This window comes from Streptomyces sp. NPDC048659, from assembly GCF_040650575.1.
Classification (GTDB): domain Bacteria; phylum Actinomycetota; class Actinomycetes; order Streptomycetales; family Streptomycetaceae; genus Streptomyces.
The window spans coordinates 1-54,952 of sequence record NZ_JBEZHM010000050.1 but is presented as its reverse complement, the minus strand read 5'-3'; the positions used below and the strand labels follow the sequence as shown (position 1 = coordinate 54,952).

The window sequence follows — 54,952 nt, the reverse complement described above, 5'->3', positions numbered from 1 at the left end:
CTGACCGTACGTACGTACGCACCGTCCCCGGAGAAGGGTCAGCCCGTCGGGCGGCCCTTCTCCGTCAGGTTCCGGAACGCGTCCAGGTTGCGCGTCGACTCCCCGCGCGACACCCGCCACTCGTACTCGCGCCGGATCGCCGACGCGAAGCCCAGCTCCAGCAGCGTGTTGAAGTCGCCGTCCGCCGCCTCCAGGACCGAGCCCAGCAGCCGGTCCAGCTCCTCCGGCGTCACGGCCGCCAGCGGGAGCTTGCCCGCCAGGTAGACGTCGCCGAGGGCGTCGATCGCGTACCCCACCCCGTACAGCTTGAGGTTCCGCTCCAGGAGCCAGCGGTGGACACCCGCCTCGTTCTCGTCCGGGTGCCGGATCACGAAGGCGTTGAGCGAGAGGGAGTGGCGGCCGACCCGCAGCGACAGGGTCGTGAACAGCTTGCGGGTGCCGGGGAGCTTGACCACGTAGGAGCCCGCCTCGGGCGACTCCCACTCCAGCTCCGCGTCCTTGAACGTGCCCTCGATGATCGCGGCGGTCGCGGCGGACCGCCCGCCCCCCGCCGCCTGAGCCTCAGCCATGGTGCGAGCGTACGCGACGCCGCTGCTCCTTCAGGCGGTGGTCGTGCATCGCCGCCGTGTACACGTCGGCGGTCCCGGAGGCGGCCGTGTCCCAGCCGAACGAACCGGCGTGCCGGGCCGCCGCCGCGCCCATCGACGCGGTCAGCGCCGGGTCGTCGGCGAACCGGCCGAGCGCCCGCGCGTAGTCCGCCGGGTCGTGGCCCTGCACCAGGAAGCCGGTGACCTCGTCCCGTACGGCCACGGGCAGGCCGCCCACCGCCGCCGCGACGACCGGGGTGCCGGCCGCCTGCGCCTCGATGGCGACCAGGCCGAAGGACTCGCTGTACGAGGGCATGACCAGCACGCTCGCGGCCCGGAACCAGTCCGCGAGCCGCTCCTGCCCGACCGGCGGGTGGAAGCGGACGATGTCGCCGATGCCCAGCTTCGCGGCCAGCTTCTGGAGCCCCTCGGGCTTGGCGAGCCCGCTGCCGCTCGGGCCGCCGACGACCGGGACGACCATGCGCGAGCGCAGCGAGGGGTCGCGGTCGAGCAGCACGGCCGCCGCGCGCAGCAGGATGTCCGGGGCCTTCAGCGGCTGGATGCGGCCCGCGAAGACGGGGATGAAGGCGTCGGCGGGCAGCCCGAGCCGGGCGCGGGCGGCGGCGCGCCCGTCGGCGGGGCGGAAGTGGTCCAGGTTCACACCCGGGTGCACGACGGCGATCTTGGCGGGGTCGGCCTCGTAGAAGCGGGCGAGCTCGTCCGCCTCCTCGGCGGTGTTGGCGATCAGCCGGTCGGCCGCCTCGACGATCTGGGTCTCGCCGATCACGCGGGCGGCGGGCTCGGGGGTGTCGCCCTCGGCGAGAGCGGCGTTCTTGACCTTGGCCATGGTGTGCATGGCGTGCACGAGCGGGACGCCCCAGCGCTCGGCGGCGAGCCAGCCGACGTGGCCGGAGAGCCAGTAGTGGGAGTGGACCAGGTCGTAGTGGCCGGGCCGGTGCCCCGCCCACGCCTGCATCACGCCGTGCGTGAAGGCGCACAGCTGGGCCGGCAGCTCCTCCTTGGCGAGCCCCTCGTACGGGCCCGCGTCCACGTGCCGGACGAGCACCCCGGGGGCGAGCTCGACGACCGGGGCGAGGCCGCCGGTGGTGGCCCGGGTGAAGATCTCGACCTCGATGTTGATGGCGGCGAGGCGCTTGGCGAGCTCGACGATGTAGACGTTCATGCCGCCCGCGTCGCCCGTGCCGGGCTGGTGCAGGGGGGAGGTGTGGACGCTGAGCATGGCCACGCGGCGCGGGCTGCGGTGCCGGCCGGGAAGCCGGAGCCGGGGCGGCGCCGCCAGGGTGCCGGCGAACCGGGACACGTACTGGCTCACGGCGGTCCTTCCGCTGTCGGGCATGGCGTGCATGGCATGGCGTGCCTGACATGACACGCATGGCCTGCATGGCATGGCAGAGGGAGGGCGTGGTCACCACCCTCCAGCGGGCAGAACACCGGAATGGCGGATTTCATTTCCCGGCCCCCGGCTGCTTTGCCAATTCATTACGGGGTTGGGGGGCGGGCTCGGGAGGCGCGCGCTCGGCGGGGCCGGGCTCGGCGGGCGGCTCGGGGCCGAGGGGCGCCGGACCCACCCCGTACGCTCGTGGCATGGCCCCCCGCACCACCCGCCCCGTCGGCACGATCACCCGCGGGACCACCAACCCGAACCGCCTGCGCCGCCAGGACCGCTGGATCGCGGCCGTGCACGGGCCGGCGCTGCGGCGTTCGGCCGGCGCGCCCGTCGCCGTGGACCTCGGGTACGGGGCCGCGCCCTGGACCGCCGTCGAGCTGCTGGCCCGGCTGCGCACCGCCGACCCCCGCGCCCGGGTCGTCGGGGTGGAGATCGAGCCCGCCCGGGTCGCCGCCGCCAAGCCGTACGAGCGCGAGGGGCTCGCCTTCCGGCACGGCGGCTTCGAGGTGCCGGTGGCGGGCGAGGTGGCCCTGATCCGGGCCGCGAACGTGCTGCGCCAGTACGACGAGGACCAGGTCGCCGCCGTCTGGGCGCGCCTGTGCGGGCGGCTCGCGCCCGAGGGGCTGCTGGTGGAGGGGACCTGCGACGAGATCGGGCGGCGGCACGTGTGGGTGGCGCTCGGCCGGGGCGGGCCGCGGACCGTGACGTTCGCCACCCGGCTGGGTTCGCTGGACCGCCCGTCCGACCTGGCGGAGCGGCTGCCGAAGGCGCTGATCCACCGGAACGTGCCGGGCGAGCCGGTGCACGCCTTCCTGCGGGACTTCGACCGGGCGTGGGCGGCGGCTGCCCCGTACGCCTCGCTCGGCGCCCGGCAGCGCTGGATCCGCTCGGTCCGCGAACTGGCCGGTGACTGGCCGCTGACGGACGGTCCGCGGCGGTGGCGGCAGGGCGAGGTGACGGTCCGTTGGGAGGCGCTGGCTCCGCGGGACGGCGGCCTGGCCGGCTACGGAACGCCTAACTCCGCCTGAAGACCGCCCGTATTGCGCCCGTATTCTGCCCGTATTCCGCCTGCGTTCCGCGCGGTGCGGGGAACGTGGACGGCGAAACGATCGTCAACCGTGGGGGGAGTCGGGGAAGCGCACCGCCAGGTCCCGCGTTCCCCTGTCGCTTTCGGCGCCCTCGTGGCACCATCACCAAGGTCACGACTAAGTTACTGACGGTAAATCAGATTTCGGCCATCGACCAGGCCATCGATGTGGGCCGCCAGAGGGGGAGCCTGTGAACCGACACCGCCACGCCATCACCACGATCACCGTGGTCTGCGCCCTGACGGTGCTGGCCTCACCCGCCCTCACCCTCCAGGCCGCCGCGGCCCCGCTGCCGCCGGCGCCGCCGAGCCAGCCGAAGAAGACCCTCGAAGAGGTCCGCAAGGAGATCGACGGGCTCTACCGGCAGGCCGCCGTCGCCACCGACGCGTACAACCTCGCCGAGGAGAAGGCCGACGAGCAGTCCGGCGAGATCGTGAAGCTGGCCCGGATGATCGTCGTCGGCAACGAGAAGATCGAGGACCTCAAGGCCAGGGCCGGCGCCGCCGCCCGCGCCCAGTACCGCAACGGCGGGCTGCCGGAGGGCGCGCAGTTCGTGCTGACGGACGACCCCCAGCTGTTCCTGGACAACGCGGGCCGCCTGAAGGAGGGCCAGAAGGCCACCCGGGACCTGCTCGGCGAGATGACCCGCACCCAGGAGGACCTCACCGCCTACGCCAAGGACGCCAGCGTCAACTGGACCAAGCTGGAGGCCAACCGCCTCAAGCAGGCCAAGGCGAAGAAGGAGATCAACGACAAGATCGCCGCCGCCAAGAAGCTGGAGTCCGAGCTCGCCGCCGAGGAGCGGGCCCGGCTGCTGGCCCTGGAGGAGCAGGAGCAGTACCGGGCGCAGACCGCCTGGGTCGGCTCCGGCATCCTCAAGGGCCTGAGCAGCGCGACGACCCCCGAGGGCAAGCGGGCGGTGCAGTTCGCGACCTCGCAGATCGGCAAGCCGTACGTGTGGGGGGCCGAGGGCCCGGACTCGTACGACTGCTCGGGGCTCACCCAGCGCGCCTGGGGCAGCGCGGGCCGCCCGATCCCGCGCACCTCGCAGGAGCAGTGGCGGCTGCTGCCGCACGTCGACATCAAGGACATGCGGCCCGGCGACCTGATCGTCTACTTCAAGGACGCGAGCCACATCGGGATGTACGTCGGCAACGGCGCGATCGTGCACGCGCCCCGCCCCGGGCGGAACGTGACGGTCGCGGGCGCCGGCTCGATGGAGATCCTGGGCGTGGTGCGGCCGTAGCGGTGGCGGTGGCCGTAGCCGCCGCCCGTCCCGGCGGGCTGGCGGGGCTCCCTCGCGGTCTCACGGCCGCGCGGGCGCAGTGACGTTTCTCATCGCGCCGGGGAGGGGCGGGAGCCGCCGGGCGCGGCGCCGTCCGCCCCCGCCGGGCCGCCCGCGTGCGACTACCTCCCCATCCGCGGCATATGCCACGGCGCGGGCCGCCGCGCCCGCCCCCGGAACTCCGGTCCGGCGGGCGATCGCCCGTTCCGCCGCGCCGGGCGGTACCGCTATGGTCGGTCCCCGGCCCTCGGGGGGAGGGAAGGAAACCCAGACCGATGCCCGTACCCGTACCGCGGCAGAGAATCGATTCTCTCCCGGCACCAGGCACCGCCGCCGAGCTCACGCTCCTGGTCGTCGAGGACGACCCGGCGGGCGCCCTCGCCGTACCCGAGCTGCTCGACGCCGTCGGCACCCGGGTCCGCGTCCGTACCGCCCGCAACCTCACCGAGGCCGAGCGGCTGCTCACCGACGACGTGCACTGCGTGCTCGTCGACCTCGCGCTGCCCGCGCCCCGCGGCGCCGACGACGACCCGCTGGCGCCGCTGCGGCACCTCCTGCGGCTCGCCCCGCGCCACGCCGTCCTCGCGCTGGCCGCCTCGGCGGACGCGGAGCTGGCGGCCGAGGCGGTACGGGTCGGGGCCCAGGACCACCTGTTCCGCGAGGAGCTCGACGGGCGGCTGCTGAGCCGCGCGATCCGCTACGCCGTGGAGCGCAAGCGCGCCGACGCGGTCCAGGTGAAGCTGGCCGAGTCGCGGCTGCGGGCCCAGGAGAACGCGCGCCTGGAGCGCGGGCTGCTGCCCACGCCGCTTCTTGAGGGCTCCGAGCTGCGGTTCGCCGCGCGCTACCGGCCCGGCAGGTCCCGGGCGCTGCTCGGCGGCGACTTCTACGACACCGTGCGCACACCGGACGGCACGGTCCACGCCATGATCGGCGACGTCTGCGGGCACGGCCCCGACGAGGCGGCGCTCGGCGTGGAGCTGCGGATCGCCTGGCGGGCGCTGACCTTCGCGGGGCTGTGCGGGGACGAGCTGCTGTCCACGATGCAGCGGGTCCTGGAGCACGAGCGGGAGAGCGAGGAGATCTTCGCGACCCTGTGCACGGTGGACATCGCGCCCGACGGGCGGCGGGCCGGGCTGTGCCTGGCCGGGCACCCGGCGCCGCTGATCGCGCGGCACGGCAGCATGGCCCGGCTGCTGCCGTACGAGGCCGGGGGCCCGGCGCTCGGGCTGCTGCCGCACGCGCGCTGGCCGCGCCGCCAGGTGGAGCTGGGCGCGGCCTGGAGCCTGCTGATGTACACGGACGGGCTGATCGAGGGCCGCTCGGCGGGGCCCGGTTCGCCGCGGCTCGGGCAGGACGGGATGGTCGAGATGATCAACCGGCAGCTCGCGGCGGGGCTGCGCGGCGAGGAGCTGCTGGACGCGGCGGTCACGGAGGTGCGGGCGCTGAACGGCGGCGAGCTGACGGACGACGTGGCCGTCCTGGCCCTGGAACGGGTCAGGCCCCGGGGCTGACGCCACCGGGACCTGAGCGGGAGTGGGGCTAGCGCCCGCCGTTGTACGGGCCGTACGGCCCGTCGCTGCTGGAGCCGCCGCCGCGCCTGCCGCCTCCGCCGCCGGAGACCGCGCGGAGCGCGGGGCGGACGTCGACCATGAAGACGATGGCGGCGATGAGGCCGGCGATCTGGAGGAAGAGGATCGGCAGCAACAGGTTGATGACCAGGTTGGCGCCGAGCAGGATCAGCCAGAACTTCTTGGTCTGCTTCTCCGCCGCGCGGAAGGCGTCCTCGCGCGCCATCGCGGCGAACACGAGGGGGGCGACGGCGAAGCCGAGGAAGACCAGCCTGACGACCAGCCCCAGAGCCGAGTCGAATCCTTCGCGCAACATGCTGTGCACCGCCTAGGTGAGTGGAGAGAGCGCCTCGCGGTCAAGGTACCCGTTACAACGCCCGGGACACGGCGATTAGTGCCCGGCCCCGCTGCTACTCGGCACCTTCGGCGGCGGCGGCCTTCTTGGCGGGCGCCTTGCGGGCGGCGGGCTTGCGGGCGGGCTTGGCCTCGGCGGCGGCCACCGGCTCCGACACCGGCTCCGGCTCGGACACCGGCTCGACGACGACGGAGATCTCGGTGACCTCCTCGGCGGTCTCGCCGCGCCACGCCTTGACGGTCTCCTCGCCGTGGGCGGCGAGCTCCTCGTACTTCTCGCGCGCCTTGACGGCGTACTCGGCGGCGACGCCGACACCGCGCAGGGCCAGGTCCTGGGCCTGCTCGCCCAGCTTCTTCAGGTCGGTGTCGAGACCGCCCACGAGCTCGGCGAACTTCGCCTGCGCCTTCTCCTGGACCGCCTTCGGGTCCGTCTTCTTGACGGCCTCGATCCGGGACGGGGCCTCGGCGGCGATCTGCTCGATCAGGCCGGGGACCTTCCTGGCCTGCTGGACGGCGAGGTCGGCGGTGCCGGCGGCGAAGTAGAGGGGGGTGCGGAGTTCGTCGATGATGGCCATGGTCGTGGTCCTCCCGGAGGTTTACGTCTCGGTGGGCTGCGGCGGCTGGTGCGCCTGCTGCTCGGCGGCCTGCGCGGCCTCGGCGGCGTTCTCCTTGCGGAAGGAGTCGTAGATCTGGAGCAGCACCTGCTTCTGCCGCTCGTTGATCGACGGGTCGGCCAGGATGACGGCGCGCGTCTCCAGCTCGTCCCGCTCCTTCTCGTCGAGGATCCCGGCCCGCACGTACAGCGTCTCGGCGGAGATCCGCAGCGCCTTGGCGACCTGCTGCAACACCTCGGCGCTGGGCTTGCGCAGCCCTCGCTCGATCTGACTCAGATACGGATTGGACACGCCCGCGGCCTCGGCGAGCTGCCGCAGCGACAGCTGCGCGGTGCGCCGCTGTTCACGGAGGTACTCACCAAGATTGCCGACGTTGAGCGATGCCATACCCCAGACCCTGCCAGCCCCCGCTAACTATTGCAAGCAGCCGCTTGCAATAGTTCCGTCACAGCGGGCCCGCCGGTCACTGCGACTGCCTCGCGCGGCGGGCGTTGTGGGGGCCCTGGTCCGGGGTTTCCAGGTGGCCGGTGGCCAGCAGGTCCAGGGCGTGGAGGAGGGCCTCGCGGGCCGGGGCGGGGAGGGAGGTCAGGGCGTTCTCGTGGACCGAGTCGACGATCCGCTGGCTCTCCTTCGCGACCCGCGCGCCCTTCTCGGTGACCGCGATGATGCGGGCGCGGCGGTCCGTGCTGGACGGGCGGCGTTCGGCCAGGCCCGCCTTCTCCAGGGCGTCGACGGTCACCACCATCGTCGTCTTGTCCATGTCGCCGATCTCGGCGAGCTGCGCCTGGGTGCGCTCCTGCTCCAGCGCGTGGACCAGGACGCAGTGCATCCGGGCGGTGAGGCCGATCTCGCCGAGCCGGGCGGCCATCCGCGTCCGCAGGACGTGGCTGGTGTGGTCGAGGAGGTAGGAGAGGTCGGGCTCGGTGCGGGTGGGCGCCATGGAGGTCATACGGACCAGGGTACCCAGGAAGACCGACCGAGATAGATAGTCTGCAACGGAACTATCTGTTAGCGTTCTATCTCGGCGCCGGTCGGCGTCACCGAGTCCGCTCCCCGCGCCATCACCGCCCCGAAAGGGAGGCACCGTCATGCCCGCCTCACGCTGGACCGCCCTCGCCGTCCTCGCCACCAGCATGCTGATGACGATCCTCGACGGCAGCATCGTCACCGTCGCCATGCCCGCCATCCAGAACGACCTCGGCTTCTCCCCCGCCGGCCTCAGCTGGATCGTCAACGCCTACCTGATCGCCTTCGGCGCCCTGCTGCTGCTCGCCGGCCGCCTCGGCGACCTCATCGGCCGCAAGCGCGTCTTCCTCGCCGGGACCGGGCTCTTCACCGCCGCCTCCGTCCTCGCCGGACTCGCCGCCTCCCCCGCCGTCCTCATCGCCGCCCGCTTCCTCCAGGGTGTCGGCAGCGCCATGGCCTCCGCCGTCGGCCTCGGCATCCTCGTCACCCTCTTCACCGAACCCCGCGAACGCGCCCGCGCCATCGCCGTGTTCAGCTTCACCGGCGCGGCCGGCGCCTCCCTGGGACAGGTCCTCGGCGGCGTCCTCACCGACGCGCTCGCCTGGAACTGGATCTTCTTCATCAACCTCCCCATCGGCCTCGCCGCCCTCCTCGTCGCCCTCCCCGCGCTGCCCGCCGACCGCCCCGCGCCCAGCCGCGGCCGGGCCGACCTGCTCGGCGCCCTGCTCGTCACCTCCGGCCTCATGACCGGCATCTACGCGGTCGTCGGCATCGAGGAGCACGGCGCCGGCTCCGCCCGCACCCTCGGCCTCGGCGCCCTCGCCCTCGCCCTGCTCGCCGGCTTCCTCCGCCGCCAGGCCACCGCCGCCGACCCGCTGCTGCCGCTGCGCGTCCTGCGCTCCCGCCGCGTCGCCGCCGCCAACCTGGTCCAGATGCTGATGGTCGCCGCCCTGTTCTCCTTCCAGGTGCTGGTCGCCCTCCACATGCAGCGGGTCCTCGGCTACGGCGCCGCCGAGACCGGGCTCGGGATGCTGCCCGCCGCCGCCGTCGTCGGGCTCGTCTCGCTCGGCCTCTCGGCCCGCCTGATCACCCGCTTCGGCGAGCGCAACGTCCTGCTCACCGGCCTCGCCCTGCTCGTCGCGATGCTCGTCCTGCTCGCCCGGCTGCCCGTCCACGCCTCGTACGCCGTCGACCTGCTGCCCCCGATGCTGCTCGCCGCCGGGTTCGGACTCGCCCTGCCCGCGCTGACCGCGCTCGGCATGTCCGGCGCCGACGAGGCCGACGCGGGCCTCGCCTCCGGCCTCTTCAACACCACCCAGCAGATCGGCATGGCCCTCGGCATCGCGGTCCTGTCCACCCTGGCCGCCGCCCGCACCGAGACCCTCACCGCCGCCGGCCGCCCCGCCGCCGAGGCCCTCACCGGCGGCTACCACCTGGCCTTCGCGGTCGGCGCCGCCCTGCTGGTCGTCGCCTTCGGCCTCGCCCTCGCCCTGCTCCGGGCCCCGAAGCCCGCGCCGAGCGAGCTCACCGTCGCGGCCTGAGCGGACGGGTCCGAAGACGACCCGGAAGACGGCCCGGAAGCTCACGGCCCGGAATCGGACGGCTCAGAAGCTCGCGACCAGAAGCGCACGCCTCAGAAGACGTCCAGCGTCCACGCGCGCCGGGCGGACCGCAGCAGCAGGTCCGCCCGCGCCGCCGCGCCCGGCGCCGCCTCCTCGATCCGGCCCAGCGCCACCAGCCGCGACGCGGACTCGTCGCCCAGCGCCAGCCGCGCCAGCTCCGCCACGTCCAGCACCAGGTCCGGCGCCTCCCCGGTCGGCGCGCAGGAGCCGCCCTTCGGCGAGGCGTCCAGCCGGAAGCGCCCGCCCGCAAGGCCCGCCGCGTCCCGCACGTCCAGGACGAGCGCGCCCTCCGCCGCGTACGTACGCGGTTCGAGCACCTTCGGCACGTCGAGGACCCGCAGCCACAGCATGTCCGAGTGGGTCACCACCCGCGCCGCCCGCGGATCGGGCAGCAGCAGCGGCAGCGGGTCGTCCGGGGCCCGCCCGCCCGAGCGCACCTCGGTCACCCAGTCGATCGCGCACACGAACCGCCACAGCGCCCGCTCCGCCTCCGCACCGGCCGCCACCAGCTCCCGCACGTTCACCCGGCCGTCCGGCTGGTTCGCGTCGGTCCACTTGTCCTCGGCCGTGTACGACACGTACCCCTCGACCTCGCCCGACGCCCCGCGGTACAGCGCGTGGTACGGCTCGGTCCACGGCTTGGCGCGGAAGCCGCCGCCGGTGACGAGCTGCCAGTTGCGGGGCGTGCGCGCGGTGACCCCGGCCCGCCGCCCGGCCAGCCGCCGGTGCAGCGCGGGGCCCAGCTCGCGGATCCCGGCGCCGTCGGTCAGCTCGACCTCCCCGCCGTCCGCGCCCGGTCCCGGCCCGCGCGGATCGAGGCCGGCCCTGGCCACGTCGACGGACCACTCGGTCGCCCAGCTCGCCGGGCCGAAGCCGAACCGCCCGTAGATCGGGTACTCGGCGGCGATCAGCGTCGCGCAGGCCGCGCCCCGCTCCTTCGCCGCCGCCAGGTCCTCCCGCATCATCCGGCTGAGCAGCCCGCGCCTGCGGTGGGTCGGGGAGACCGTGACGGCGCTGACCGCGTTCGCCGCGAGGACGGCCCCGCCGACGGTGCTCAGCTCCTGGTCGAAGGAGCGGAAGGTGGCGACCAGCCGGCCCCGGTCGAAGGCGCCGAAGGTCCGGGCGAGGCCGTGGTGCGGGAGCTTGTCCGCGACCTCCTCGTCCGGCACGACGGGCGGGTGGAGGAAGGCCACCCGGATGGCCCGCAGCCACGCGCGGAACTCGGACTCGTCGATCGGACGCACCTCAAGGCTCATCCGGCCAACCTAGGCGCCGCCCGGAGCCCTCCGCACCCGGGTTTTCCGGGCCGCGCGAGGGCCTGTCGTCGCGAGGCAGACGGGAGTGTGACGACAGGACCTAGGGCCCGGCGCCCGCCCCGTCAGGCCAGCAGGTCGTCGACCCGCGCCTCGCCCTCGCGGTAGCGGCGGGCGATCTCCGCGCTGCAGTCGTCGGCGGTGTGCTGGAGCTCCTGCCGGCTCCGGGAGACCTGCTGCTCGTACCCGGCCAGCCGCCCCATCGCCGTGTGCAGCTCGGCGTCCGTACGGGCCGACAGGTCGGACAGCTCGACCTCGGACAGCATCTCGGCGGCCAGCCGCCGGTACTCCTCGCTGCGCGGCGTCGACAGCGTCACGTGCCGCGCCGACCGGGCCGCCGCCCCGTGCCGCGACGGCGCGTCGGCCAGGATCTCGGACAGCCGGTCCAGGACCGGCGCCTCCGGGTCGCTACGCCGTGCCAGCTCGGCACGCAAGATGTCGATCCGGCCCTGCAGCATCCGCCGTACGTAGCTGAGGTCCGCCTCGTCGCCCTGCGCGTCGCGGCGCAGCGCCCGCAGCTCGGGCAGGCGCAGCGCGCCGAGATCCGGCCGCGACCGCTCCGGCCGGTCGGGCTCGGCGCTCCGCTGCACGGGCGGGCGCCCGACGGCGCCGCCGGTTCGGAACAGCGGAACGGGACCGGACGGCGTGTGCCCGGTGCCAGGTGCACTCATGAGATTCGTCCCCTCGACCGGTGCGGAACCGCACCGCCTGACAGGCATGGTGCCACTCCGGCCCCGGCCGACGCAGGCGGTCTGCACCCGTTCGGCCCTCGTTCCTTCGGCCGCCGGGACGATCGGTAGGTTGGTACGCATGCGAGCAGTGGTGCAGAGGGTGGACGGCGCGCGTGTCGTCGTCGCAGGGGAGACCGTCGGAGAGATCGTCGGCGAGGGGCTGTGCGTCCTGGTCGGGGTGACCCACGACGACACCCCCGAGAAGGCGGCGCAATTGGCCAGAAAGCTCTGGTCCGTCCGGGTGCTGGAGGACGAGAAGTCCTGCTCCGACGTGAACGCGCCGCTGCTCGTCATCTCCCAGTTCACGCTCTACGGAGACGCCCGCAAGGGCCGCCGCCCCACCTGGAACGCGGCGGCGCCCGGCCCGGTCGCCGAGCCCCTCGTCGACGAGGTCGTCGAGCAGCTGCGGCGGCTCGGGGCGCGCGTGGAGACGGGCCGCTTCGGTGCCGACATGCGCGTGTCGCTCACCAACCACGGCCCGTTCACGGTCCTGATCGAGGTCTGACCCCGCCCGCTCGGGTTCAGCGGCCCCGCGCCTACGGCTCGACGACCGTCTCCTGCGCGGCGGCGGTCGTCCCGACCACGAGCGCGGCGTCGACCGGCACGTTCCGCTTCACCAGGGCCAGCGCGATCGGGCCCAGCTCGTGGTGGCGCGCCGAGCTCGTGACGAAGCCGAGCTGCCGCCCCTCCGCCCCGTCCGCGGCGAGCCGCACCGGCGTGCCGTGCCCGGGCAGCAGCACCTCGCTGCCGTCCAGGTGCAGGAAGACCAGGCGCCGCGGCGGCTTGCCCAGGTTCTGCACCCGGGCGACGGTCTCCTGGCCTCGGTAGCAGCCCTTCTGGAGGTGCACGGCGCCGGGGATGAGCCCCAGCTCGTGCGGGATCGTGCGGTGGTCGGTCTCGAAGCCGAGCCGGGGCCGGTGCGCCTCGACCCGCAGCGCCTCGTACGCGAGGATGCCGGCCGCCGGGCCGTGCGTACCCGCGAAGGACTCCAGGTCGGCGCGCGGCAGGAAGAGGTCCCGGCCGTACGCCGTCTCGCGCACGACCACACCTTCGGGCGCCTCCGCGACCGAACCGGCCGGCAGGTGCACGACGGCGAAGTCCTCGGTGCGGTCGGCGACCTCGACCCGGTAGAAGAACTTCATCGACTCCAGATAGCCGACCAGCTCGGCGCGGGTGCCGGGCTCGACGTGCGCCCAGACCGTCTCGCCGTCGTCGACGAGGTACAGGGCGTGCTCGATGTGCCCGTTCGCGGAGAGGATCAGCGCCTCGGTGGCCTGCCCCGGCGGCAGGTCGCTGACGTGCTGGGTGAGCAGCAGGTGCAGCCAGCTCAGCCGGTCGTCGCCGGTGACGGTGATGACGCCGTGGTGGGAGAGGTCGACGAATCCGGTGCCGTCGGCGAGGGTCCGCTGCTCGCGGAACAGATCGCCGTAGTGCGCGGCGACGCCTTCGTCACGGCCCTCGGCGGGGACGGCGCCGGGCAGGGACAGCAGGGGGCTCTTCATGTCCCCAAGACTACGACTCGGCGCCGGCTGCCTTCCGGGCGCAGTCCCGGCAGCGGCCGAAGATCGCGAAGTGCTTCATGTCGGTCTCGAAGCCGAAGTCCCGGCGGAGCTTCGCGGTGAAGTCGGCGGCGACCTCGACGTCGGCCTCGATGACCTCGGTGCAGTCCCGGCAGACCAGGTGGAGATGGTGGTGCCGGTCGGCGAGGTGGTAGGTCGGCGCGCCGTGCCCGAGGTGGGCGTGGCTGACCAGGCCGAGCTCCTCCAGGAGCTCCAGGGTCCGGTAGACGGTGGAGATGTTGACGCCGGCGGCGGTCTTGCGGACCTCCACGAGGATGTCGTCGGGCGTCGCGTGCTCCAGCACGTCCACGGCCTCCAGGACAAGCTGGCGCTGGGGCGTCAGCCGGTAGCCGCGCTGCCGCAGGTCGCTCTTCCAGTCGGTGCTCACCACGCCCCCCAGTGTAGGAGGGCGCGGCTCACCGTGGCACGGCCTGCGCGGACCCGCTCGGCCTACTTGAAGAAGGCGATGCCGTCGTCGGGCATGTCGGGGAGGTTGCGCGCCATCTCGGCGACCTCCTCCGGGGTGACGACCTTCTTCAGGTGCGCCGACATGTAGGGCCGCAGCGGGACCTCGGGGGTGGCCTTCTCGCCGACCCACATCAGGTCGCTGTTGACGTAGCCGTAGAGGCGCTTGCCACCGCTGTACGGGCCGGACGCCTCGGTACGGGCGACGGCGTCGGTGGCGATGTCGATCTGCGGCTTCTGGTGGGCGAGCTCGCCGTACCAGACCTCGACGACGCCCTGGTCACGGACCATGACGACCTCGACCTTGCGGTCCTTGTCGATGCGCCAGTAGCCGCTCTCGCTCTCCAGCGGGCGGACCTTGTTGCCGTCTGTGTCCAGGACCCAGGAGTGCGAGTGGTACTCGAGGAAGTCCCGGCCGTCGTGGCTGAAGGTCACGGACTGGCCGAAGTTGCACTTCTCGGCGCCGGGGAAGTCGGAGACGCCCGCGCCTTCCCACGTGCCGAGGAGGAACGCGAGGGGGACGAGGTCCGGATTGAGGTCGGACGGAATCGAGATCATGAGCAGCTCAGGCGATCTGTGATGGAGTGGTTAGCGCTGGCCCTGGTACAGCTTCTTCACGGTCAGTCCGGCAAAGGCCAGGACCGCGACGCAGACGAGTCCCAGCAGGACTTCGAAGAAAAGGATCACGTTGATGCTCCTCGCATGAGCGGTGAAGGCGGAACGGGCCGGACCCCAGCTTAGTCGGCGGGGGTCCGGCGTTCTCGGTGAGGTGGGTCTCGGGGTGCCGGGCGGGGCCGATCAGCCGAGCAGCTGGTTCTGCAGGGTGACGGTCTGCTGGAAGGGCACGTGGGCGGCCTCGCCCTTGCGGGACTGGCGGACGACCGCGAGTGTGTCGCCGGCCTGGATGTACGCCCAGCGGATCTGCTCGGGGCCGTACGGCTTCGGCTCCTGGTAGATGTACGGCCGGGTGTCCGGTACGTCGATGTCGTCGCCGTACGTCTCCATCTTCGCGCCCGCCGCGCCCTCCGGAAGGATGTCCGGGACCACGCCGCCGCCCTCCGACGCGATGAGCGCGTCCTTGAACTCCTCGGCGTACCCGACCGACCCGAACCGCAGCAGGTGGACGCTGCTGCGCGTGCCGTCCGGCATCGTCCACGCGCGGACCGCGATGTGGCGCAGGGTGGAGTCGTCGAGGGCCCGCGCGAGCGGGGGCCTGTCCTCCTTCCCGTAGGCGGACAGGAACGCGTCCCGGGTCGTCCAGCCGCCGTTCGCCTTCGGGTCCACCGCGGCGCCCGCCGGGGCGGGCAGCAGCAGGGCGCGCAGGTCGGCGTGGTGGATCTCGCCCTCGTTGCCGTCGGTGAACGGGCGCGGCGAGCCCTGGGGCAGCGCGGGCAGGCTCAGCCGCGGGTACTCCCAGCGCCCGTCGCTCTCGGTGGCGAGGCCCGGGACCTCGGTGCGCTCCATCGCGGTGATGCCGGCGGCGGTGCCGGCGCCGACCCCGCCGAAGACCAGCACGGCGGCCGTCCAGCGGGCGACCGCGGCGAGCACCCGCCGCGACCGGCCGGACCCGCCGGGGGGCGCCGGGAGCCCGGCCGCCGCCGCGTCCGCGGCCTCGGGCGCCACGACCTCGGGCGCCACGACCTCGGGCGTCTCGGTGTCGGTCTCGGTCTCGGTCTCCGGGACCGTCCGCTGCTCGCTCATACGTACTCCCCCGGGGACTTGATGTGATCCAGCTGCCGCTTCACGAGATCGGCCACGGCGCTCTCCTCGAAGGGCGCGGCGCCGTACGCCCGCACGGAGACCATCAGGTCGGAGTCGTACGCGGAGCAGGTCATCCCGCTGAGATCCGTCTCGGCCTTCTTCCTGTCGTCCCGCTCGTCGTAGTCGCTCACCCCGTAGCAGACGGCGTTCTTGTGACCGGGGACCTTCGGGCCCTTGGGACGCTCCAGGAGCGCGGCCAGGCCCGTCTTGAGCTCGTGCAGCTCGCGGACCTTCCGCCGGTCCTTCAGCCGCACGATCGTGATCTGGGCGACGAGGTCGTCGGAGTCCGAGCTGTACGAGCGCACGCCGATGCCCTGGACGCCGAGCCGGTCGATCCGCTTCTCGAAGTCGCGGCGCTTCTTGCCCGCGAGCCCGCGTGCCTCCGCCTTGAGGAGGGCGCCGGCCTCCCGCGCGCCCAGCTCGCCGTCCTTCCCGTACGACTCGACGTCGGGGCCGAGCCGGTAGCCGGGGGGAACGGGCAGCAGGAACTTGCTCATGGGAGTGTCCGCACGGCCCTTGCCGAGCGTCCCCACGGGATCCTTGCCCGGCTTCCCCGCCGGGTCCTGCCAGGCGACGGTCGGCGCGGTGCGGTCGGCGTGCGCGACGGTCACGGCCGTGTAGGCGACACCGCCGCCCGCGGCGCCGAGCACGAGGACGGCGGGCAGGACGGTGGTGAGCAGCCTGCGCCCCCACCCTCCGGCACGGGCCGGAGAGGAGGTCTCGTCGGGAACGGGGTGCTCGCTCACAGGCGCTCCAGTTGCTTCTCGGCCAGCGTGCGGATGTCGTTCTTGTCGATCTTCTTCGTGTCGTAGATGCTGATCTCGACCATCACGTCCCCGCGCTGGAACACGGCCCGGGCGCGGTAGCTGTCGAGGTATCCGGCCTTCTTCTTCACCGGGTAGAGGTAGTAGCGGCCGTTGCCGCTGCCCTTGAGCGGCTCTCCCTCGTTGCCGGCGTGCTTCTTCTCCCCCATGTAGCTGCGCTGCGACTGGGCGTGGTCGACCGCGCCGACCATGTCCGAGGGGCCGAACTGGACGAGGCGCACGGTCGTCGAGCGGTTCTCGCCGGAGTCCCAGCTGCGTCCGGCGATGCGGCGGACCCGGTTCTCCTGCAGGAATTCGAGCATCCAGCTCTGGTTCGTGAAGCCGGCCGCGTAGGTGCCGACGTCGAACCAGCCGTCGGCGGGCTCGGACTCCGCCTCGCGGGCGCCGGACGGACGCGGCACCAGCAGCTTGCGCAGGTCGCCGTCCGTCTTGCGGGCGCGGTCCTCGGCATCCGTCAGCGGGGCCGGTTCCTGGCCCTTCGGGAGCGGCTTGGCCGGGTAGGCCAGGCCGGGCTGGTTGAGGGCCGGCAGCGCGGTGGGCTCGCGCTGGGCCTGGACGCCGTAGCCGACGGCCGTGCCGCCGACGATGCCGAGCACGGCCGCGACGGCGATCAGCGCGACCGTACGGCCGGCGCGGCGGCGCGGCCGGGGTGCTGCGGGAACCGGCGGGGCCGCCGGTTCCGGTGTCGGTGCCCCGACGGGCACCGGTCCGTCCTGAGCGGATTCCACCGCTTCTGTCGCTTCCAAAACAGTCCCCCCACGAGACTAGAAGCGCGGTTTCCGTTACCCGCGCACCCAACTGACACGTGAGATCCACCGGGGGTTGCGGAAGCCCGCATTACAGTTCGGTATATGGCGAAGAAGCTCGTGATCAAGGTGACCGCCGGGGCCGACGCCCCCGAACGCTGCTCCCAGGCATTCACGGTGGCGGCCGTCGCCGTCGCCAGCGGGGTGGAGGTCTCGCTCTGGCTGACCGGCGAGTCCTCGTGGTTCGCCCTCCCGGGCCGCGCGGCGGAGTTCGAGCTCCCGCACGCCGCGCCGCTGCCGGACCTGATCGACTCGATCCTGGCGGCCGGCCGGATCACCCTGTGCACCCAGTGCGCGACCCGCCGGGAGATCACCGAGGAGGACGTCCTGGAGGGCGTCCGCATCGCGGGCGCGCAGGTCTTCGTCCAGGAGGTCATGGGCGAGGAGACGCAGGCGCTCGTCTACTAGGACCCGCCCCGAGGGGACCTGTCCGACGGGAATCGCCGTACCGGCCCTAGGGCCTGTCTGACAATTCACGTCGGATCAGGCCGGGTCGTCCGGTGCGTGCGATCGGCGTGCGGCGGGGGCGCCCTCGTAGCGGAGCTACTTGGGCGTTTCGGCCGTGCGGCGAGCGCGCGTGCCGGGCGGGCCGGACCCGACGGGAATCGTCAGACAGGCCCTAGTCCCCGTCCTCCCGGTCCCTTCCGTCCTCCCGGTCCCGGGGCCCTCTCTTCCCGTCCAGCTCGTCCCACCACTCGTCGGACTTCTCGTCCCCGGAGGGGTCGTCCCACCAGCGGTCGTCCGGGCCCCGCCGGTTCGCCGTCATCGCGGCGATCGGCGGGATGACCATCGCGACCACGCACATGCCGATCGCGACGGGGACCGAGAAGAGGCGCACGACCGCCCAGGCGCCCACGAAGAGGACCAGGCAGGCACCCATCATCCAGAAGTAGACGCGCCTACGCCGTGCGTACACGTCTCCAGCGTACGGCCGGGGGACGCGGCCGGGAAGGTGCGCGCGGGCAAGCCGGAGGGCCGTGCCCCGAGCCTGGTGATGGCGTCCAACCCCCCAGGAGGCACGGCCCTCCGGCCGTTCGTGAACCGCGGGTCAGACCGCGATGGCGACCTCGGCCAGGCCGCCCTTCTGGGCCACGACCTGGCGGTCGGCGGTGCCGCCGGGGACCAGGGCGCGGACGGTCCAGGTGCCCTCGGCCGCGTAGAAGCGGAACTGGCCGGTGGCGGAGGTCGGGACCTCGGCCGTGAACTCACCGGTCGAGTCCAGGAGGCGGACGTAACCGGTGACGGGCTGGCCGTCCTTGGTCACGAAGCCCTGGATCGTGGTCTCGCCGGGCTTGATGGTCGAGGCGTCGGGGCCGCCGGGCTGCGCTCCGCACATGGTGGGAATCCTTACGGTCGAGGGGTCCTGGGGAGGAGGGGTTACTTGTTGGCGCCGAGCTCGATCGGCACGCCGACGAGGGAGCCGTACTCGGTCCACGAGCCGTCGTAGTTCTTGACGTTCGGGACCTCCAGCAGCTCGTGCAGGACGAACCAGGTGAGCGCGGAGCGCTCGCCGATGCGGCAGTAGGCGACGGTGTCCTTCGCCAGGTCCACCTGCTCGTCCTCGTAGAGGGCCTTCAGCTCCTCGTCCGACTTGAAGGTGCCGTCGTCGTTGGCGTTCTTCGACCACGGGATGTTGCGGGCGGACGGGACGTGGCCCGGACGCTGCGACTGCTCCTGCGGGAGGTGGGCCGGGGCGAGCAGCTTGCCGGAGAACTCGTCGGGCGAGCGCACGTCGACCAGGTTCTGCACGTCGATCGCGGCCACGACGTCGTCGCGGAAGGCGCGGATCGAGGAGTCCTGCGGCTTGGCCTTGTAGTCGGTGGCCGGGCGGCTCGGGACCTCGGAGCCGTCGACCAGGTCGCGGGAGTCGAGCTCCCACTTCTTGCGGCCGCCGTCGAGGAGCTTCACGTCCTGGTGGCCGTAGAGCTTGAAGTACCAGTAGGCGTAGGAGGCGAACCAGTTGTTGTTGCCGCCGTAGAGCACGACCGTGGTGTCGTTGCCGATGCCCTTGGCCGAGAGGAGCTTCTCGAAGCCCTCCTGGTCGATGAAGTCGCGGCGGACCGGGTCCTGGAGGTCCTTCGTCCAGTCGATCCGGATGGCGTTGCGGATGTGGTTCTTCTCGTAGGCCGAGGTGTCCTCGTCGACCTCGACGAGAGCGACCTGCGGGTCGTCGAGGTGGGCCTCGACCCAGTCGGCGTCGACCAGGACGTCGCTGCGAGCCATGCTGTTCTCCTCCGGGGCAGTGTGCGGCGGTTTGTGCGGTTTGTGCGGGTACGCGCCATCGCACGAGGGCGATGGTGGTGCTGCTGCGCAAAGGGTGGCCCCGACGTACGTCGTAGGGCCCGGGGAATACGGGAGCAGTGCGTCCCGCTCAGACCTGGCGACAGAGCATGGCGGCGACGCGGCACAGGTCTACTGCCCGCCGCTTCGTGAGATCCGCCTGTCGCTTCATGCCCTCGATCGTAGGGACGGACAGGCGGCCGTGTCACCGGTGTGTCGTATTTTGAGACACGATCGTCCATCATGCGGGATGAGGGGAGGACCCCGGGACGCCGGGGAGCCCGTGGGGCGACGTGTCCCGGTTCCGCTTCTGCGGATCGGACAGGGGTGTCTCAGTATGTGATCAGCCCGCCTCGGATACGGGCCGGGGCGGGCTGGAATGCGCCGATACGCGCGGTTCGGGCGGGGCCCGCGGTCGCCCCCGAGCGGGGCGCGTCGGGCGGATCCGCCGCGCGGATCCGCCGCGTCGGGTGTCAGCCCGCCAGGACCACGTCCCGGCCGGTCACCGACACCGCCAGGCCGTCCGCCCGCGCCTCCACCTTCGACAGCGTCATGCCCTTCGGCAGGCCCTCGATCCGGCGGTCGAAGTCGGTGCGGGCGCGCACCAGGTCCTCCAGGCCCGGGATGCCCTCGCCGGGCACCTCGTCGGCGCGGACCCGCAGGGTGCCGCCGTCCACCAGCGTCACCGTCGACACCACGCTGCGGGTGAGCGAGCGGCCCATCACCTTCACCCCGCCGGTGACCTTCAGCTTGCCGTCGCCGCCGTACGCGACCTGGACGTCCCGCCCGGAGGCCGCGCCCAGGTCCGCGTACGAGATCAGCGCGGTGCCGGTGGCGGTGGCCGCGCGGGCGCTCGTGTAGCCCTCGCCGAGCGTGACGTCGCGCAGGGAGGCGGTCAGCTCGCCGATGCGCACCGGCTGGCCCCCGGCGGTCGCCCGCACCCCGGTCAGCCGCACCTCGACCTCGTCGAGGCGCTTGCCGACGGCCTGGGTGAGGAACGGAAAGCCCTTGATGTCCACGTCCGTGGACTCGGCCCGGACGGCCCCGAGCCGCACCCGGTCGGCCGCCTCCGACTCCGCGTAGGCCACCGCCAGCCGGTCCACGCCGGCCAGGATCCCGCCGAGCACGACGGCCAGGATCAGCAGAGTCCGCAGTGCCCGCATGGTCCTCATCCCTTGAGATTCCCCGGGACCGACCCGGGATCGAGCCGGAACGGTGCCGGAACGGCGCCGGAAACGCTTCCGGCCCTCGACACGGTGATCGACGTGTCGGAGGGCCGGACGGTTCCCCGCGGGACTGTGGCGACGGTTACGCCAGGGCGCGCCCCAGCAGGTAGACGGCGGGCGCGGCGGACGTCAGCGGCAGCGCGATCCCGGCCGTCATGTGCACGAAGCGGGAGGGGTAGTCGTAGCTCGCGACCCGGAGCCCGATCAGGGCGCACGCCCCGGCCCCCAGGCCGAGCAGCGCGCCGGAGGAGCCGAAGCCGGTGAGCCCGCCCGCGGCGATGCCGCCGCCGGCCGCCGCGAGCAGCGCCACGACCACGGAGACCGGGCCGGGCAGCGGCACCGCGCGGGCCAGCACGGCCACGGCGACCGCGGCGCCGCCGACGACCACGGCGTCCGGGTCGGCGGCGAGGTGCCCGGCGGCCAGCACCGCGAGGGCCGCCGAGGCGACCGTCGCCATCAGGCCGTACATCCGCTCGTCCGGGTCGGCGTGGCTGCGCAGCTGGAGCACGAGTGTGAGCAGCACCCAGACGCCGAGGGTGCCGAGGATCGCGGCGGGCGCGTTCTCCCGGCCTGCGGCGAGCAGGGCGACGTCGGCGGTGACGCCGCCGAGGAAGGCGAGGGCGATGCCCTGCCGGGCCGGCCACATGCCGTTGAGCCGGAACCAGCCGGCGGCGGTGACCGCCTGGAGCAGCAGCAGCGGGACCAGCAGCCCGTACGGGCCGACCCAGGCGCCGGCCGCGAGCAGGACGCCGAGGACGGCCGTCAGCGCGGCGGGCCGCATCCCGGGCTCGATGACCGGCGAGCGGCCCTCGGCGCGGGCCCGCTGGGCGTCGGTGACCCGGGAGTTCCCGGCGAGCGTGGGCGTCGAGTACGCGGGCCCCCCGGGCCCTTCCGGGGCGGCGGGCGGCTCGGCCACGGCGACCGGCTCGGGGGCCTCGTACGCGTACGCCGGGGGCTGGTACGGGGCCTGCGGCGGCTGGTACTGGTGCTGCGGCGCGTGCTGTGACGCGTGCTGCGGCCGGTGTTCGTACGGGGAAGGGGACGGGGCCGGGGACGCGGGCGGGTACGCCGCCGGGGCCTCCGGCGGCAGCGGGTGCCCGGCGCCGGTGCCGTACGCGTAGCCGTACTCCTGCCCGTAGCCCTGCCCGTGCTCCTGCCCGTACCCCTGGCCGTATCCGCCCTGGGCCTGCGGCCCCGCGGGCGGTCCCGGCTGCGGCCGGACCGTCGGCTGGTACTGGGTGTCCCAGGTCTGGCCCTCCCACGTCTGGGTGACGTGCGGGTCGTACGGCTGACCGCCCTGGCCGCTCTGCCGCGGCTCGTACGGGACGTGCTGGTCACTGCTCATGGCGTGCGGTTCACCCTCCTGCGAACGGGGGGAGCACCTCGACCGTGCCGCCCTCCGCCAGCCGTACCGTCTCATGGGCGCGGGTGCCGACGGGGTCGCCGTCGATCAGGAACGAGCACCGCAGCAGGACCCGGGCCAGCTCGCCGGGGTGCCGCTCGCGGGCCGCGGCGAGCGCCCCGGCCAGGGTCTCGGCCGCGTACGGCTCCTCGGCCACGCCGGCCGCCGCCTTCGCGGCGGCCCAGTAGCGGATGGTCCCCGCTGCCATAGCGGCACTCCCTTCGTTCGTGTCGCGCCGCCCCCCATGATGGGCTATGGCCGCGCGAGCCAGCGGCCGAGCCGGTCCAGGAGCTCCGGACCGGCCGCGTTCTCCGCGTGTCCCATGCCGTGTTCCAGCCAGAGTTCCGCCGCGCCCTCCGGGGCCGCGGCGATCAGGCTGCGCGGGTGGTCGAGCGGGAAGTACGGGTCGCGGTCGCCGTGCACGACCAGCAGCGGGGTCGGCGCGATCAGCGGGACCGCCTCGACCGGGGAGAGCGGCACGGGGTCCCAGTCCTCGGCGGCGATGCGGGTGCCGAGGCCGTAGCGCCCGACCAGCCGGCCGACCGGGCTGGTGATCAGCCAGTGCACCCGGCGCATCGAGGGCGTCCCCCGGTAGTACCAGCGCGCCGGGGCGCTCACGGCGGCGACGGCGTCGGTGTGCGCGCCGGTGCCGCGTTCCAGGGCCGCGTGCCGCAGGACGACGGAGCCGCCCATGGAGAAGCCGGCCGTGGCGACCCGGGTGTGCCCGAGCCCACGGGCCCAGCGGACGGCCGCGGCCAGGTCGAGGACCTCCCGGTCGCCGACGGTGGAGCGCCCGCCGGAGCCGCCGTGGCCGCGGAAGGAGAAGGTGACCACGTGGGCGTGGGCCCGCAGGGCGAGGGCGGCGCGCCGGAGCGCGGGGCGGTCGGCCGAGCCGGTGAACCCGTGGGCGAGCACCACCGCCGTATCGGTGACACTTGCGGCGGACGGTTCGTAAACCGCCTCGATCCGGACACCGTCATCGGTACGCAACATCACGCGGCGGACTTCGTGATCATGGACGGAAGTGAGCGAGGAAACATCCACCATGTGAAATCGGCCCTCTGCCTCGGAACTCATGTGGGCTATTCTGCTTGCCGGAGGATCCGGGCAACGCAGCCCCCGGGTCCTTTTGTGTTTTCCGCCCGTTGTTACGGACGGATTACCGAAAGCTCTCAGGGCGCGAGAGCCGAAGGCCACGAAGGCCGCCACGGAAAGCAGTGCCGCAGACGTCCTCGCAGGGACCGAGGAGGAACCGACGTCATGGACGAGCTAAGCCAGCACGACCGGAAGACCCGGACGACCCGGAGCACCCGGACGACCCGGAAGACGACGGCCCGGGCAGGTGGGGCGCGATGAGCTCACTGCTGCTCCTGACCAATGCCCTCCAGCCGTCGACCGAGGTGCTCCCCGCCCTCGGCCTGCTGCTGCACAACGTGCGCGTGGCCCCCGCCGAGGGCCCGGCGCTCGTGGACACCCCCGGCGCCGACGTGATCCTCGTCGACGGGCGCCGCGACCTCCCGCAGGTCCGCTCGCTGTGCCAGCTGCTGCGCTCCACGGGCCTCGGCTGTCCGCTGATCCTGGTCGTCACCGAGGGCGGTCTCGCGGCCGTCACCGCCGACTGGGGCATCGACGACGTGCTCCTCGACACGGCGGGACCGGCCGAGGTCGAGGCCCGGCTGCGGCTCGCGACGGGCCGCCGGCAGATCGTCGCCGACGACTCCCCCATGGAGATCCGCAACGGCGACCTGTCGGTGGACGAGGCGACGTACAGCGCCAAGCTGAAGGGGCGGGTCCTGGACCTGACCTTCAAGGAGTTCGAGCTGATCAAGTACCTGGCCCAGCACCCGGGCCGGGTCTTCACCCGCGCCCAGCTGCTCCAGGAGGTCTGGGGCTACGACTACTTCGGCGGCACCCGGACGGTCGACGTGCACGTACGGCGGCTGCGGGCGAAGCTCGGGCCGGAGCACGAGTCGCTGATCGGGACCGTCCGCAACGTGGGCTACCGCTTCGTCACCCCGGAGAAGCCGGACCGGGGCGAGCGGGCCGACCGGGCGGACCGGGCCGACCGGGCGGCGGCCGAGGAGGCGCGCGTCAAGGAGGCGGCACGGGAACTCACTCCGGTGGAGGACCGCTGACGTGGCGTACGCCACAACGCGACCTGCCGTCAGGTAGGTCACCCCGCGTAGACTGCCGCGCGTGGCCAAGGTGACGCGGGATGACGTAGCGCGACTGGCGGGTACTTCGACCGCGGTCGTGAGTTACGTCATCAACAACGGACCCCGGCCGGTCGCCCCGGCCACGCGCGAGCGTGTCCTCGCCGCCATCAAGGAGCTGGGCTACCGCCCCGACCGGGTGGCCCAGGCGATGGCGTCGCGGCGCACCGACCTCATAGGCATGGTCGTCCCGGACGCCCGCCAGCCCTTCTTCGCCGAGATGGCGCACGCGGTCGAGCAGGCCGCCGCCGAGCGCGGGAAGATGGTCCTGGTCGGCAACTCCGACTACCGCACCGAGCGCGAGATCCACTACCTGCGGGCCTTCCTCGGGATGCGGGTCTCCGGCCTGATCCTGGTCAGCCAGGGCATGAGCGAGCAGGCCGCGAGCGAGATCGAGGCGTGGGACGCGCGCGTGGTGCTGCTGCACGAGCGGCCCGAGGCGATCGACGACGTCGCCGTCGTCACCGACGACATCGGCGGCGCCCAGCTCGCCGTCCGGCATCTGCTGGAGCACGGGCACCCGTACGTGGCCTGCATGGGCGGCATCCCGAACACCCCGGCCGTCGGCGACCCGGTCGCCGACCACGAGGAGGGCTGGCGGCGGGCCATGGTGGAGGCCGGGCTCTCCGTCGAGGGCCGGCTCTTCCAGGCCCCGTACAACCGCTACGACGCCTATCAGGTGGCGCTGAAGGTGCTGGCCGGGCCCGACCGGCCGCCGGCCATCTTCTGCTCGACCGACGACCAGGCGTTCGGCGTGCTGCGGGCCGCCCGCGAGCTGCGCATCGACGTGCCGACCGAGCTCGCCGTGGCGGGCTTCGACGACGTCAAGGAGGCGGCGCTCAGCGACCCGCCGCTGACCACCGTCTACTCGGACCGCCCGGCGATGGCGCGGGCCGCGGTCGACCTGGTGCTCGACGACTCGGTCCGGGTCTCCGGCTCGCGCCGGGAGCGGGTGAAGCAGTTCCCGTCGGCGCTGATCGTGCGCCGCTCCTGCGGCTGCGGCTGAGCCCCGGAGGAACGGGGCCCGCCCGGCCTTCACGCCGCGGTCTTTATATCGGGCATACGGGCTTCTGTCGGGCTTCTCACTCCGCGCTCAGGCCGTTCTCATGAACGGCGCCGATCGTCATCACCATGACGGAAAACCAGCAGCCCCAGCAGCAGCCGTACTACCCGCCGCGGCCGCCGTACGACCCGGCGGAGCCCATCAGCACCGAGCCGGGCACCACCGTCTGGCCGTCCGGCGGGCAGCACGCCCCGGCCGGCGGCTACCCGCCGCCGCCCCCGCACCAGCCCGCCCACGCCGCCCCGGCGCCCGCCCCCGGGCCGCGCCGCCGGGCCCGCCGCGGCGTCGGCCTGATGGCCGCCGTGGCCATCGCCGCCGCGGCGATCGGCGGCGGCACCGCCGCCCTCGTCGAGCGCTGGACCTCCGACGGCGCCGCCACCGCGAGCTCCTCGGTGAGCGGCACGAACGTCTCCGCGAGCAGCAAGGGCACGGTCGCCGGGGTCGCCCAGGCGGTCTCCCCGTCCATCGTGGAGATCTCCGCCGGCTCCACCTCCGGCAAGTCCACCGGCTCCGGCGTGATCATCACCGGCGACGGCGAGATCGTCACCAACAACCACGTCATCTCCGGCGCCTCCCAGATCACGGTGCGGACCTCCGACGGCAAGAGCTACGGCGCCAAGGTCGTCGGCACCGACCCCGACAAGGACCTGGCGCTGATCAAGCTGGAGGGCGCCTCCGGCCTCAAGGCGGCCACCCTCGGCGACTCCTCCAAGATGCAGGTCGGCGACGAGGTCGTCGCGATCGGCTCCCCCGAGGGCCTGACCGGCACCGTCACCAGCGGCATCATCTCCGCCCTCGACCGCGACGTCACCGTCGCCAAGGACCAGGGGAGCCAGGGCGGGCAGGGCCAGGGCCAGGACCAGGGCGGGCAGGGCGGCCAGGGCCAGCAGTGGGACCCCCGGCAGGGCTGGCCCTTCGAGTTCGGCGGGCAGCAGTTCAACGGCGACACCGGCTCGTCCAAGACCACGTACAAGGCGATCCAGACCGACGCCTCGCTCAATCCCGGTAATTCCGGCGGCGCGCTGATCAATATGAACGGCGAGATCATCGGCATCAATTCGGCCATGTATTCGCCCAGCTCCGGCGGCGGCTCCACGGCCGGCAGCGTCGGCCTCGGATTCGCCATCCCGGTCGACACCGTCAAGGCCGACCTGAACACCCTGCGCGCGGGCGGTGCCGCCTGAACACATGGGACGCTGGCCCCATGACTGGCCAGCAGAACGAAGCCGAACGCGCCGAGCGCATCCTCATCGTCGACGACGAGCCCGCCGTGCGGGAGGCGCTGCGCCGCAGCCTCGCCTTCGAGGGGTACGCGACCGAGGACGCCGTCGACGGGCTCGACGCGCTCGCCAGGATGGAGACGTACGCGCCCGACCTCGTCGTCCTCGACGTCCAGATGCCCCGCATGGACGGCCTCACCGCCGCCCGCCGCATCCGCGCCGCCGGCTCCACCGTGCCCATCCTCATGCTCACCGCCCGCGACACCGTCGGCGACCGGGTCACCGGGCTCGACGCCGGCGCCGACGACTACCTGGTGAAGCCCTTCGAGCTGGACGAGCTCTTCGCCCGGATCCGCGCCCTGCTGCGGCGCAGCTCCTACGCGGCGCAGCAGGCCGACCCGCTGCCCGAGGGCGACGTGCTCGCCTTCGAGGACCTGCGGATGGACCTCACCACCCGCGAGGTGACCCGGGGCGGCCGGCCGGTGGAGCTGACCCGCACCGAGTTCACCCTCCTCGAACTCTTCCTCGCGCACCCCCGGCAGGTCCTCACCCGCGAGCAGATCCTCAAGACCGTGTGGGGCTTCGACTTCGAGCCCAGCTCCAACTCCCTGGACGTGTACGTGATGTACCTGCGCCGCAAGACCGAGGCCGGCGGCGAGCCGCGCCTCGTCCACACCGTGCGCGGGGTCGGCTACGTGCTGCGCGGCGGAGGCGCCGAGTGACCAGCCCCGTGACCTGGTTCCGCTCGCGGCCCCTGCGCTCCCGGCTCGCGCTGCTCACCGCGCTCGCCGTCGCGGTGGCCGTGGCGGCGGTCTCGGTGGCCTGCTGGTTCGTGACCCGGGCCCAGCTGGAGGCGGAGCTGGACGACTCGCTGCGCTCGGCGCAGCTCACCCCGCAGGACGCCCAGCGGCTGCTGAGCTCCTGCGGGGCGGCCAAGACGGAGCTGCCGCCGCCCGCCCCGCGCGGCGGCCAGACCCTCCAGATCGTCTCGACCGACGGCGACGTGCTCTGCTCCACCGGCCGCTCGGTGATCCCCGCGCAGAGCTCGGACACGGCGGTCGCGCAGGGCCGGATCTCCTCCGCGCTGCACACGACGAACGCCGCCGACGGCACCGAGATGCGGGTCTACACGTACCCGATGAAGCTCATCCAGCAGCCGCTCTCGCAGCCCGTCGCCGTCTCCGTCGCCCGCCCCACGTACGAGATCGACAACTCGATGTCCACGCTGGCCTGGGTGCTGCTGCTGGTCTCCGGCATCGGCGTGGTCGGCGCCGGGGCGGCCGGGCTGTGGGTGGCCAGGACCGGCCTGGAGCCGGTGCACCGGCTGACCGGGGCGGTCGAGCACGTGGCCGCGACCGAGGACCTGACGGTCCGCATCCCGGTCGAGGGCGAGGACGAGATCGCCCGCCTCTCCCGCTCCTTCAACGCGATGACCGCCGCCCTCGCCACCTCCCGCGACCGGCAGGCGCAGCTCATCGCGGACGCGGGCCACGAGCTGCGCACCCCGCTGACCTCGCTGCGCACCAACGTCGAGCTGCTGGCCCGCAGCGACCAGACCGGGCGGGCGCTGCCGCCGGAGGACCGGCGGGCGCTGATGGCCTCGGTGAAGGCCCAGATGACGGAGCTGGCGGCGCTGATCGGCGACCTCCAGGAGCTGTCCCGGCCGGACGCGGCGGCGCGCGGCCCGCTGGAGGTGGTGCCGCTGCACACGATCCTGCGGGCGGCGCTGGACCGGGCGCGGCTGCGCGGGCCGGAGCTGACCTTCGTGACGGACCTGGCGCCCTGGTACGTACGGGCGGAGCAGGCGGCGCTGGAGCGGGCGCTGGTGAACGTCCTCGACAACGCGGTGAAGTTCTCGCCGCCGCGCGGCACGATCGAGGTGACCCTGATGCGGGGCGAGCTGACGGTGCGGGACCACGGCCCGGGCATCCCGGCGGAGGAGCTCCCGCACGTCTTCGACCGCTTCTGGCGCTCGCCCTCGGCGCGCAGCCTGCCCGGTTCGGGGCTCGGCCTGTCGATCGTGGCGCGGACGGTCGGGCAGGCGGGCGGCACGGTCGCGCTGACCCCGGCGGAGGGCGGCGGCACGGTGGCGACGGTGCGGCTGCCGGGCGCGCCGACCCCGCCGCCGCCGTCACCGGCCCCGCCGCCGCCCGCGCCGGGTGGGTCAGTTGTGCCGGATAAGGGACTCGATCAGCCCTGAGCGGGTGTCGGGGTAGTCCATGGGGACGATCCCGAGGCCCTTCCAGCCGGCGCCCTCGCCGTCGAGCAGGGAGTGGACCTGCGGGTTGAGCCGGTCCGCGTTCCAGCGGGGCGGGAGGGCGGCGGCGGTGGACACGAAGTTGACGTAGAACGGGCCGGGCCGGCCGGCCGCCTCGCGGAACTGGTCCCTGATCTTGGGCCACTTGGCGAAGGGCTCGGCCTGGTAGTCGTCCTGCACGTCGAAGTGCGCCCCGTCGGCCCAGCGCAGCCCCGGCAGCCCCCCATTGTCGGCGAGGAGCACGACCCGGCCGCGGGCCTGCCCGAGGGTGGGCACGCCGTCGCCGATACGGAAGAGGGGGCGCCAGCCGCGGTTGTCGAGGTAGTCGTCGAAGACCGCGCGGAAGACCGTGTCGGACTCGGAGGAGTACTCCTGCTTGACCCGCATCAGGACGGTCTCGGTGGGGTGCGCGGCGAGGAAGTCCCAGCAGGCGCCGAGGACGTCGCCGAACATCAGGTTCTGGTAGGAGGCCCCGTGGTGGATCGCGAACGATCCGCCGGTCACCCGGCAGCGCACGTCCAGGAAGCGGATGCCGCTGTCCAGTTGCCGGGCGATGGTGGCGCTCTGGCACTCGGTCCAGAGTCCTCCGTAGCGGGCCCCCGAGTCGTGGGTGCCGGGGATCGTGAGCCTCTGGAGCGGGGTGGGGTCGCCGTGCGCGGCCATCCAGTCCTGCGTCCCGAGGGCGGTGGCCGCCCGGGCGGAGGGGGCGCCGAGGATGAGGGCGCCGGAGGCTGCGGCGGCGCCCGCGAGAAAGCGTCGTCGGTCCATGGCGGCACTATGGCAGGCATTGACGTGCCCCTGCCAGGGTGAGGGCCAGACGAAAGGGGCGGCGCCGCCCAAGCGACCCCGCCCCTCCCGTACGTACTACCGCTGCTGCTGCTTACCGCTTACCGCTTACTGCACGACCGTGATCCGGTCGGCGGCCGGGACGGCCAGCGGCTTCGCCGCGGAGGAGTTGGCGGCCAGGTAGGCGTTGAAGACGTCCAGGTCCGAGGCGCCGACCAGCTTGTTGGTGCCGGTGGCGAGGGCCGCGAAGCCGTCGCCGCCGCCCGCGAGGAACTCGTTCATCGCGACGCGGTAGGTCTTCGCCGGGTCGATCGCGGTGCCGTTCAGCTTGACGGAGCCGTCGACGACGCGGTCCGCGCCGGTCTTGGTCATGTCGAGCGTGTAGGTCAGGCCCTTGGAGATCTGGAGGATCTTGATGGAGCTCTGGTTCGAGCCGCTGACCTGCTGCTTGAGCGCGGTGATCAGGTTCGCGCCGGAGAGGTCGACCACGTTCATCATGTTGGTGAACGGCTGCACGGTGAACGACTCGCCGTAGGTCACCACGCCGTCGCCCTCGGCGCCGGACGCCTTGAAGACGAGGTCGGAGCGGATGCCGCCCGGGTTCATGAGGGCGATCTGGGCGCCGCCCTTGTCGGCCGGGGCCAGGCCCTCCAGCTGCGCGTCGGCGATCAGGTCGCCGAGCGGCTTCTCGTACGCCGTGGAGCCGCGGCCGTTGATGTCGGCGGCGATGTAGCCCTGCGGGCGGTTGGCGACCGGGGCCGCGAGCGCCTGCCAGTCGGCGATCAGCTTGGTGAGGTCCGGGGCCTTCGGGACGTCACGGGTGACGACGTGGTTGGCCGAGGCGACCGCGGTGCGGACGATGTCCTTGGTGCGGCGGTCGTAGGTCAGCGTGGTGTCGGTGTAGAGCTTGCCGAACGAGGACGCCGAGGTGACCAGGCGCGGCTTGCCCGCCGGGTCCGGGATGGAGCAGACGTACGCCTGGTGGGTGTGGCCGGTGACCAGGGCGTCGACCTGCGGCGAGACGTTCTTCGCGATGTCGACGATCGCGCCGGAGACGCCCTCGCCGGAACCGTCGCCGTCACCGTCGCAGTTGTAGTTGTACGAGGCCGAGGCCGGCATGCCGCCCTCGTGGACCAGGGCGACGATGGACTTGACGCCCTTGCGCTCCAGGACCTTCGTGTACTTGTTGATCGTCTCGACCTCGTCGCCGAACTTGAGGCCCTTGACGCCCTCGGCGGTGACGACGTTCGGGGTGCCCTCCAGGGTCACGCCGATGAAGCCGATCTTGACGCCGTCCTTCTCCCAGATGAAGTACGGGTCGAGGAGGGGCTTGCCGGTCTTCTCGTTCGTCACGTTGGCCGCGAGGTACGGGAAGTCGGCGCCCTTGAACTTCTTGCCCTGGACGAAACAGCCGGCGGTCGGGTGACAGCCGCCGTCCTGCATCCGGGCCAGCTCGCGCGCGCCCTCGTCGAACTCGTGGTTGCCGACCGAGGTGACGTCGAGGTCGAGCTTGTTGAGCGCGCCGATGGTGGGCTCGTCGTGGAAGAGCCCGGAGAGCAGCGGCGAGGCGCCGATCAGGTCACCGGCCGCGGCCGTGATGGAGTAACGATTCCCCTCACGGGCCTGGCGCAGGTGGGTGGCCAGGTACTCGACACCGCCGGCGTCGATCTTCGTGGTGGTGCCGTCCGGGTTGGTCCGGGTGACCTGGCCGGAGGAGCCGGCCGGGGGCTCCAGGTTGCCGTGCAGGTCGTTGAAGGAGAGCAGCTGGACGTCGACCATCCGCCCCCAGCCCTTGCCGTTGGTGCTGTACGACGCGCCGTCGGCACGCACGTCGTCCTGCGACGCGCCGGCGGGCATCGCGGCGACGAGCGCACCGATGGTGGCCAGCCCCGCACCGGCGACGAGAACCCGCCGCCCGGCCCTGCTCGTCTTCGTCCGCTTCACTGCCATCCGCTCCCCTTGAATCCCGATCTGTCCTGCGAGCGCAGCCTAGGGTCAACGCGCGTAGCGCAACAGGGGTCGGCTGGTTACGAGCTGGTTGCCATTGATCTGCCCCTGGGGGGCGGGGCGCGGCCGTAGGCTCGGCACCATGACTTCCGACGCGGCGCCGGCCCTTGAACCGGGACGACAGATCACCAGTTACGAAGAGCTGGACCCCGAGCAGGTCACGGCGATCCTCGACCTCCTGGAGGACGCCGCCCGCGCCGACGGGATGCACGCGGTGTCCGAGCAGGGGCGGCTCTATCTGCGGCACGGGCGGCGCGAGGGCGTGCGGCACCTGCTTCTGACGGTCGGTCCGGAGCTGTACGGCTACGCCCAGCTGGAGGAGACCGACCCGGTCGAGGCCCCCGCGGCCGAGCTGGTCGTGCACCCCGCGCACCGCGGGCGCGGCCACGGCAGGGCGCTCGGCAGCGCCCTGCTGGACGCCTCCGGGAAGCGGCTGCGGGTGTGGGCGCACGGCGGCAAGCCGGCCGCCCGGCACCTGGCGCAGGTCCTGGGCCTGACCCTGTTCCGCGAGCTGCGGCAGCTGCGGCGGCCGCTGGTGCCGCTGGACATCCCGGAGCCGGTGCTGCCGGAGGGCGTCACCGTGCGCGCCTTCGAGCCGGGCCGGGACGACGCGGAGTGGCTCGCGGTGAACGCCGCCGCCTTCGCCCACCACCCCGAGCAGGGCTCGCTGACCCAGCGGGACCTGGCCGACCGGATGGCGGAGCCGTGGTTCGACCCGAAGGGCTTCTTCCTGGCCGAGCGGGACGGGCGGCTGGTCGGCTTCCACTGGACCAAGGTGCACGGCGAGGAGCAGCTCGGCGAGGTGTACGTGGTCGGGGTGCTGCCCGACGCGCAGGGCGGCGGGCTCGGCAAGGCGCTGACGGCGACGGGGCTGCGGCACCTGGCGGCGGAGGGGCTGCCGACGGCGATGCTCTACGTGGACGCGGACAACACGGCGGCCGTGACGGTCTACGAGCGGCTGGGCTTCCGTACCCACGAGGTGGACCTGATGTACCGCACGGAGTCCTGAGTCCTGAACCCCGCGCGGCCAGGGGGCGGTTGACACCGCCCCCTGCTTTACATCACCCTTTCACTACTTGATTAGTGAAAGGGTGGTGGAGGGGCGTGCTCGCCTACCGCATCGACCGGCGCAGCGGGGTCGCCACGTACCTCCAGATCGTCCAGCAGACCCGGCAGGCCCTGCGCATGGGCCTGCTGGTGCCGGGCGACCGGCTGCCCACCGCGCGCGAGGTCGTCGAGGCCACGGCCATCAACCCCAACACGGTCCTGAAGGCGTACCGCGAGCTGGAGCGGGAGGGGCTCGTCGAGGCCCGCCGGGGCCTGGGCACCTTCGTCCGCGCCACCCTCGGCACCGGCCCCGCCGACTCGCCGCTGCGCGCCGAACTCGCCGACTGGGCCAGCCGGGCCCGCGCCGAGGGGCTCGGCCGGGAGGACGTCGCCGCGCTCTTCACTTCCGTACTGGACACGTACTCCGAGGGGGACGACGCATGACCACCACACCCGCGTTCGAGGCCGAGGGCCTCGGCTTACGGTACGGAGGCCGCACCCGCCCCTGGGCCCTGCGCGACTGCTCCCTCACCCTCCCGGCCGGCACGGTCTGCGCCCTGGCCGGCCCCAACGGCGCCGGCAAGTCCACCCTCCTGGCCCTCGCGGCGGGCCTCCTCCACCCGACCGAGGGCACGGTACGGGGGCCGGGGCGGGCGGAGCTGGCGTACGTGGCGCAGGACCGGGCGCTGTACCCGCGGCTGACCGTCGCCGACACCCTGCGCCTGGGCCGGGAGCTCAACCCGGACCGCTGGGACGCGGCCGTCGCCCGGCGGGTGGTCGCCGGGGAGCTCGCCCCCGGCTCCCTCGTACGCGACCTCTCCGGCGGGCAGCGCACCCGCCTCGCGCTCGCCCTCGCCCTGGGCAAGCGCCCCGAACTCCTGCTCCTCGACGAGCCGATGGCCGACCTCGACCCGCTCGCCCGCCGGCAGCTCATGGGCCTGCTGCTGGCAGAGGCCGCCGAGCACGGCACCACCGTCCTGATGTCCTCGCACATCCTCACCGAACTGGAGGGCGCCTGCGACCGTCTGCTGCTGCTCGTCGGCGGCCGGGTCCGCCTCGACGGGCCCGTCGACGAGCTGCTCGCCGCCCACGCCCTGCTCACCGGCCCGGTCGCCGCCCTCGCCCCGCACACGGTCGTCGAGTCCCGCACCACGGGCCGTCAGCTCAGCGCCCTGGTCCGCCGCGAGGGCCCCGTCGAAGGCCCGTGGCGAGTCACCGAGCCCACCCTCGAAGACCTCCTCCTCGCCCACCTGCGCACCGCCGAAGGAGCCGCCGCGTGAGCGCCCTCGCCCTCCGGGGCACCTCCTGGGTGACGGTCCGCCAGTTCCGGCGCACCCTGTGGGCGACCGGAGCCCTGGTACTGCTGTCCCTCGCCGTCATCGGCGGCCTGCGCCTCTGGGACGCGTGGACACCCGAACGGCGCCTGGCCGACGGGACCCCGGCCTACGACGGCCTCGCCTACCCCACGCTGCGCATCGCCGTGGAGTACGCGGGCACGGGCCTGCTCCTGCTGCCCCTCCTCGTCGGCGCCTTCGTGGCCGGCCCGCTGGTGGCCCGCGAGTTCGAGTCCGGCACCCACCGGCTCGCCCTCACCCAGTCGGTCGGCCCGGCGACCTGGCTGCGCGCCCGGCTCGCCACCACCACCGCCGTCGCCCTCGCGGCCACCCTCGCCCTCGTCGGCGTCCACCGGCTCGGCTGGTCCCGGGTAGCCGGGACGTACCAGCTCGCCTGGGGCGACCGAGGGGCGTACGAGGGGACCGGCATCGTCCTCGTCGGATACGTCCTCGCCGCCGTCGCCGTCGGCGCCCTCGTCGGCCAGCTGATCCGGCGCACCCTCCTCGCCATGGCGGCCACCGGCCTCGTCATGGGGCTGGTCCTGCTCGTCCTCGGCGCTCTGCGCTGGAGCCTGCTGCCCGTGCTCACCGTCACCGCTCCGGTCGGCAAGGACGCCCCGCCGCCCGCGCCGCCCGGCGGCGACTGGCTCATGATGGACACCGGGATGCTCCGCGCCGACGGCACCCGGCTCCCCGAGTGGACCTGCTTCGAGCGCACCCACAACCTCACGGACTGCCCGCCCGACCTGGGCATCACCGGGCGGTACCTGGACTACCACCCGCAGTCGCACTTCTGGCCCACCCAGTTCGCGGAGACCGGCATCCTCCTCGCCCTCACCGCCCTGGCCCTCCTCGCCGCCTTCCGCCTCCTGCGGACCCGGCACCCGTAGGCTCCGTCCGGCCGAGAGCGGCCCCGTGGCGGGGTCCATGCGGCCCCGCCACCGATTCCCGGAGGACACGTCCTCGTTACCAACCATTCAGACGCGCTTGCGACGCTCACGCAATGAAGCGCTCCGTGCCCGCCCTTCCGCCGGGAAGGCTTCCCAAGGGGAGGCTGCCCTCCCCCACGGCCCGCTCCGACGCGCCCCACCAGCCCTTCGCGCGGAAGAATGGGACCATGAGCCAGCAGCCCGCCGAGGTCCCGGTCCAGCCGTCCGCGAAGCCCGCGAAGTCCGCGAAGTCCGCGAAGCCCGCCGCTTCCGCCGCGAAGGCGTCCGCCCAGCCGTCCCTCGGGTCCCTCGCCGCCCACCGCCCGCACGCCGTGAACGGCGCGGCCGCGAGCGACCTGGAACCCGACATCGACGCCGACCTCGACGCGTACGAGGACGGCGACGACGCCGGGGAGCTGCCCCAGGGCCGCTTCCTCGACCGGGAGCGGAGCTGGCTCGCGTTCAACGAGCGGGTCCTCGAACTGGCCGAGGACCCGTCCACCCCCCTCCTCGAACGGGCGAACTTCCTCGCGATCTTCGCCTCGAACCTCGACGAGTTCTTCATGGTCCGCGTCGCCGGCCTCAAGCGCCGCATCGCCACCGGCGTCGCCACCCGCTCCGCCTCCGGGCTCCAGCCCCGCGAGGTCCTCGACCTGATCTGGACCCGCTCCCGCGAGCTCATGGCCCGGCACGCCGCCTGCTTCCAGCAGGACGTCGCCCCGGCCCTCGCCGACGAGGGCATCCACCTGATCCGCTGGCCCGAGCTGACCGAGAAGGAGCAGGCGCGGCTCTTCACGCTCTTCCGGCAGCAGATCTTCCCGGTCCTCACCCCGCTCGCCGTGGACCCGGCGCACCCCTTCCCGTACATCTCGGGGCTCTCGCTCAACCTCGCCGTCGTCGTCCGCAACCCGGTCAGCGGCCACCGCCACTTCGCCCGCGTCAAGGTCCCGCCGCTGCTCTCCCGCTTCCTGGAGGCGTCCCCCGAGCGCTACGTCCCGCTGGAGGACGTCATCGCCGCGCACCTGGAGGAGCTGTTCCCCGGCATGGAGGTGCTCGCCCACCACATGTTCCGGGTGACCCGCAACGAGGACCTGGAGGTCGAGGAGGACGACGCCGAGAACCTGCTCCAGGCCCTGGAGAAGGAGCTCATGCGGCGCCGCTTCGGCCCGCCGGTGCGCCTGGAGGTCGAGGAGTCCATCGACCCGTACGTCCTCGACCTGCTGGTCCGCGAGCTGAAGATCTCCGACGCGGAGGTCTACCCGCTGCCCGGCCCGCTCGACCTCACCGGCCTCTTCGGCATCGCCTCCCTGGACCGGCCCGAGCTGAAGTACCCGAAGTTCGTCGCCGGCACCCACCGCGACCTCGCCGAGGTCGAGTCCGCCTCCGCGCCCGACATCTTCGCCGCGGTCCGCGAGCGGGACGTGCTGCTGCACCACCCGTACGACTCCTTCTCCACCTCCGTCCAGGCGTTCCTGGAGCAGGCGGCGGCCGACCCGGACGTCCTCGCGATCAAGCAGACGCTGTACCGCACCTCCGGCGACTCCCCGATAGTCGACGCGCTGATAGACGCCGCCGAGTCCGGCAAGCAGGTCCTCGTCCTCGTCGAGATCAAGGCGCGCTTCGACGAGCAGGCCAACATCAAGTGGGCGCGCAAGCTGGAGGAGGCCGGCTGCCACGTCGTCTACGGACTGGTCGGGCTCAAGACCCACTGCAAGCTCTCCCTGGTGGTACGCCAGGAGGGCGAGGTGCTGCGCCGCTACTCGCACGTCGGCACCGGCAACTACCACCCGAAGACCGCCCGGCTCTACGAGGACCTCGGCCTGCTCACCGCGGACCCGCAGGTCGGCGCCGACCTCTCGGACCTGTTCAACCGGCTCTCCGGCTACTCCCGCCGCGAGACCTACCGGCGCCTGCTCACCGCCCCCAAGTCGCTCCGCGACGGCCTGGTCACCCGGATCAACAAGGAGGTCGCCCACCACCGCGCCGGGCGGCCCGCCTACGTCAAGATCAAGGTGAACTCGCTGGTCGACGAGGCGATCATCGATGCCTGCTACCGGGCCTCCCAGGCCGGCGTCCCCGTCGACATCTGGGTCCGCGGCATCTGCGCCGTACGCCCCGGCGTCGAAGGGCTCTCCGACAACATCCGGGTCCGCTCGATCCTCGGGCGCTTCCTGGAGCACTCCCGGGTCTTCGCCTTCGGCAACGGCGGCGAACCCGAGGTCTGGCTCGGCAGCGCCGACATGATGCACCGCAACCTGGACCGGCGGATCGAGGCCCTCGTACGGGTCTCCGACCCCGCCCACCGGGCCGCCCTGACCCGGCTCCTGGAGACCGGGATGTCCGACACGACCTCCTCCTGGCACCTGGGCCCGGACGGGAACTGGACGCGGCACGCGACCGATCCCGAGGGCCAGCCGCTGCGGCACGTCCAGGAGATGCTCATCGACGCGCGGAGGCGCCGGCGTGCACAACCCTGACATCACCTCCGAGGTCTCGGCCGGCGAGGTGCTCGCCCCCTATCTGCACGCGCGGGCCGCGGACTTCCTCCGCGGCCTGCGGCTGCACGGGGACAGCGGCGCCGACACCGCGGGCGCCGAGGAGGCCACCCGGACGCTGCGGGCCGCCGCCCGCCGCATCGGCGGCACCCTCCACACCTTCCGGCCGCTCCTCGACCCCGGCTGGGCCGACCAGCTCCGCACCGAGCTGGCCTGGCTCTCCGGCACCCTGGCCCTGGAGCACGCCTGCACCTCCCGGCTGGTCCGGCTGGTGGACGCGCTGTCCCGGCTCTCGGGCGGCGGCGCGGGCCTGACCAGGACCTCCGGGCCCATCCCCGCCGCCCGCCGCACCGAGGGCGGCGGGCCCGGCCTCACCATGGGCGCCGCCCGCGCCGGCGCGCTCCTGGAACGCCAGCTCACCCTGGCCAGGACCCGCGCCCACTCCGCCGCCCTCCAGGCCCTCGGCTCCGCCCGCTTCCACGCCGTCGCGGACTCCGTCGCCCTGCTCGCCTCCGAGGTCCCGCTGGGCCCGGCCGGCGCCTCCCCGGCCGTCGAGGTCCTGGACGCCCCGGCCGCCGCCGTCGAGGTCCGGCTGCTCGACGCCGTCGCCGCCCTCCCGCTGGCCCGCGCCGCCCACCCGTACAACGCCGAGGCCCTCGGGCTGGCCGCCGGCGAGCAGCAGGACGCTCCCTGGCACCAGACCCGCGCCCTGCTGCGGCTGCACCGCTACGCCGCCGAGGTGCTGCACGCCGGCGCCGCACCGGACCCGGTGCTGTACGAGGCGGCCGGGGCCCTGGAGCGGCACCGCGACGCCGCCGAGGCCGCCGCCGCCGCGGCCGCCGCCGCCCGCACCCCCCGGATCGCCCCGGCCACCGCGTACGCCCTCGGCGTGCTCCACGCCGACCAGCGGCACGACGTGGAGGCGGCCCGCTTCGGCTTCCAGCGCGCCTGGGCCCGGGCGACGGCCGGCGTGCCGTGATCCTCGCCGCCGGCTGCGTCCTGTGGCGCCCCGGCCCCTCGGGCCGGGGCATCGAGATCGCCCTGGTGCACCGCCCGAAGTACGGGGACTGGTCTCACCCCAAGGGCAAGCTGAAGCGCGGCGAGAGCCTGGCCGCCTGCGCGCTGCGCGAGGTACGGGAGGAAACCGGCCACTCCTGCGAGCTGGGCGCCCGCCTGCCGAGCCTCCACTACCCGGTGAACGGGCAGCCGAAGGAGGTCCACTACTGGGCCGCGCGCGCCCTCGGCGGCGCCTTCGTCCCCTCCCGTGAGGTGGACGTCCTGGCCTGGCTGCCCCCGGCCGCCGCCCGCGCCCGGCTCACGCGGCCGCGGGACCGGGAGCTCCTCGACGCGTGCCTCTCGACAACGAGCAGGTAACGGCCCGCACCTCACCTTCCGGCACGGTTCACTTCCCGTTCACTCTCCCCCGCCGACCACGTCACCTGTTCTGCCTAATTTCGGCTGTACAAGGTGCACGGCACAGCCCGGGCGCCCACCACCCCGACACACGCCGCCGTAGAACGTTCAGGACAGCAAGGTCCACCCCAGGCGGCTCCTGGAAGGAACACCCGAAAGTGAAGCTTTCGCGAAACGGGCTTCGCGCCTCCGCGATCGGTGCCCTCGTCGTCTCCGGCGCGCTCGTTCTCTCGGCGTGTGGTTCGGACAACAACACCGAGCCCACCAAGGACGGCGGCAAGACCTCCGCCGCCGCGTCGAACGTCAAGTGCGACGGCGCCAAGGGCCAGCTCCTCGCCGCCGGCTCCAGCGCGCAGAAGAACGCGATGGACCTGTGGGTCAAGAACTTCCAGGCCGCCTGCGCCGGTGTCGAGGTCAACTACCAGGGCATCGGCTCCGGCGGTGGCATCACCAAGTTCAACCAGGGCCAGGTCGCCTTCGCCGGCTCCGACTCCGCCCTCAAGGACGAAGAGGTCGCCGAGTCCCAGAAGATCTGCAAGGGCGGCAAGGGCGTCAACCTGCCGATGGTCGGCGGCCCCATCGCCATCGGCTACAAGCTGGACGGCGTGGACAACCTGGTCCTGGACGCCCCCACCCTGGCCAAGATCTTCGACGTCAAGATCACCAAGTGGAACGACCCGGCGATCGCCAAGCTGAACCCGGGCGCCAAGCTCCCCGGCTCCACCATCCAGGCGTTCCACCGCTCGGACGAGTCCGGCACCACCCAGAACCTGGGCAAGTACCTCTCGGCCACCGCCCCGGCCGACTGGAAGTACGACCCGAAGTCGAAGTCGTGGCCCGCCCCGGACGGCCAGGCCGCCAACGGCTCCTCCGGCGTCGCCACCGCGGTCAAGGACGCCGAGGGCTCCATCGGCTACTTCGAGCTCTCCTACGCGACCGCCAACAAGATCTCCACGGTCAGCCTGAACACCGGTGCCGCCGCCCCGGTCGCCGCCACCGCGGAGAACGCCTCCAAGGCCATCGCCGCCGCCAAGATCAAGGGCACCGGCAGCGACCTGGCCCTCTCCCTCGACTACACCACCAAGGCCGAGGGCGCCTACCCGCTCACCCTGGTGACGTACGAGATCGCCTGCGACAAGGGCAACAAGGCGGACACCCTGCCGACCCTGAAGGCGTTCCTCAACTACACCGTCAGCGAGGAGGGCCAGAAGATCCTCTCCGACGCCGGCTACGCCCCGCTCCCGGCCGAGATCGCGGCCAAGGTCCGCGAGATCGTCCCCACCCTGTCCTGACCCCCCGGCCGGGCCGGCCCCTCACCTCCCGTGGAGGGGCCGGCCCGGCATCCGGTGCACCGCCGCCAGGAGCCCGTACGCCCCCCGTACCGGCCCCGCAGACCGGAGAAGCAGATGGCTACGACATCACCCGACACACCTGACATACGGAGCAGCCGCCGCGCCACGAGCGTGGGCCGCGCCGGGGACCGCGTCTTCAGCGGACTCTCCCGCGGCTCCGGCATCACCCTCCTCGTGATCATGGCCGCGATCGCGGTCTTCCTCACGTACCGCGCCGTCCTCGCGATCTCGCAGGACAGCACCAACTTCTTCACGACCTTCGAGTGGAACCCCGCCGCGAACCCGCCGGTCTTCGGCATCGCGGTCCTCGCCTTCGGCACGGTCGTGTCCTCGGTGATCGCCATGGCGATCGCCGTGCCCGTCGCGATCGGCATCGCGCTCTTCATCTCGCACTACGCCCCGCGCAAGCTGGCCAAGCCGCTCGCGTACGTGGTCGACCTGCTCGCCGCCGTCCCCAGCATCATCTACGGCCTGTGGGGCGCGATCTTCCTCGTCCCGTACCTGGACGGCCTCAACAAGTGGCTCGACCAGTACCTGGGCTGGACGTACATCTTCGACAAGTCCAGCGACGGCGTCGCCCGCAACATGTTCACCGTCGGCATCCTGCTGGCGATCATGATCCTCCCGATCATCACCAACGTGACCCGCGAGGTCTTCCTCCAGGTCCCGCGGATGCACGAGGAGGCCGCGCTCGCCCTCGGCGCCACGCGCTGGGAGGTCGTCCGCATGTCGGTGCTGCCCTTCGGCCGCTCCGGCATCATCTCCGCCTCCATGCTCGGCCTCGGCCGCGCCCTCGGCGAGACGATGGCCGTCGCCGTCGTCCTCTCCCCCAGCTTCGTGCTCTCGGGCCACCTGCTCGACCCGGGCGGCGGCACCTTCGCCCAGAACATCGCCGCGAAGTTCAACGAGGCCAACGAGTTCGGCCGGGACGCCCTGATCGCCTCGGGCCTCGTCCTCTTCGTCATCACCCTGCTGGTCAACGGCGCCGCTCGCATGATCATCGCGCGCCGCAAGGAGTACTCGGGGGCGAACGCATGAGCCACGCCATACAGGAACGCCCGGTGGCCACGGCCGAACCGCGCCGCTCCCTCTCCCACGCGCGCCTCCCCCGCTGGACCCCCGCCGCCATCGCGGTCGGCTCGATCGCCGCGGGCTGCGGCATCGGCCTCGCCGCCGGCTGGCACAGCAGGATCCAGTGGGGCATCATCGCCGCCCTGCTCTTCGTCCTCGCCACCTACGCGATCACCACCAAGGTGGAGGGCTCGCGCCAGGCCAAGGACCGCGTCGCGACCAGCCTCGTCTGGGTCTGCTTCGTCCTCGCCGTCGTCCCGCTGCTCTCGCTCGGCTGGGTCACCGTCAGCAAGGGCCTGGAAGTCCTCGACCCGTACTTCCTCACCCACTCGATGAACGGCGTCCTCGACGCCGAGGCCGGCGGCGGGCTCTACCACGCGCTGCTCGGCACCATCGAGCAGGTCGCCATCGCGACCCTGATCGCCGCGCCCATCGGGCTGCTCACCGCGGTCTACCTCGTCGAGTACGGCGGCGGGAAGCTGGCCCAGGCCGTCACCTTCTTCGTCGACGTCATGACGGGCATCCCGTCGATCGTCGCGGGCCTGTTCATCCTCGCCACCTGGAACCTGATGCTGGGCTTCGGGCCCTCCGGGTTCGCCGGCGCCATGGCCCTCGCGATCCTGATGATGCCGGTCGTCGTCCGCTCCACCGAGGAGATGCTGAAGCTCGTCCCGAACGAGCTGCGCGAGGCGTCCCTCGCCCTCGGCGTCCCCAAGTGGCGCACGATCCTCAAGGTGGTCCTGCCCACCGCGATCGGCGGCATCACCACGGGCGTCATGCTCGCGGTCGCCCGCATCACCGGCGAGACGGCCCCCGTCCTGCTCCTCGTGTTCGGTACGAAGCTCATCAACCCGAACCCCTTCGAAGGCGCCCAGTCCTCCCTGCCGCTCTACGTGTACGAGCAGTACGCGGTCGGCACCGACGCCGCCGTGGCCCGCGCCTGGGCCGCCGCGCTCGTCCTGATCGCCTTCGTCATGATCCTCAACATGGTGGCCCGCGGCATCGCCCGCTGGAAGGCCCCCAAGACCGGCCGCTGACCGCGGCGAAACTGGAAGTGATTCAGATGGCCAAGCGAATCGACGTCAGCGGCCTCTCCGCCTACTACGGCAGCCACAAGGCGATCGACGACATCTCCATGACCGTCGAGCCCCGCTCCGTGACCGCCTTCATCGGCCCGTCCGGCTGCGGCAAGTCCACCTTCCTGCGCACCCTGAACCGGATGCACGAGGTCACCCCCGGCGGCCGCGTCGAGGGCAAGGTGATGCTGGACGACGAGAACCTGTACGGCGCCAACGTCGACCCGGTCGCGGTCCGCCGCACCGTCGGCATGGTGTTCCAGCGCCCCAACCCCTTCCCCACCATGTCGATCTTCGACAACGTGGCGGCGGGCCTGCGCCTCAACGGCAGCTACAAGAAGTCCGAGCTCGCCGAGATCGTCGAGCGCTCCCTCAAGGGCGCCAACCTCTGGAACGAGGTCAAGGACCGCCTCAACAAGCCCGGCTCCGGCCTCTCCGGCGGCCAGCAGCAGCGCCTGTGCATCGCCCGCGCCATCGCGGTCGAGCCCGACGTCCTGCTGATGGACGAGCCCTGCTCGGCGCTCGACCCGATCTCCACCCTCGCCATCGAGGACCTGATCGGCGAGCTCAAGGAGCGCTTCACGATCGTCATCGTGACGCACAACATGCAGCAGGCCGCCCGCGTCTCCGACCGCACGGCCTTCTTCAACCTGGCGGCCGTCGGCCAGCCCGGCAAGCTCATCGAGCTGGACGACACCGAGCGCATCTTCTCCAACCCGAGCGTCCAGGCGACCGAGGACTACATCTCCGGCCGCTTCGGATAGCCCACCGACCATGCGGCCTGGCCGCGTGGCGTCTGCGGTGCTGCATGGCGGTGCCACCGCACGACGAACAGGGCCCGGCTCCCCCACAGGGGAGCCGGGCCCTTCTACGTGTCCCGGGGGTGCTAACCGAAGACCAGCGCCACCGCGTAGTAGCTCACCGCGGCGACCAGCGCCGCCGCCGGCATGGTGATGAACCAGCCGAGGATGATGTTCTTGGCCACGCCCCAGCGCACCGCGTTGACCCGCTTGGTGGCGCCCACACCCATGATCGCCGAGGTGATCACATGGGTGGTGGAGATCGGCGCGTGGAAGAGGAACGCCGAGCCGAACATGATCGAGGCACCGGTGGTCTCCGCCGCGAAGCCCTGCGGCGGGTCCAGCTCGATGATCTTGCGGCCGAGGGTCCGCATGATCCGCCAGCCGCCCGCGTACGTGCCCAGCGACAGCATCACGGCACAGGCGATCTTCACCCAGACCGGGATCTCGTCGCCCGCCTGCTGCACGTCGGCGATGACCAGGGCCATCACCACGATGCCCATGGTCTTCTGCGCGTCCTGGAGGCCGTGGCCCAGCGCCATGCCGGCCGCCGAGACGGTCTGCGCGATGCGGAAGCCGCGCTTGGCCTTGTGCGGGTTGGCCTTGCGGAAGAGCCAGAGGATGACGCACATCACCAGGTAACCGGCGATGAGACCGATCACCGGCGACAGGAACATCGGGATGACGACCTTGTCGAGCACCCCGCCCCAGATGACCTCCGTGCCACCGGCGAGCGCCGCGCCCACCATGCCGCCGAACAGGGCGTGCGAGGAGGAGGACGGCAGCCCGAAGTACCAGGTGACGAGGTTCCAGATGATCGCGCCGACCAGCGCCGCGAAGAGGATGCCCATCCCCTTGTCGCCGTGCGGCGTCTCGATCAGGCCCTCGCTGACCGTCTTGGCGACCCCGCTGCCCATGAAGGCACCGGCGAGGTTCATGACCGCCGCCATCGCCAGGGCGGCCCGGGGGGTCAGCGCCCGGGTCGACACCGAGGTGGCGATGGCGTTGGCGGAGTCGTGGAAGCCGTTCGTATACGTGAAGCCGAGCGCGACACCGATGGTCACGATCAGAGCGAAGGTGTCCACGAAGCTCAGGACTCCTTGACCGCGATGGTCTCCACCGTGTTGGCCACGTGCTCGAAGGCGTCGGCCGCCTCTTCCAGGACGTCCACGACCTGCTTCAGCTTGAGCACCTCGATGGCGTCGTACTTGCCGTTGAAGAGGTGCGCGAGGAGCTTGCGGTGGATCTGGTCCGCCTGGTTCTCCAGCCGGTTGACCTCGATCCAGTACTCGGTGAGGTTGTCCATGGTCCGCAGGTTCGGCATGGCCTCGGCGGTGAGCTCGGCGGCCCGCGCCAGCACCTCGATCTGCTGCTCGACGCCCTTGGGCAGTTCCTCGATGTTGTAGAGGACGACCAGGTCGACGGCCTCCTCCATGAAGTCCATGATGTCGTCGAGGGAGGACGCGAGGGAGTAGATGTCCTCGCGGTCGAACGGCGTGATGAACGAGGAGTTCAGCTGGTGGAAGATGGCGTGGGTCGCGTCGTCGCCGGCGTGCTCCGCTGCCCGCATCCGTTCCGCGATCTCGGCCCGGGCGGACGCGTCCGCTCCGAGCAGTTCCATCAGGAGCTTGGCGCCCGTGACGATGTTGTCCGCGGAAGCGGCGAACATGTCATAGAAGCTCGTCTCCCTGGGGGTCAGACGAAATCGCACGTGGGGTCCTCGGGGTGCTGGGTTTCGGTCAGGCTGATGCTAGGCGCATCATCCGGCCACGGCTAACCGGCGTCCCTTCAGTGTCCTCCATCAGGCACAGTGATCTGCACGGGGCCCGCACCGTTTCCGCGGGGATCGGTACCATATACCCACGAGGGGTATACCCCCCCTTTCTGGACAACGGGAGGACGCGATGACGACCACCGAGGCGGAGCAGCTCACCCCCGAGGTCACGGCCGACCCGGCGGTCGCCGCCGCCGGCGGCACGGACCACGACCACGGTGTGCACGGCTACCACAAGCAGAAGGACGAGCACCTCAAGCGGCTGCGCCGCATCGAGGGCCAGATCCGGGGACTGCAGCGCATGGTCGACGAGGACGTGTACTGCATCGACATCCTCACCCAGGTCTCGGCGTCCACGAAGGCCCTGCAGTCCTTCGCGCTCCAGCTCCTGGAGGAGCACCTGCGGCACTGCGTCGCGGACGCGGCGACCAGCGGCGGAGACATCGACGCCAAGGTCGAGGAGGCCACCAAGGCCATCGCCCGCATGCTGCGCACCTGAGCCCCCGCGCGGGCCCCCGCCGGGGCCCGGGCGGGGCCCGGCGGGGCCTAGCCGGCGCGCCGGGCGCCGACCCGCAGGACCTCGTCGATACGGTCGGCGCTCAGCCGCTCCTCGGCGGCGGCCGAAGCCGCGATGATCAGCTCACCGCACAGTTCGATCTCGGCCAGGGCGATGCACTCGGGGTCGCTGAGCGCGGTCGCGGTGGCGGGCGGCGGAGCCATGCGCTTTCACCTCTTCCTGCCGGAGTCGGTATCCCAGCGTAGGGAGCGACCTACGGAACGCACATGACACGTCCGGGCCATTTGGCCATGGCCACGCCGGTCCGCGCGCCGGTCGGCGCCCCGCTCAGACCTTGACCTTCCCGGCGTAGATGTCCCGGTGGTCCGGCAGCGTGACCGTCACCCGCGCCCCGAACCCGTACAGCAGCGTCGTCGACGCCACGGCGACCGTGCGCCCCTGGTTGCTGAAGCTGAACTGGTGCCGGACCTTGCGCAGCAGCCCCTCCGCGTCCAGATACGCGTCGAAGGGCACGGTGTCCGTGGTGAACCCTTTCGCCGCCGCCGCGAGCGCCCCGCGCACCTGCGGCGAGGCGCGCCGGGCGGCCTCCCCGATGTCGGCGACGCCCCGGTAGTGCCGCACCTTCACCCCCGCGAGGTCCACCTCGCCCACGTACACCACCGACCGCGCGCCGCGCAGCAGCTCGGCGGCGGCGGCCGGGTCGGTGGCCCCGCCGGTGACCAGATTGCCGTCGTCGAGGGTGGTGGTGTCCACCCGCACCCACTTGTCGGCGGGGACCCCGGCGCCCCGGTTCTTCATGTACAGCGCGCCGGGCGCCAGCAGCTCCGTGATCGGCCGGTGCTCGCTCTCGCCCGCCGCGTCCTTCGGCAGGATCACCTGGAGGCTGCCGGTGCGGCGGCGGAAGTCGTAGCCGCCCTCGCCGCGGATCGTCACCCGGGTCCCGCCGGAGGCCATCTCCATCGAGGTGCTGGCCTTGGACGAGCCGGCCCGCGCGAGCGCCTCGGCCGCGCCCCGTACCGTCTGCGCCGGGTCGCCGCCCGGCTCGGCGTCGTCTCCGGGGCCCGAGCAGCCGCCGACGGTCACCGTCCCCATGAGCGCGGCGGCGACGGCCCACGCCCCGCCCGAGCGTCCGTTCCGCACCAGCATCGCCTGCCAACCCCCAACGCCGTACCGTGTCCGGGTCCCACCCGTCCGGATAACGACGGTCGGAGCGGCCCGTCACGCGCAGTACCGTGGAGGGCGTGCATCAGACGGAGACCACGGAGCGCGGTTCCTTCGCCATCGCCCGGTGCAGCTGCGGCTGGATCGGGCCGGCCCGCAGATCCCGCGAACGGGCCCGCACGGACGCCGCGGACCACTTGGCCTCGGCCGGATCCCAGCGCCTGACACCGGAACCGGCCGGGCACCCCTAGGAGCGGGTTCCTAGGCGGCGAGGTCCCGCTCCCCCGAGGCCGTCCGGGTCTCGGGCATTCCCACCGTCCCGGCCGGCGCCGGACGCTCGTCGGCGCCCCGCGCGCGCACCAGCGGCGCCCCGCGCGGGGAGCGGGCGACGGCGGAGACGACCGGGGTGAGCAGGGCCAGCGCGGGCGGCGCGAGGAGCAGCGCGACGGCGGTGCCGAGCGCGAGGCCGCCGATGACGTCGGTCGGGTAGTGCACGCCCATGTAGACGCGGCAGAAGCCCTCGACGAGCGCGAGCCCGATGGCGAACAGGCCGAAGCGGCGGTGCGCCACGAAGATCCCGACGGCGATGGCCATCGCCATGGTGGCGTGGTCGCTGACGAAGGAGAAGTCGGTCTTGCCCTGGACCAGGACCTCCAGGCCCTGGTGGTCGTTGAACGGCCGGGGCCGCTCGACGAAGCCGCGGATCGGGATGTTGACCAGCAGCGCGACGGCGGCCGCGAGCGGGGCCCAGATCAGCGCGGCGAGCCCGGCGACCGAGTCGGCGAGGGTGCCGCGGCGGCGCAGGCTCCACCAGCAGCCGAGCCCGAGGAGGACGAGGCCGAGCATGATGCCGTACTCGCCCACGAAGCCCATGACGCGGTCGAACCACGGCGGGGCGGCCTTCGCCAGCCCGTTGATGTCGTAGAGCAGGCCGACATCGGGGTTCGAGCCGTCCGATGCGAGTCCAGCCATCTGCTGCGGCCCCTTGCTGTGTGTGGGTGGTGTCCAACCCCCGCGGTCGGAGTGGTCGGATCGGTGAACGATCCACCCGAAGGCAGCGTTCCGCTCTCCGCCCAAGATCACGAGGACGTTATCGAAAGGTGACGGGCCGTCGTGTCACGGGGCCGCCGCCGGACGATGACTTCCGGCCAGCCCCCGCCGCGCGGCCCGCCGCCGCGGCAGCTACTGCGGCAGCCCCTTGGGCAGCGCCGCCGCCCCGTCCGCCGTCACCCGGGTCGCGCCGAAGTAGTCCGGGGTGTCGATCCGGTCGAAGCGGATCACCGCCCCGGTGCGCGGGGCGTCGATCATGTAGCCGCCGCCCACGTAGATGCCGACGTGCCTGATGGCGCGCGAGTTGGTGAGGTCGTCGGAGAAGAAGACCAGGTCCCCGGGGAGCAGCTCGTCGCGGCTCGGGTGCGGCCCCGCGTTGTACTGGTCGTTGGCCACCCGGGGCAGCTCGATCCCGACCTCCAGATACGCCGCCTGGGTCAGTCCGGAACAGTCGAACCGGCCATTCTGCGCCGCCGTGCCCGTGCCGCCCCACAGATACGGGGTGCCGAGCTTGCGCTGCGCGTAGTCGATCGCCCCGGCCGCCTGCCGCGAGGGGTCGACCCGGCCCACCGGGCGGGCGAAGCTCTTCTCCAGCGAGCGGATGATCCGCACGTAGTTCTGCGTCTCGCTGATCCGGGGCACCCCGCCGGACCTGATGACCCGGTAGGCGCCCGCGTTGTACGCGGCCAGCATGTTGTTGGTCGGGTCGCCCGGCACGTCCTTCACGTACCCGGCGAGCTCGCAGTCGTACGAGGCGGCCGAGGGGATCGCGTCCGCCGGGTCCCACACGTCCCGGTCGCCGTCCCCGTCCCCGTCGATGCCGTGCCCGGCCCAGGTGCCCGGGATGAACTGCGCGATGCCCCGGGCGTTCGCCGGGGACACGACCGTCGGGTTCCAGCCGCTCTCCTGGTAGAGCTGCGCGGCGAGCAGCGCGGGGTTGATGGCCGGGCAGAGGTTGCCCCACTTCTGCACCAGCCCCTGGTACGCGGCGGGCACGGCCCCCTTCGCCAGCGCGACGGTCCCGTTCCGCCCGGCGCCGGCACCGCCGATGAGCCCGGCCGCCGCCGAGTACGTACCGACGACGATCAGGGCGACGAAGCTGAGGCAGACACCGAACACCCCACCGGCCACCAGCCATGCCCCGCGCGCCTTACGCACCGTCAACCACCCCTCGGCTCCTGGCAGTACGCCCCGACGCGCCAGTCTAGGCGCGACGCTCCCGCTCGTCCCCCCTGACGACTCCGGCGCCGCCCCAAAGGTGCCACAACGACAATCATTGCCCGGAGTCACCCTCCGTGATACACAGAGTGACCATACGCGTCTTCGCATCCAAACCGGCCGCACCGTCGCAGGTCAAGACGGTCGGATCGGTCACGTGTGCGGTGATCGGGTAAAGAGAGCCGCCAAGCCGTCACACGCGAGCGGTTTCATCAGCGAAGATAGGTCGACGACCCATGCCGTCCGGCAGGGGCCGACGAACTACCCAACAGGGGCGGTGAGTTACATGTACCTGGCGGCCGAGAAGGGCGACATCACCACCATCATCGGTGGAATCGCCCCGAACTGGGGGCCTTTCGGGAGCCTGGGCGCCGAGGCCAAGGTGATGATCGAGGTCGTGATGGCCGTGGCCATCCTGCTCTGCCTCGGCATCGCCATCTGGGGAGCCGCCAAGCAGCGGATCGGTGCGACCGCGCTGCGCGACACCTTCAGCGCCGAACAGGGCAAGGGCCTGATCGTCGCCGGACTGACCGGCGTCTTCATCATCGGCTCACTGGGGACGCTCTTCACCATCGTGTACGGGATGGCCGTCTAACCCGTTTCTCACCACCGAGGTCGCGTTCCCTGATGTCCAGTCACCACGCCGCGCCCGCGCGGCACACCGTACGGCCCCCGTCGCCGTACCCGCGCACGGCCGAAGGGGCGTACCCGGCATGAGCCTCGGCGACGAACACGACGGCCAGACCCGCACCCGGCTCCCCGAGACCGGCGCCCCCCGTCCGCCCGCCCGCAGCTCCCGCTCCCTCATCGCGGTCGTCGGCGTCGTGGTGCTGCTCATCGCCGCCATCGCGCTCGCCAACCGCGGCGGCGGCACCCCCTCCGACGCCAAGTCGGGCTCCGCCGACACGCCCGCGCGCGGGGGCGCCGCCACCGCGGCCACCGGCACCCGCCCGGTCACCGGCCGCAGCGGCGACATCCCGGCCGGCTTCGCGCGCGACGAACAGGGCGCCCAGAGCGCCGCGGCCAACTACGCCGTCGCCCTCGGCTCGGTGGACATGTTCCAGCGCGGCCCCCGCGAGAGCATCATCCGCGCCACCCACGACCCCTCGGTCGCCGACGCGCTGGTGAAGAACCTCGACACCTCCTACTCCACCGCGTTCCTGGCCACCATCGGCCTCGACGCCAACGGCACCGCCCCCACCGGACTCACCTTCGTCTCCCGCACCATCCCGGTCGGCACGAAGATCAAGGACTTCACCGGCGAGACCGCCACCGTGGAGGTCTGGTCCACGGGACTCGTCGGACTCGCCGGCGAGGGCTCCACCAAGCCGGTCACATCGACGTGGTTCACCCTCACCGAGAAGCTCCGCTGGACCGGCGACGACTGGAAGATCACCGGCTCGGACCAGATCGAGGGCCCCACACCCGTCAACGGCGACAACCGCGCCTCGCTCGCGGACGACATCGCCAAGGCCGTCGAGGGTTACGGAGGCTTCACCTATGCCCGCTAGCCGACGCTCCCCGCTGCGCACGCTCGCCGCGGGCGCCGCCACCGTCCCCGCCGCCCTCGTCCTCCTCGCCTCCCGGGCGTACGCGGCCCCGACCCCGACCCCCACCCCCACGGCCCCCGGCTCGACCCCGTCGCCGGGGGCGTCGAACAACCCGTGCGCGCTGATCGTGGGACAGGCGCGGGAGTACTGCGAGAACGGACAGCGCGCGGGCGGCGGCGCGCCCCGGATCACCGACCCCACCAGCAATCCCGACCCGCTGGCCTCCCTCGCCAACGGCTGCGCCAAGGCCGCCGCCTGGGTAGTCGACACCCTCTCCACCGCCGTGAAGGAAACCGCCCAGGTCGACTTCACCAACACCCAGTTCCTCGGCCGCTACGCCATCGTCTTCGCCGCCGCCACCTTCCTCACCCTCCTCCTGTGGCTGCTCGCCGTCGCCAAGCGCGCCATCCGCGGCGTGCCGCTGACCACCGCGATCTCCGAGGCCATCGGCTTCCTCTGGCTGACCGTCCTGGCCTCCGCGTTCACCCCGCTGATCCTCTACACCGTCGTCAACGCCACCGACGCCGTCACCGAGGTCATCGCCTCCGGCACCGGCCAGCAGACCGACGTCTTCTTCGGCAGCTTCAAGCAGGCCCTGGAGAAGGGCGACAGCATCGGCGGCGGCCCGATCATGCTGATCATCGTCTCCCTGGTGACCGTCCTCGCCGCCGGCGTGCTCTACCTCGAACTCGTCCTGCGCGCCGTCCTGCTCTACGTCGGCGCCCTCCTCGGCGTCGTCGTCTACGCCGGGCTCGTCGACAAGAACATGTGGGGCCACGTCCGCCGCTGGGCCGGCATCATGATCGCGGTGATCCTGGTCAAACCGGTCATCGTCATCGTGCTCGGACTCGCCGGCGCGCTCTCCTCCGGCACCGGCCCGGACGCCTTCTCCGCCGTCGTCTCCGGCCTCGCGATCATCCTGCTGGCGATCTTCGCCTCCGCCATGATCTACCGCTTCGTGCCCGGCTTCGGCGACGAGATCGTCGCCTCCCGCGACAACCGCCTCCACCGCGCCGGCGAGAACACCGCCGCCGCCGTGATCTCCTCCCCCGCCTCCCTCGTCTCCCAGGGCATCAAGACCCACAGCACCCGGGGCGACGGCGGCTCCTCCGGCAGCGGCGGCGGCGCCCCCCGCCCCGCCAACCCGCTCGCCGGCGGCGTCGCCGCCCACAGCAGCCGCGGCACCGGCGGCTCCGGCGCCACGCCGCCGCCCCCGCCCCGCAGCGGCAGCCCCACCGCGGGCACTCCGCACACCAGCCGTAGCAGCAACAGCAAGAACTCAGGAGGTGGAGGGCGTTGACGACCCAGTCCCAGCCGGTCGCGCCCCGCCGCACGTATCTGATCGGCCGCGCCCGGCCGAACGCGATCGTCGGCAAGAACCGCGAGACCGGCGAGATCGCGCTGATCATCGCCGGTGCCTTCCTCGGCATGATGAGCGGGCTGATCGTCCCCGTCCTGTCCCTGCGCATCGCGCTGCTCACCGGCTTCCCGATGCTCGCGCTCGCCGCGGTCTACGTCCCGTACAAGCACCGCACGTTCTACAAGTGGTTCGAGATCAACCGCAGCTACAAGCGGATGCTCAAGCGCGGCACCGCCTACCGCTCCGCCACCATCGAGGCCGGCACCCGCCTCGACGGCCGCGAGGTCGAGGTCGGCCCGCCCCCGGGCATCGGCCGCGTCGGCTGGCTCGCCGCCCCCTTCGGCCCCGACGAGATCGCCGTCCTGCTCCACGCCGACCGGCGCACCGTCACCGCCGCCATCGAGATCGAGGGCCCCGGCGTCGGCCTGCGCGACTCCGAGGACCAGGAAGCCCTCGTCGACCGCTTCGGCACCCTGCTCAAGCACGTCGCCAACGGGGACGGCTTCGTCACCCGCCTCCAGATGCTCGCCCGCACCCTCCCCGCCGACCCCGACGCCCACGCCAAGGACGTCGCCCAGCGCGGCGACCACCACGCCCCCGGCTGGCTCCAGGAGTCGTACGAGCAGCTCCAGTCGATGGTCTCCACCTCCAGCGAGCAGCACCGCGCCTACCTCGTGGCCTGCATGCACTACACCCGCGAACTCGCCGCCGAGGCCAACGCCATGGCCCGCGCCGCCCGGCACGCCTCCGGCGCCCGCAAGCTCGACCGGGACGCCGGCCTCGCCGTCGTCATGGCCCGCGAGCTCACCGACATCTGCGCCCGCCTCGCCGAGGCCGACATCCGCGTCCGCCAGCCCCTCGGCCAGTCCCGCCTCGCGTCCCTCGTGCACTCCATGTACGACCCGGACCACCCGATCGACCACATCCAGGCCATGTCCAAGAGAAACGCCTGGCCGGCCGAGCTGGACGCCATGGAGGCCACCTACCTCCAGGCCAAGACCCGCGAGTCCGCCACCCGCGCCCCCTGGTGCCACGCCACCGCCTGGGTCAAGGAGTGGCCGATGACCCCCGTCGGCGTCAACTTCCTCGCCCCGCTCCTCGTCCACACCCCCGACGTCATCCGCACGGTCGCCGTCACCATGGACCTGGAGCCCACCGAGGTCGCCATCGAGCGGATGCTCACGGAGAAGACCAACGACGAGGCCGAGGCGTCCCGGCAGGCCAAGATGAACCGCACCGTCGACCCCCGCGACATCGCCGCCCACGGCCGGCTCGACCAGCGGGGTGAAGATCTCGCCAGCGGCGCCGCGGGAGTCAACCTCGTCGGGTACATCACCGTATCGTCGCGCTCCCCCGAGGCCCTGGCCCGGGACAAGCGCACGATCAGGGCCTCCGCCGGCAAGTCGTACCTGAAGCTGGAGTGGTGCGACCGCGAGCACCACCGGGCCTTTGTGAACACCTTGCCGTTCGCGACCGGCATCCGCCGCTAGGGCCGAAGGGGCACAGACCGATGCGAGATCCGCTGTCCGTCCTCACCGAAGCCTTCACCTCCTTCCTGTTCGGCAAGGTCGAGTCGACCCGCCTGCCCGTGCGCACCTCCACGGGCCAGGCCCAGGCCGTCTACCTGCCGACCGCGGCCCCCGGCCTCGGCGACTCCGGCGTGATCATCGGCCGCGAGGTCTACAGCGGCAAGGGGTACATCTACGACCCCTTCCAGCTGTACGGCCAGCAGCTCCCGGCCCCCCACTGGCTGGTCCTCGGCGAGTCCGGAAACGGCAAGTCGGCGCTGGAGAAGACCTACGTCCTGCGCCAGCTCCGCTTCCGCGACCGCCAGGTCGTGGTCCTGGACGCCCAGGGCGAGGACGGCGTCGGCGAATGGAACCTCATCGCCCAGGAGCTGGGAATAACCCCCATCCGCCTGGACCCGATGGTCGCCAACGACGACGGCATCCGCCTCAACCCCCTGGACCCCTCGATCACGACAACAGGCCAGCTGGCCTTGCTCCGCACGATCATCGAGGTGGCGATGGGCCACGGCCTGGACGAGCGCAGCGGCTTCGCGCTCAAGGTCGCCCACGCCTACGTCAACGAGCACGTCACCGACCGCCAGCCGATCCTCACCGACATCGTCGAACAACTGCGCCACCCCGAGGCGGAGTCCGCCGAGGCGATGAACGTCGACATAGACGATGTACGGGCCTGGGGCCTGGACGTCGCCCTCGTCCTCGACCGCCTGGTCGACGGCGACCTGCGCGGCATGTTCGACGGCCCCACCACGGTCGGCATCGACCTGGACGCCCCCCTCATCGTCTTCGACCTGTCCCACATCGACCGCAACAGCATCGCCATGCCGATCCTCATGGCAATCGTCGGCGTCTGGCTGGAACACACCTGGATCCGCCCCGACCGGAAGAAGCGCATCTTCCTCGTCGAGGAGGCATGGCACATCATCAACAGCCCCTTCGTGGCCCAGCTGTTCCAGCGCCTCCTGAAGTTCGGCCGCCGCCTCGGCCTGTCCTTCGTGGCAGTGGTCCACCACCTCTCCGACGTGGTCGACGGAGCAGCGGCGAAAGAAGCGGCAGCCATCCTCAAAATGGCCTCGACCCGCACCATCTACGCCCAGAAAGCCGACGAGGCCCGCAACACGGGCCGCGTCCTGGGCCTCCCCCGCTGGGCGGTGGAGATCATCCCGACCCTCACCCCCGGCATCGCGGTCTGGGACGTCAACGGCAACGTCCAGGTCGTGAAACACCTCATCACCGAACGAGAACGCCCCCTGGTCTACACGGACCGCGCGATGACCGAGTCGTCCAGCGACCCGGAACTCGAATGGGAGACGGAGCAGCGCGCGATCCTCATCGAGCAGCAGCTCAACGACCCGCATTCGACGGTGGCGTAAGAGATGCAGCGAGAACGACACCAGGCCGCCGGCGGCATCCCCGACGGCCTGGTGGTGGGCCTCCTGGCCCTCCTCCTCAGCCTGACCGTCCTCCTCTGGACGGCGACGGGCCTGGCCGCCCTGCTCGCCCACGGAGCCTGGCCCGAGGGCATCGCCTTCAGCCACACCCCCGAGGCCCTCCGCAGCCTCATGACGGCACCCACGGACCTGGCCGCGGCCTGGCCGCAGACACCACCCGGCATGCTCCCCGGCTACGGCCTCTTCTGGGGCATCGCCATCGGCGAGGCCATGATCCTGGCCGTCCTCACCGTCTTCGCCCTGGGCACCCTGGCCCGCTGGAAGGCGGTACGGACGAACCGCAGGGCGGGCCTGTACGAGAAGCCCGCCGCACCCGGCGACGGCGAGCAGGGGGCCGGCGTTGGGGCTGGATCACGCCGAAGGCCGCGCCGGGCGGGCCGGAGCTGCCGTACGCGTACAACGTCCGGCGCAGCGTCCTCGACC

General features: G+C 72.6%; 60 protein-coding genes and 1 pseudogene (1 of these 61 cut by a window edge). 31 read left to right on the top strand and 30 right to left on the bottom strand.

Going from position 1 to position 54,952, the window contains the following annotated elements; translation table 11 throughout:
* On the top strand, positions 1–4 hold the 3' end of the coding sequence (locus tag AB0C99_RS30370; protein WP_362481817.1) for an MFS transporter. 1,340 nt of this gene lie to the left of the window's left edge; only the last 4 of its 1,344 coding nucleotides appear in the window; its start codon lies beyond the left edge, outside the window; its stop codon occupies positions 2–4.
* Between the two features lie 34 nt (positions 5–38).
* Here the strand turns inward: AB0C99_RS30370 and AB0C99_RS30365 are convergent, their stop codons facing one another.
* On the bottom strand, positions 39–569 hold the full coding sequence (locus AB0C99_RS30365) for a YbjN domain-containing protein (protein WP_362481814.1): 531 nt from the start codon (positions 567–569) through the stop codon (positions 39–41).
* Positions 562–1,920 carry a D-inositol-3-phosphate glycosyltransferase gene (mshA, locus tag AB0C99_RS30360; RefSeq protein WP_362481845.1) on the bottom strand — a complete coding sequence of 453 codons (1,359 nt, stop codon included), beginning with the start codon at positions 1,918–1,920 and terminating at the stop codon, positions 562–564. Before mshA ends, AB0C99_RS30365 begins: the two co-directional genes overlap by 8 nt.
* 272 nt (positions 1,921–2,192) lie before the next feature.
* Between mshA and AB0C99_RS30355 the strand changes: the two genes are divergently transcribed.
* The 3 genes from AB0C99_RS30355 to AB0C99_RS30345 all read left to right on the top strand — a co-directional run bounded on the left by AB0C99_RS30355 (position 2,193) and on the right by AB0C99_RS30345 (position 5,879).
* A complete protein-coding gene (locus AB0C99_RS30355) occupies positions 2,193–3,023 on the top strand; it encodes a class I SAM-dependent methyltransferase (protein WP_362481811.1) in 831 nt (276 codons plus the stop codon).
* 250 nt (positions 3,024–3,273) lie between these two features.
* Positions 3,274–4,329: an NlpC/P60 family protein gene (locus AB0C99_RS30350; RefSeq protein WP_362481808.1), complete on the top strand. Its 1,056-nt coding sequence runs from the start codon at positions 3,274–3,276 to the stop codon at positions 4,327–4,329.
* Positions 4,330–4,643: 314 nt separating this feature from the next.
* Positions 4,644–5,879, top strand: a complete 1,236-nt coding sequence (locus AB0C99_RS30345; protein ID WP_362481806.1) for a fused response regulator/phosphatase — start codon at positions 4,644–4,646, stop codon at positions 5,877–5,879.
* A gap of 28 nt (positions 5,880–5,907) precedes the next feature.
* On the opposite strand, the gene AB0C99_RS30340 is transcribed toward AB0C99_RS30345, so the two are convergent.
* The 4 genes from AB0C99_RS30340 to AB0C99_RS30325 form a co-directional block, all read right to left on the bottom strand.
* Positions 5,908–6,252, bottom strand: coding sequence for a DUF2516 family protein (locus AB0C99_RS30340; RefSeq protein ID WP_362481804.1), 345 nt, complete (start codon positions 6,250–6,252; stop codon positions 5,908–5,910).
* Positions 6,253–6,346: 94 nt separating this feature from the next.
* Positions 6,347–6,865, bottom strand: a complete 519-nt coding sequence (locus tag AB0C99_RS30335; protein WP_362481801.1) for a hypothetical protein — start codon at positions 6,863–6,865, stop codon at positions 6,347–6,349.
* Between the two features lie 21 nt (positions 6,866–6,886).
* Entirely contained in the window at positions 6,887–7,291 is a 405-nt protein-coding gene (locus tag AB0C99_RS30330) for a helix-turn-helix transcriptional regulator (protein ID WP_362481798.1), read from the bottom strand.
* A 76-nt stretch (positions 7,292–7,367) separates the two neighbouring features.
* Entirely contained in the window at positions 7,368–7,853 is a 486-nt protein-coding gene (locus AB0C99_RS30325) for a MarR family winged helix-turn-helix transcriptional regulator (protein ID WP_362481795.1), read from the bottom strand.
* A 139-nt stretch (positions 7,854–7,992) separates the two neighbouring features.
* Between AB0C99_RS30325 and AB0C99_RS30320 the strand changes: the two genes are divergently transcribed.
* The gene (locus AB0C99_RS30320; protein WP_362481793.1) at positions 7,993–9,411 is read left to right on the top strand and encodes an MFS transporter; all 1,419 of its coding nucleotides are present in this window, start codon (positions 7,993–7,995) and stop codon (positions 9,409–9,411) included.
* A 92-nt stretch (positions 9,412–9,503) separates the two neighbouring features.
* On the opposite strand, the gene AB0C99_RS30315 is transcribed toward AB0C99_RS30320, so the two are convergent.
* Positions 9,504–10,748: a GNAT family N-acetyltransferase gene (locus tag AB0C99_RS30315; protein WP_362481790.1), complete on the bottom strand. Its 1,245-nt coding sequence runs from the start codon at positions 10,746–10,748 to the stop codon at positions 9,504–9,506.
* Positions 10,749–10,870: 122 nt separating this feature from the next.
* Positions 10,871–11,476 (bottom strand): ABC transporter substrate-binding protein, encoded by a 606-nt coding sequence (locus AB0C99_RS30310; RefSeq protein WP_362481788.1) that lies wholly within the window; start codon positions 11,474–11,476, stop codon positions 10,871–10,873.
* Positions 11,477–11,615: 139 nt separating this feature from the next.
* Here AB0C99_RS30310 and dtd point away from each other — a divergent pair, with 139 nt between their 5' ends.
* Positions 11,616–12,041: a D-aminoacyl-tRNA deacylase gene (dtd, locus tag AB0C99_RS30305; RefSeq protein WP_362481786.1), complete on the top strand. Its 426-nt coding sequence runs from the start codon at positions 11,616–11,618 to the stop codon at positions 12,039–12,041.
* Positions 12,042–12,072: 31 nt separating this feature from the next.
* On the opposite strand, the gene AB0C99_RS30300 is transcribed toward dtd, so the two are convergent.
* The 6 genes from AB0C99_RS30300 to AB0C99_RS30275 all read right to left on the bottom strand — a co-directional run bounded on the left by AB0C99_RS30300 (position 12,073) and on the right by AB0C99_RS30275 (position 16,849).
* Complete coding sequence (locus tag AB0C99_RS30300; RefSeq protein ID WP_362481783.1) at positions 12,073–13,038, bottom strand: glycine cleavage T C-terminal barrel domain-containing protein; 966 nt, start codon at positions 13,036–13,038, stop codon at positions 12,073–12,075.
* Positions 13,039–13,048: 10 nt separating this feature from the next.
* Positions 13,049–13,486 carry a transcriptional repressor gene (locus tag AB0C99_RS30295; protein WP_362481779.1) on the bottom strand — a complete coding sequence of 146 codons (438 nt, stop codon included), beginning with the start codon at positions 13,484–13,486 and terminating at the stop codon, positions 13,049–13,051.
* Positions 13,487–13,545: 59 nt separating this feature from the next.
* Positions 13,546–14,118, bottom strand: coding sequence for an FABP family protein (locus AB0C99_RS30290; protein ID WP_362481776.1), 573 nt, complete (start codon positions 14,116–14,118; stop codon positions 13,546–13,548).
* A 240-nt stretch (positions 14,119–14,358) separates the two neighbouring features.
* Positions 14,359–15,261 carry a hypothetical protein gene (locus AB0C99_RS30285; RefSeq protein WP_362481775.1) on the bottom strand — a complete coding sequence of 301 codons (903 nt, stop codon included), beginning with the start codon at positions 15,259–15,261 and terminating at the stop codon, positions 14,359–14,361.
* Complete coding sequence (locus AB0C99_RS30280; protein WP_362481772.1) at positions 15,258–16,067, bottom strand: hypothetical protein; 810 nt, start codon at positions 16,065–16,067, stop codon at positions 15,258–15,260. The genes AB0C99_RS30285 and AB0C99_RS30280 overlap by 4 nt, the downstream gene beginning before the upstream one ends.
* Complete coding sequence (locus AB0C99_RS30275; RefSeq protein ID WP_362481769.1) at positions 16,064–16,849, bottom strand: hypothetical protein; 786 nt, start codon at positions 16,847–16,849, stop codon at positions 16,064–16,066. The genes AB0C99_RS30280 and AB0C99_RS30275 overlap by 4 nt, the downstream gene beginning before the upstream one ends.
* Before the next feature lie 147 nt (positions 16,850–16,996).
* Between AB0C99_RS30275 and AB0C99_RS30270 the strand changes: the two genes are divergently transcribed.
* The gene (locus tag AB0C99_RS30270) at positions 16,997–17,359 is read left to right on the top strand and encodes a DsrE family protein (RefSeq protein WP_362481767.1); all 363 of its coding nucleotides are present in this window, start codon (positions 16,997–16,999) and stop codon (positions 17,357–17,359) included.
* Between the two features lie 211 nt (positions 17,360–17,570).
* On the opposite strand, the gene AB0C99_RS30265 is transcribed toward AB0C99_RS30270, so the two are convergent.
* From AB0C99_RS30265 to AB0C99_RS30230, 8 genes are all read right to left on the bottom strand, one after another.
* Positions 17,571–17,867, bottom strand: a complete 297-nt coding sequence (locus tag AB0C99_RS30265; RefSeq protein ID WP_362481764.1) for a DUF3099 domain-containing protein — start codon at positions 17,865–17,867, stop codon at positions 17,571–17,573.
* 132 nt (positions 17,868–17,999) lie between these two features.
* Entirely contained in the window at positions 18,000–18,287 is a 288-nt protein-coding gene (locus tag AB0C99_RS30260) for a DUF1416 domain-containing protein (RefSeq protein ID WP_046908577.1), read from the bottom strand.
* Between the two features lie 41 nt (positions 18,288–18,328).
* The gene (locus tag AB0C99_RS30255) at positions 18,329–19,174 is read right to left on the bottom strand and encodes a sulfurtransferase (protein WP_362481761.1); all 846 of its coding nucleotides are present in this window, start codon (positions 19,172–19,174) and stop codon (positions 18,329–18,331) included.
* 148 nt (positions 19,175–19,322) lie between these two features.
* Positions 19,323–19,403: a putative leader peptide gene (locus AB0C99_RS30250; protein WP_362481842.1), complete on the bottom strand. Its 81-nt coding sequence runs from the start codon at positions 19,401–19,403 to the stop codon at positions 19,323–19,325.
* A 301-nt stretch (positions 19,404–19,704) separates the two neighbouring features.
* Positions 19,705–20,394 (bottom strand): DUF2993 domain-containing protein, encoded by a 690-nt coding sequence (locus AB0C99_RS30245; protein ID WP_362481758.1) that lies wholly within the window; start codon positions 20,392–20,394, stop codon positions 19,705–19,707.
* 145 nt (positions 20,395–20,539) lie between these two features.
* Complete coding sequence (locus AB0C99_RS30240) at positions 20,540–21,802, bottom strand: hypothetical protein (protein WP_362481756.1); 1,263 nt, start codon at positions 21,800–21,802, stop codon at positions 20,540–20,542.
* A 10-nt stretch (positions 21,803–21,812) separates the two neighbouring features.
* Positions 21,813–22,067, bottom strand: coding sequence for a MoaD/ThiS family protein (locus AB0C99_RS30235; RefSeq protein ID WP_362481754.1), 255 nt, complete (start codon positions 22,065–22,067; stop codon positions 21,813–21,815).
* Between the two features lie 44 nt (positions 22,068–22,111).
* The gene (locus AB0C99_RS30230) at positions 22,112–22,906 is read right to left on the bottom strand and encodes an alpha/beta fold hydrolase (RefSeq protein WP_362481752.1); all 795 of its coding nucleotides are present in this window, start codon (positions 22,904–22,906) and stop codon (positions 22,112–22,114) included.
* 305 nt (positions 22,907–23,211) lie between these two features.
* Here AB0C99_RS30230 and AB0C99_RS30225 point away from each other — a divergent pair, with 305 nt between their 5' ends.
* From AB0C99_RS30225 to AB0C99_RS30205, 5 genes are all read left to right on the top strand, one after another.
* Positions 23,212–23,994, top strand: a complete 783-nt coding sequence (locus AB0C99_RS30225) for a response regulator transcription factor (protein ID WP_362481749.1) — start codon at positions 23,212–23,214, stop codon at positions 23,992–23,994.
* A 61-nt stretch (positions 23,995–24,055) separates the two neighbouring features.
* Complete coding sequence (locus AB0C99_RS30220; RefSeq protein ID WP_362481746.1) at positions 24,056–25,078, top strand: LacI family DNA-binding transcriptional regulator; 1,023 nt, start codon at positions 24,056–24,058, stop codon at positions 25,076–25,078.
* Between the two features lie 125 nt (positions 25,079–25,203).
* Positions 25,204–26,319, top strand: coding sequence for a trypsin-like peptidase domain-containing protein (locus tag AB0C99_RS30215; protein ID WP_362481743.1), 1,116 nt, complete (start codon positions 25,204–25,206; stop codon positions 26,317–26,319).
* 20 nt (positions 26,320–26,339) lie between these two features.
* On the top strand, positions 26,340–27,077 hold the full coding sequence (locus tag AB0C99_RS30210; RefSeq protein WP_362481740.1) for a response regulator transcription factor: 738 nt from the start codon (positions 26,340–26,342) through the stop codon (positions 27,075–27,077).
* Positions 27,074–28,555, top strand: coding sequence for a HAMP domain-containing sensor histidine kinase (locus AB0C99_RS30205; protein ID WP_362481737.1), 1,482 nt, complete (start codon positions 27,074–27,076; stop codon positions 28,553–28,555). Before AB0C99_RS30210 ends, AB0C99_RS30205 begins: the two co-directional genes overlap by 4 nt.
* Here the strand turns inward: AB0C99_RS30205 and AB0C99_RS30200 are convergent.
* Both AB0C99_RS30200 and AB0C99_RS30195 read right to left on the bottom strand, forming a co-directional pair.
* On the bottom strand, positions 28,520–29,380 hold the full coding sequence (locus AB0C99_RS30200) for a phosphatidylinositol-specific phospholipase C (RefSeq protein WP_362481734.1): 861 nt from the start codon (positions 29,378–29,380) through the stop codon (positions 28,520–28,522). The two genes, AB0C99_RS30205 and AB0C99_RS30200, sit on opposite strands and share 36 nt — an antisense overlap.
* 126 nt (positions 29,381–29,506) lie before the next feature.
* Complete coding sequence (locus tag AB0C99_RS30195; protein ID WP_362481731.1) at positions 29,507–31,348, bottom strand: bifunctional metallophosphatase/5'-nucleotidase; 1,842 nt, start codon at positions 31,346–31,348, stop codon at positions 29,507–29,509.
* A gap of 139 nt (positions 31,349–31,487) precedes the next feature.
* On the opposite strand from AB0C99_RS30195, the gene mshD reads away from it, so the two are divergent.
* From mshD to pstB, 11 genes are all read left to right on the top strand, one after another.
* Positions 31,488–32,414, top strand: coding sequence for a mycothiol synthase (gene mshD, locus AB0C99_RS30190; protein WP_362481728.1), 927 nt, complete (start codon positions 31,488–31,490; stop codon positions 32,412–32,414).
* A 95-nt stretch (positions 32,415–32,509) separates the two neighbouring features.
* Positions 32,510–32,896 (top strand): GntR family transcriptional regulator, encoded by a 387-nt coding sequence (locus AB0C99_RS30185; protein ID WP_362481725.1) that lies wholly within the window; start codon positions 32,510–32,512, stop codon positions 32,894–32,896.
* On the top strand, positions 32,893–33,732 hold the full coding sequence (locus tag AB0C99_RS30180; RefSeq protein WP_362481722.1) for an ABC transporter ATP-binding protein: 840 nt from the start codon (positions 32,893–32,895) through the stop codon (positions 33,730–33,732). The genes AB0C99_RS30185 and AB0C99_RS30180 overlap by 4 nt, the downstream gene beginning before the upstream one ends.
* Entirely contained in the window at positions 33,729–34,676 is a 948-nt protein-coding gene (locus AB0C99_RS30175; protein WP_362481719.1) for an ABC transporter permease, read from the top strand. Before AB0C99_RS30180 ends, AB0C99_RS30175 begins: the two co-directional genes overlap by 4 nt.
* Positions 34,677–34,903: 227 nt before the next feature.
* Positions 34,904–37,192 (top strand): RNA degradosome polyphosphate kinase, encoded by a 2,289-nt coding sequence (locus AB0C99_RS30170; RefSeq protein WP_362481716.1) that lies wholly within the window; start codon positions 34,904–34,906, stop codon positions 37,190–37,192.
* A complete protein-coding gene (locus AB0C99_RS30165; protein ID WP_362481713.1) occupies positions 37,179–38,189 on the top strand; it encodes a CHAD domain-containing protein in 1,011 nt (336 codons plus the stop codon). Before AB0C99_RS30170 ends, AB0C99_RS30165 begins: the two co-directional genes overlap by 14 nt.
* Positions 38,186–38,584, top strand: coding sequence for an NUDIX hydrolase (locus tag AB0C99_RS30160; RefSeq protein WP_362481710.1), 399 nt, complete (start codon positions 38,186–38,188; stop codon positions 38,582–38,584). Before AB0C99_RS30165 ends, AB0C99_RS30160 begins: the two co-directional genes overlap by 4 nt.
* A 197-nt stretch (positions 38,585–38,781) precedes the next feature.
* Positions 38,782–39,915, top strand: coding sequence for a phosphate ABC transporter substrate-binding protein PstS (gene pstS, locus AB0C99_RS30155; RefSeq protein WP_362481707.1), 1,134 nt, complete (start codon positions 38,782–38,784; stop codon positions 39,913–39,915).
* Positions 39,916–40,029: 114 nt separating this feature from the next.
* Positions 40,030–41,013 carry a phosphate ABC transporter permease subunit PstC gene (gene pstC, locus AB0C99_RS30150; protein WP_362481704.1) on the top strand — a complete coding sequence of 328 codons (984 nt, stop codon included), beginning with the start codon at positions 40,030–40,032 and terminating at the stop codon, positions 41,011–41,013.
* Positions 41,010–42,083, top strand: coding sequence for a phosphate ABC transporter permease PstA (pstA, locus tag AB0C99_RS30145; protein WP_362481701.1), 1,074 nt, complete (start codon positions 41,010–41,012; stop codon positions 42,081–42,083). The genes pstC and pstA overlap by 4 nt, the downstream gene beginning before the upstream one ends.
* A gap of 26 nt (positions 42,084–42,109) precedes the next feature.
* Complete coding sequence (pstB, locus tag AB0C99_RS30140; RefSeq protein WP_362481699.1) at positions 42,110–42,886, top strand: phosphate ABC transporter ATP-binding protein PstB; 777 nt, start codon at positions 42,110–42,112, stop codon at positions 42,884–42,886.
* 122 nt (positions 42,887–43,008) lie between these two features.
* Here the strand turns inward: pstB and AB0C99_RS30135 are convergent, their stop codons facing one another.
* Together AB0C99_RS30135 and AB0C99_RS30130 are read right to left on the bottom strand one after the other, a co-directional pair.
* Positions 43,009–44,007, bottom strand: a complete 999-nt coding sequence (locus tag AB0C99_RS30135; protein ID WP_362481696.1) for an inorganic phosphate transporter — start codon at positions 44,005–44,007, stop codon at positions 43,009–43,011.
* 5 nt (positions 44,008–44,012) lie between these two features.
* The gene (locus AB0C99_RS30130; protein WP_046908551.1) at positions 44,013–44,633 is read right to left on the bottom strand and encodes a DUF47 family protein; all 621 of its coding nucleotides are present in this window, start codon (positions 44,631–44,633) and stop codon (positions 44,013–44,015) included.
* Between the two features lie 193 nt (positions 44,634–44,826).
* Between AB0C99_RS30130 and AB0C99_RS30125 the strand changes: the two genes are divergently transcribed.
* Positions 44,827–45,195, top strand: a complete 369-nt coding sequence (locus AB0C99_RS30125) for a metal-sensitive transcriptional regulator (protein ID WP_362481693.1) — start codon at positions 44,827–44,829, stop codon at positions 45,193–45,195.
* Between the two features lie 47 nt (positions 45,196–45,242).
* On the opposite strand, the gene AB0C99_RS30120 is transcribed toward AB0C99_RS30125, so the two are convergent.
* Positions 45,243–45,416, bottom strand: a complete 174-nt coding sequence (locus tag AB0C99_RS30120) for a hypothetical protein (RefSeq protein ID WP_362481690.1) — start codon at positions 45,414–45,416, stop codon at positions 45,243–45,245.
* Between the two features lie 124 nt (positions 45,417–45,540).
* The gene (locus AB0C99_RS30115) at positions 45,541–46,359 is read right to left on the bottom strand and encodes a hypothetical protein (RefSeq protein ID WP_362481688.1); all 819 of its coding nucleotides are present in this window, start codon (positions 46,357–46,359) and stop codon (positions 45,541–45,543) included.
* A gap of 86 nt (positions 46,360–46,445) precedes the next feature.
* Between AB0C99_RS30115 and AB0C99_RS30110 the strand changes: the two genes are divergently transcribed.
* Complete coding sequence (locus AB0C99_RS30110) at positions 46,446–46,625, top strand: hypothetical protein (RefSeq protein ID WP_362481685.1); 180 nt, start codon at positions 46,446–46,448, stop codon at positions 46,623–46,625.
* A gap of 10 nt (positions 46,626–46,635) precedes the next feature.
* Here AB0C99_RS30110 and AB0C99_RS30105 read toward each other — a convergent pair whose 3' ends face one another.
* On the bottom strand, positions 46,636–47,346 hold the full coding sequence (locus AB0C99_RS30105) for a phosphatase PAP2 family protein (RefSeq protein ID WP_362481683.1): 711 nt from the start codon (positions 47,344–47,346) through the stop codon (positions 46,636–46,638).
* Between the two features lie 210 nt (positions 47,347–47,556).
* Positions 47,557–48,588, bottom strand: coding sequence for a bifunctional lytic transglycosylase/C40 family peptidase (locus AB0C99_RS30100; RefSeq protein ID WP_362481680.1), 1,032 nt, complete (start codon positions 48,586–48,588; stop codon positions 47,557–47,559).
* A 340-nt stretch (positions 48,589–48,928) separates the two neighbouring features.
* Here AB0C99_RS30100 and AB0C99_RS30095 point away from each other — a divergent pair, with 340 nt between their 5' ends.
* The 6 genes and pseudogenes from AB0C99_RS30095 to AB0C99_RS30070 form a co-directional block, all read left to right on the top strand.
* On the top strand, positions 48,929–49,237 hold the full coding sequence (locus AB0C99_RS30095; protein ID WP_046908545.1) for a hypothetical protein: 309 nt from the start codon (positions 48,929–48,931) through the stop codon (positions 49,235–49,237).
* 118 nt (positions 49,238–49,355) lie between these two features.
* Positions 49,356–50,153, top strand: coding sequence for a hypothetical protein (locus tag AB0C99_RS30090; protein ID WP_362481677.1), 798 nt, complete (start codon positions 49,356–49,358; stop codon positions 50,151–50,153).
* Positions 50,143–51,492: a hypothetical protein gene (locus AB0C99_RS30085; protein WP_362481674.1), complete on the top strand. Its 1,350-nt coding sequence runs from the start codon at positions 50,143–50,145 to the stop codon at positions 51,490–51,492. The genes AB0C99_RS30090 and AB0C99_RS30085 overlap by 11 nt, the downstream gene beginning before the upstream one ends.
* Complete coding sequence (locus tag AB0C99_RS30080) at positions 51,489–53,042, top strand: SCO6880 family protein (protein WP_362481671.1); 1,554 nt, start codon at positions 51,489–51,491, stop codon at positions 53,040–53,042. The genes AB0C99_RS30085 and AB0C99_RS30080 overlap by 4 nt, the downstream gene beginning before the upstream one ends.
* 20 nt (positions 53,043–53,062) lie before the next feature.
* A complete protein-coding gene (locus AB0C99_RS30075) occupies positions 53,063–54,451 on the top strand; it encodes an ATP-binding protein (protein ID WP_362481669.1) in 1,389 nt (462 codons plus the stop codon).
* 3 nt (positions 54,452–54,454) lie between these two features.
* A pseudogene (locus tag AB0C99_RS30070) lies at positions 54,455–54,952 on the top strand (type VI secretion protein); the annotation flags it as partial.

Coding starts and splice junctions, on each gene's coding strand:
- AB0C99_RS30340 (WP_362481804.1), bottom strand. CDS start 6,252: ATGTTGCGCGAAGGATTCGACTCGGCTCTGGGGCTGGTCGTCAGGCTG.
- AB0C99_RS30315 (WP_362481790.1), bottom strand. CDS start 10,748: ATGAGCCTTGAGGTGCGTCCGATCGACGAGTCCGAGTTCCGCGCGTGG.
- AB0C99_RS30125 (WP_362481693.1), top strand. CDS start 44,827: ATGACGACCACCGAGGCGGAGCAGCTCACCCCCGAGGTCACGGCCGAC.
- AB0C99_RS30170 (WP_362481716.1), top strand. CDS start 34,904: ATGAGCCAGCAGCCCGCCGAGGTCCCGGTCCAGCCGTCCGCGAAGCCC.
- AB0C99_RS30215 (WP_362481743.1), top strand. CDS start 25,204: ATGACGGAAAACCAGCAGCCCCAGCAGCAGCCGTACTACCCGCCGCGG.
- AB0C99_RS30260 (WP_046908577.1), bottom strand. CDS start 18,287: ATGTGCGGAGCGCAGCCCGGCGGCCCCGACGCCTCGACCATCAAGCCC.
- AB0C99_RS30105 (WP_362481683.1), bottom strand. CDS start 47,346: ATGGCTGGACTCGCATCGGACGGCTCGAACCCCGATGTCGGCCTGCTC.
- AB0C99_RS30345 (WP_362481806.1), top strand. CDS start 4,644: ATGCCCGTACCCGTACCGCGGCAGAGAATCGATTCTCTCCCGGCACCA.
- mshD (WP_362481728.1), top strand. CDS start 31,488: ATGACTTCCGACGCGGCGCCGGCCCTTGAACCGGGACGACAGATCACC.
- AB0C99_RS30195 (WP_362481731.1), bottom strand. CDS start 31,348: ATGGCAGTGAAGCGGACGAAGACGAGCAGGGCCGGGCGGCGGGTTCTC.
- AB0C99_RS30335 (WP_362481801.1), bottom strand. CDS start 6,865: ATGGCCATCATCGACGAACTCCGCACCCCCCTCTACTTCGCCGCCGGC.
- AB0C99_RS30325 (WP_362481795.1), bottom strand. CDS start 7,853: ATGACCTCCATGGCGCCCACCCGCACCGAGCCCGACCTCTCCTACCTC.
- AB0C99_RS30320 (WP_362481793.1), top strand. CDS start 7,993: ATGCCCGCCTCACGCTGGACCGCCCTCGCCGTCCTCGCCACCAGCATG.
- AB0C99_RS30300 (WP_362481783.1), bottom strand. CDS start 13,038: ATGAAGAGCCCCCTGCTGTCCCTGCCCGGCGCCGTCCCCGCCGAGGGC.
- AB0C99_RS30310 (WP_362481788.1), bottom strand. CDS start 11,476: ATGAGTGCACCTGGCACCGGGCACACGCCGTCCGGTCCCGTTCCGCTG.
- AB0C99_RS30355 (WP_362481811.1), top strand. CDS start 2,193: ATGGCCCCCCGCACCACCCGCCCCGTCGGCACGATCACCCGCGGGACC.
- pstA (WP_362481701.1), top strand. CDS start 41,010: ATGAGCCACGCCATACAGGAACGCCCGGTGGCCACGGCCGAACCGCGC.
- AB0C99_RS30095 (WP_046908545.1), top strand. CDS start 48,929: ATGTACCTGGCGGCCGAGAAGGGCGACATCACCACCATCATCGGTGGA.
- AB0C99_RS30210 (WP_362481740.1), top strand. CDS start 26,340: ATGACTGGCCAGCAGAACGAAGCCGAACGCGCCGAGCGCATCCTCATC.
- dtd (WP_362481786.1), top strand. CDS start 11,616: ATGCGAGCAGTGGTGCAGAGGGTGGACGGCGCGCGTGTCGTCGTCGCA.
- AB0C99_RS30120 (WP_362481690.1), bottom strand. CDS start 45,416: ATGGCTCCGCCGCCCGCCACCGCGACCGCGCTCAGCGACCCCGAGTGC.
- AB0C99_RS30365 (WP_362481814.1), bottom strand. CDS start 569: ATGGCTGAGGCTCAGGCGGCGGGGGGCGGGCGGTCCGCCGCGACCGCC.
- AB0C99_RS30330 (WP_362481798.1), bottom strand. CDS start 7,291: ATGGCATCGCTCAACGTCGGCAATCTTGGTGAGTACCTCCGTGAACAG.
- pstB (WP_362481699.1), top strand. CDS start 42,110: ATGGCCAAGCGAATCGACGTCAGCGGCCTCTCCGCCTACTACGGCAGC.
- AB0C99_RS30075 (WP_362481669.1), top strand. CDS start 53,063: ATGCGAGATCCGCTGTCCGTCCTCACCGAAGCCTTCACCTCCTTCCTG.
- AB0C99_RS30270 (WP_362481767.1), top strand. CDS start 16,997: ATGGCGAAGAAGCTCGTGATCAAGGTGACCGCCGGGGCCGACGCCCCC.
- AB0C99_RS30240 (WP_362481756.1), bottom strand. CDS start 21,802: ATGAGCAGTGACCAGCACGTCCCGTACGAGCCGCGGCAGAGCGGCCAG.
- AB0C99_RS30090 (WP_362481677.1), top strand. CDS start 49,356: ATGAGCCTCGGCGACGAACACGACGGCCAGACCCGCACCCGGCTCCCC.
- AB0C99_RS30115 (WP_362481688.1), bottom strand. CDS start 46,359: ATGCTGGTGCGGAACGGACGCTCGGGCGGGGCGTGGGCCGTCGCCGCC.
- AB0C99_RS30245 (WP_362481758.1), bottom strand. CDS start 20,394: ATGCGGGCACTGCGGACTCTGCTGATCCTGGCCGTCGTGCTCGGCGGG.
- AB0C99_RS30085 (WP_362481674.1), top strand. CDS start 50,143: ATGCCCGCTAGCCGACGCTCCCCGCTGCGCACGCTCGCCGCGGGCGCC.
- AB0C99_RS30180 (WP_362481722.1), top strand. CDS start 32,893: ATGACCACCACACCCGCGTTCGAGGCCGAGGGCCTCGGCTTACGGTAC.
- AB0C99_RS30250 (WP_362481842.1), bottom strand. CDS start 19,403: ATGAAGCGACAGGCGGATCTCACGAAGCGGCGGGCAGTAGACCTGTGC.
- AB0C99_RS30290 (WP_362481776.1), bottom strand. CDS start 14,118: ATGATCTCGATTCCGTCCGACCTCAATCCGGACCTCGTCCCCCTCGCG.
- AB0C99_RS30255 (WP_362481761.1), bottom strand. CDS start 19,174: ATGGCTCGCAGCGACGTCCTGGTCGACGCCGACTGGGTCGAGGCCCAC.
- AB0C99_RS30285 (WP_362481775.1), bottom strand. CDS start 15,261: ATGAGCGAGCAGCGGACGGTCCCGGAGACCGAGACCGAGACCGACACC.
- AB0C99_RS30235 (WP_362481754.1), bottom strand. CDS start 22,067: ATGGCAGCGGGGACCATCCGCTACTGGGCCGCCGCGAAGGCGGCGGCC.
- AB0C99_RS30225 (WP_362481749.1), top strand. CDS start 23,212: ATGAGCTCACTGCTGCTCCTGACCAATGCCCTCCAGCCGTCGACCGAG.
- AB0C99_RS30200 (WP_362481734.1), bottom strand. CDS start 29,380: ATGGACCGACGACGCTTTCTCGCGGGCGCCGCCGCAGCCTCCGGCGCC.
- AB0C99_RS30230 (WP_362481752.1), bottom strand. CDS start 22,906: ATGGTGGATGTTTCCTCGCTCACTTCCGTCCATGATCACGAAGTCCGC.
- pstC (WP_362481704.1), top strand. CDS start 40,030: ATGGCTACGACATCACCCGACACACCTGACATACGGAGCAGCCGCCGC.